We start from the raw sequence: 54,641 nt of genomic DNA, 5'->3' as shown, positions 1-54,641 counted from the left end.
ATTGCACGCGCTGCGTGCGCTTCGGCCAGGAAGTGGCCGGCGTGATGGAGCTCGGCATGTCGCACCGCGGCGAGCATGCCGAGATCGAGACCTTCCTCGGCAGCTCGGTCGATTCCGAGCTCTCGGGCAACATGATCGACATCTGCCCGGTCGGTGCGCTGACCAGCAAGCCCTTCCGCTACAGCGCCCGCACCTGGGAGCTGTCGCGCCGCAAGTCGGTGAGCCCGCACGATTCGACCGGCGCCAACCTGATCGTCCAGGTCAAGAACAACCGCGTGATGCGCGTGGTGCCGCTGGAGAACGAGGACGTCAACGAGTGCTGGATCGCCGACCGCGATCGCTTCTCCTACGAGGCCCTGAACGGCCCCGAGCGCCTGACGCAGCCCATGCTCAAGCAGGGCGGCCAGTGGCAGCAGGTCGACTGGCAGACCGCGCTCGAGTACGTGGCCAACGGCCTCAAGCAGATCAAGGCCGACCATGGTGTGCAAAGCATCGGCACGCTGGCGAGCCCGCACAGCACGCTGGAAGAGCTGCACCTGGCCAAACTGCTCATGCAGGGCCTGGGCAGCGCCAACATCGACCACCGCCTGCGCAACGCCGAGTTCGGCGCCTTCGAGGGCGTGCGCTGGCTGGGCACCTCGGTCGCCTCGCTGTCGCAACTGCAGCGCGTGCTGGTGATCGGCAGCAACCTGCGCAAGGACCATCCGCTGTTCGCGCAGCGCATTCGCCAATCGGTGCGCAAGGGTGGGGCGCTCAGTGCGCTCACCTCGCCCGAGCTGCTGGCCGACGATGAAGCCTGGGCCATGCCCGTGGCGAACGCCGTGCGCGTGCCGGCGCAAGACTGGATCGACGCACTCGCCGAGATCGCCTCCGCGGTCGCCGCGACGACCGGCGCCGCGGCGCCGATCGCCCGTTCTGCCGAAGCCGGCGACCCGGCCAAGGCCATCGCTGCCTCGCTGCTCGGCGGCGAACGCAAGGCCATCCTGCTCGGCAATGCGGCTGCTCACCACGCCCAAGCCCGCGCGCTGCTGGCGCTGGCGAACTGGATCGGCGCCCAGACCGGCGCCAGCGTCGGCTATCTGACCGAGGCCGCCAACACCGTCGGTGCCCAACTGGTCGGCGCACTGCCCATGGATGCCGGCCTGAACGCCGGCGAAATGCTGCAGGGTGCGCTCAAGGCGGTCCTGCTGCTCAACACCGAGCCGGTCTTCGACTCGGCCGCCGGTACCAAGGCGGCCGATGCGCTTACGCATGCCCAGATGGTCGTGACGCTGAGCCCCTTCAAGGCCAACCTCGACTTCAGCGATGTGCTGCTGCCGATCGCGCCCTTCAGCGAAACGCCTGGCAGCTTCGTCAACGCCGAGGGCCGCGTGCAGGGCTTCCATGCTGTGGTGAAGCCGCTGGGCGAAACGCGCCCCGCCTGGAAGGTGCTGCGCGTGCTGGCCAACCTGCTGGGCCTGCCGGGCTTCTCCTTCGAGTCGGCGACCGAGGTGCTGGCCGACACCGGCCTGGCCCCCGGCCTGGTGCCGGCCGACCGGCTGAGCAACGCCACCGCGGCTCGCCCCGACGGCGAGCGCGTTCCCGACGCCGCGGCGCCGGTCGTCGCCGCCATCTACCAGCTCGATTCGATCGTGCGCCGCGCCCCTTCGCTGCAGCTGACCGCCGATGCGCGCGCTGCGCAAGCCGAGGAGGTGCTCGCATGATCGACAGCCTGCATGGCTTCGGCCTCGGCCTGGTTGCGGCCCCGTGGTGGACCGCGGTCGCCTGGCCGGTGATCTGGACGCTGATCAAGATCGTGGTGGTCGTGCTGCCGCTGATGGGGGCCGTGGCCTACCTCACGCTGTGGGAGCGCAAGGCCATCGGCTTCACGCAGATCCGCCTGGGCCCGAACCGCATCGGTCCGCTGGGCCTGCTGCAGCCCATCGCCGACGCGCTGAAGCTGCTGACCAAGGAAATCATCCTCCCCACGGTCGCCAACAAGGGCCTGTTCCTGCTGGGCCCGATCATGACCATCATGCCGGCCCTGGCCGCTTGGGCCGTGATCCCCTTCGGCCCCGAGGTCGCGCTGGCCAACATCAACGCCGGCCTGCTGTTCGTCATGGCCATCACCTCGCTCGAGGTCTACGGCGTGATCATTGCGGGCTGGGCCTCGAACTCCAAGTACGCCTTTCTCGGCGCATTGCGCGCCTCGGCGCAGATGGTCAGCTACGAGATCGCGATGGGCTTCTGCTTCGTCGTGGTGCTCATGGTCTCCGCCAGCCTCAACATGACCGACATCGTGTTGGGGCAGGGCAAGGGCCACTTCGCCTCGATGGGCATCGGCTTCCTGTCGTGGAACTGGCTGTCGCTGCTGCCGATCTTCGTCGTCTACTTCATCTCCGGCCTGGCCGAGACCAACCGCCATCCCTTCGACGTGGTGGAAGGCGAATCGGAGATCGTCGCCGGCCACATGATCGAGTACTCGGGCATGAGCTTCGCGATGTTCTTCCTGGCCGAGTACGCCAACATGTGGCTGGTCTCGATCCTGTGCGCGGTCCTGTTCCTCGGCGGCTGGCTGCCCCCCTTCGATTTCCTCGGCTTCATCCCCGGCTGGATCTGGCTGGGCCTCAAGACCTTCGTCGTGGTCACCATGTTCCTGTGGGTCCGCTCGACCTTCCCGCGCTTCCGCTATGACCAGATCATGCGTCTGGGCTGGAAGATCTTCATCCCGGTCACGCTGGTGTGGCTGGTGGTGGTCGGCGCCTGGATGCAGACCCCCTTCAACATCTGGAAATAACTGGAGTCGCCATGTCTGCGCATACCGCCCGCGCGCTCGCGCGCTCATCCTCGAACACGACCGCGCCGTTTTCGCTGAAGGACTTCCTCTCCAGCTTCATGCTGGTCGAGCTCTTCAAGGGCCTGGCCATCACGGGCAAGTACGCCTTCAGCCGCAAGATCACGGTGCAGTTCCCGGAAGAGAAGACGCCGCTCTCGCCGCGCTTCCGCGGCCTGCACGCGCTGCGCCGCTACGAGAACGGCGAGGAGCGCTGCATCGCCTGTAAGCTCTGCGAAGCCGTGTGCCCGGCGCTCGCCATCACCATCGAATCGGACGTGCGCGACGACGGCTCGCGGCGCACCACGCGCTACGACATCGACCTGACCAAGTGCATCTTCTGCGGCTTCTGCGAAGAGAGCTGCCCGGTCGACTCCATCGTCGAGACCCACATCTTCGAATACCACGGCGAGAAACGCGGCGACCTGTACTTCACCAAGGACATGCTGCTGGCCGTGGGCGACCGCTACGAAAAAGAAATCGCCGCCAACAAGGCGGCCGACGCCAAGTACCGCTGAAGCGGACTTGGCCCGATAACAAATAACGAAACCGATCCATGGACGTCAAGACCGGTCTGTTCTACCTGTTCGCCGCGGTGCTGCTGTTCGCGGCCTTCCGCGTCATCACCTCGCGCAACCCCGTGTATGCGGCGCTGTACCTGGTGCTGGCCTTCTTCCAGGCCTCGGCCATCTGGCTGCTGCTGCGCGCCGAGTTCCTTGCGATCTCGCTGGTGCTGGTCTACGTCGGCGCGGTGATGGTGCTGTTCCTTTTCGTGGTGATGATGCTCGACATCAACGTCGATGCGCTGCGGCAGGGCTTCTGGAAGCATTTCCCGCTTGCCGCGGGCATCGGTGCGCTGATCGCACTGGAGATGGCCGCGGTGCTGATGGGCGGCTTCCGCCTGGCCGAGCCGCGCCGTCCGATGGCCAGCGGCCCCGATACCTCCAACACCCTGGAACTCGGCAAGCTGCTCTACACCGAATACCTCTACCCGCTGGAGATCGCGGCTGTCATCCTGCTCGTGGCCATCGTCGCCGCCATCGCGCTCACGCTGCGCACGCGCAAGGACAGCAAGTACGTGAACCCCTCCGACCAGGTGCGCGTGAAAGCGCGCGACCGCGTGCGCATCGTGCAGATGCCCGTGACGCGGGCCGCGCAACCCTTGGTCGACGAAGCGCCTGCAGCCGGGGAGACCAAGGCATGACCATCACGCTCGGACACTTTCTCTCGCTGGGCGCGATGCTCTTCGCGCTGTCGGTGATCGGCATCTTCCTGAACCGCAAGAACCTGATTGTGCTCTTGATGTGCATCGAACTGATGCTGCTTGCGGTCAACGTGAACTTCGTCGCCTTCTCGTACTTCCTGGGCGACATGCACGGCCAGATCTTCGTGTTCTTCATCCTGACCGTGGCCGCGGCCGAGTCCGCGATCGGGCTGGCGCTGCTGGTGCTGCTGTTCCGCAACAAGTCGAACATCAACGTCGACGAACTCAATGCGCTCAAGGGCTAGGACATTCACATGAGCGCAACTCTCTCCGCATCCGCGCTGCTTGCGGTTCCCCTGGCGCCGCTGGTCGGCTCGTTGCTGGCCGGCCTGTTCGGCACCAAGTTCGGCGGCAACCGCTTCGGTCGCAGTGCCTCGCACTCGATGACCATCCTGGGCGTGTTCATCGCCTTCGTCATCTCGGCCATGACGCTCAAGAGCGTGGTGGCCGACGGCGCCCGCTTCAACGCCACCATCTACGAATGGATGGTGGTCGACGGCATCAAGATGGAGGTCGGCTTCCTGGTCGACGGCCTGACGGCCATGATGATGTGCGTCGTGACCTTCGTCTCGCTGATGGTGCACATCTACACCATCGGCTACATGGAGGAGGACGAGGGCTACAACCGCTTCTTCGCCTACATCTCGCTCTTCACCTTCTCCATGCTGATGCTGGTGATGAGCAACAACATGCTCCAGCTGTTCTTCGGCTGGGAAGCCGTGGGCCTGGTGTCTTACCTGCTGATCGGCTTCTGGTACAACAAGCCGAGCGCCATCTTCGCCAACCTCAAGGCCTTCCTGGTCAACCGGGTGGGCGACTTCGGCTTCATCCTCGGCATCGGCCTTATTGCCGCCTATGCCGGCACGCTGAACTACGGCGAGGCCTTCGCCAAGGCCGATGAACTGGCCAAGCTGAGCTTCCCCGGCACCGAGTGGATGCTGATCACCGTGATCTGCATCTGCCTGTTCATCGGCGCCATGGGCAAGAGCGCCCAGTTCCCGCTGCACGTGTGGCTGCCCGATTCGATGGAAGGTCCGACCCCCATCTCGGCGCTGATCCACGCGGCGACCATGGTGACGGCCGGCATCTTCATGGTGGCGCGCATGTCGCCGCTGTTCGAGCTGAGCGACACGGCACTGTCCTTCGTGCTGGTGATCGGCGCCATCACGGCGCTCTTCATGGGCTTCCTGGGCATCATCCAGAACGACATCAAGCGCGTGGTGGCCTATTCGACGCTCTCGCAGCTGGGCTACATGACGGTCGCGCTGGGCGCCTCGGCCTACTCGGTGGCGGTGTTCCACCTGATGACGCACGCCTTCTTCAAGGCGCTGCTGTTCCTCGGCGCCGGCTCGGTGATCATCGGCATGCACCACAACCAGGACATCCGCTGGATGGGCGGGGTGCGCAAGTACATGCCCATCACCTGGATCACCTCGCTGCTGGGCTCGCTGGCGCTGATCGGCACGCCGCTGTTCGCGGGCTTCTACTCGAAGGACAGCATCATCGAGGCGGTGCACGAGAGCCATCTCTGGGGCGCCGGCTTCGCCTACTGGGCGGTGCTGGCTGGCGTGTTCGTGACGGCCTTCTATTCGTTCCGCATGTACTTCCTGGTCTTCCACGGCAAGGAGCGCTACGACCAGAACCCGGATGCGCACCATCACGAGCCGGACGCCGAGCCCGACCACGGCCACCACGACGATCACTCCACGCCGCACGAGTCGCCGTGGGTGGTCTGGCTCCCGCTGGTGCTGCTGGCCATCCCCTCGGTGGTGATCGGCTACATGACCATCCAGCCGATGCTCTTCGGCGAGTTCTTCAAGGATGCGATCGTCGTCGACGCCGGCAAGCATCACGCGATGAAGGAACTGGCCGAGGCCTTCCACGGCCCCATGGCCATGGCCCTGCACGGCCTGACCGCGGCGCCGTTCTGGCTGGCGCTGGCCGGCGTGGTGCTGGCCTGGTACATGTACCTGATCAACCCGGCGCTGCCGGAGGCCATCAAGCGCGCCTTCGGCCCGGTCTACCGCCTGCTCGAGAACAAGTACTACATGGACTGGATCAACGAGCACCTGATCGCACGCGGCACGCGCGCGCTGGGCACCGGCCTGTGGAAGGGCGGCGACCAGGGGATCATCGACGGCGCCATCGTCGACGGCTCCTGGAAAACGATCGGCCGCGTCGCCGGCGTCGTCCGCTGGATGCAGTCGGGCTACATCTATCACTACGCCTTCGCGATGCTCCTGGGCATCTTCATCCTCATGACGTATTTCGTCTGGTTCAACAGATAAACCGCGCGCCACTGGAGAAAAGCAAAAATGGGTTTGTTGAGCCTTGCCATCTGGGTGCCGATCGTCTTCGGCGCCGTGCTGCTGGCCATCGGTCGCGACCAGCACGCGAGCATCGTGCGCTGGATCGCGCTCGTCGGCTCGATCGTGAGCTTCCTGGCCACCGTGCCGCTCTACACGCGCTTCCAGAACGGCACCGCCGCGATGCAGTTCGTCGAGAAGAGCAGCTGGATCGAACGTTTCAATGTCCACTACCACGTCGGCCTCGACGGCCTGTCGCTGTGGCTGGTGCTGTTGACGTCCTTCATCACGGTGGTCGTTGTGATCTCGGCATGGGAGGTGATCACCGAGCGCGTCAACCAGTACATGGGCGCCTTCCTGATCCTCTCGGGCCTCATGATCGGCACCTTCTCGGCGCTGGACGGCGTGCTGTTCTACGTCTTCTTCGAGGCGACGCTGATCCCGATGTACCTGATCATCGGCATCTGGGGCGGTCCGAAGAAGATCTACGCCGCCTTCAAGTTCTTCATCTACACGCTGCTCGGCTCGCTCCTGACGCTGGTCGCGCTGATCTACCTGTACAACCGGTCGGGCGGCAGCTTCGACATCCTGAGCTGGCACAAGCTGCCGCTGACGGCCAGGGAGCAGACCTTCCTGTTCTTCGCCTTCTTCGCGGCCTTCGCGGTCAAGGTGCCGATGTGGCCGGTCCACACCTGGCTGCCCGATGTGCACGTCGAGGCGCCCACCGGCGGCTCGGCCGTGCTGGCGGCGATCATGCTGAAGCTGGGCGCCTACGGCTTCCTGCGCTTCTCGATGCCGATCGCGCCCGACGCCTCGCACGAATGGGCCTGGCTGATGATCGCGCTGTCGCTGATCGCGGTGATCTACGTCGGCCTGGTCGCGCTCGTGCAGCAGGACATGAAGAAGCTGGTGGCCTATTCGTCGGTCGCCCACATGGGCTTCGTCACGCTGGGCTTCTTCATCTTCAACGAGATCGGGATCTCGGGCGGCATCGTCCAGATGATCGCGCACGGCTTCGTGTCGGGCGCCATGTTCCTTTGCATCGGCGTGCTGTACGACCGCGTGCATTCGCGCCAGATCGCCGACTACGGCGGCGTGGTCAACACCATGCCCAAGTTCGCGGCCTTCGCGCTGCTGTTCGCCATGGCCAACTGCGGCCTGCCCGCGACCGCTGGCTTCGTCGGCGAATGGATGGTGATCATCGGCGCGGTCAAGGCCAACTTCTGGCTGGGCGTGGGCGCGGCGACGGCGCTGATCTTCGGCGCGGCCTACACGCTGTGGATGTACAAGCGGGTCTACCTGGGCCCGGTGGGCAACGACCACGTGAAGGAGCTGGACGACATCAACGCCCGCGAATTCCTCATGCTGGCCCTGCTCGCGATCGCGGTGCTGTGGATGGGCCTGTATCCCAAGCCCTTCACCGACGCGAGCAATGCCTCCGTGAGCGAGCTGCTGCGCCACGTCCAGACGTCCAAGATTCCAGGCTGAGTAGCCAGGCCCCAAGAGAACGAGATGATTGACAAACTCAGCTGGATGACGGTCTACCCCGAGATGGTGCTGCTGGTCATGGCCTGCATCATCGCGCTGGTGGATCTGTCCACGACCGACACCCATCGCACGCGCACCTACGTGCTGACCTTGCTTACACTGGCCGTGGTGGCCGTCCTCACCGGCATGCAGGCCACCGACGCCACGAGCCACTACGGCTTCGGCGGCATGGTCGTGAGCGACCCGATGGGCAACTGGCTCAAGTGCTTCGCCTCCGTGGCGCTGATGGTCACGCTGGTCTATGGCCGTCCCTACGCGGCCGACCGCGGCATGCTGCGCGGCGGCGAGCTCTTCACCCTGAGCATGTTCTCGCTGCTGGGCATCTTCGTGATGATCTCGGGCAGCAACTTCCTGGTGATCTACCTGGGCCTGGAGCTGCTCACGCTGTCGAGCTACGCGCTGGTCGCGCTGCGGCGCGACAACGCGGTGGCCAGCGAGGCGGCGATGAAGTACTTCGTCCTCGGCGCCATGGCCAGCGGCTTCCTGCTCTACGGCCTGTCGATGATGTACGGCGCCACCGGGTCGCTCGACACCACCGAGGTCTTCAAGGCCATTGCCAGCCGCAAGGTCAACCACCAGGTGCTGGTCTTCGGGCTGGTGTTCATCGTGGCCGGCCTGGCCTTCAAGGTCGGCGCGGCGCCGTTCCACATGTGGGTGCCCGACGTCTACCAGGGCGCGCCCACGGCCGTCACGCTGATGATCGGCGCGGCGCCCGAGCTGGCTGCCTTCGCCATCATCATCCGCCTGCTGGTCGAGGGGCTGCTGCCGCTCGCGTTCGACTGGCAGCAGATGCTGGCCTTGCTGGCCATCGCCTCGCTGCTGGTGGGCAACCTGGCGGCCATTGCGCAGACCAACCTCAAGCGCATGCTGGCCTACTCGACCATTTCGCAGATGGGCTTCATGCTGCTGGGCATGGTGGCGGGCGTGGTCAACAACAGCACCTACAACGCACAGTTCGCGTACAGCGCTTCGATGTTCTACATCGTGACCTATGTGCTGACCACGTTGGCCAGCTTCGGCATCATCCTCCTGCTGGCGCGCGAGGGCTTCGAGAGCGAGGAGATCACCGATCTCGCCGGCCTCAACCAGCGCAGCCCGCTCTATGCCGGCGTGATGGCCATCGCCATGTTCTCGCTGGCGGGCATCCCGCCGCTGGTCGGCTTCTACGCCAAGCTGGCCGTGCTGCAGGCGCTGATCGCCTCCGGCCAGGGCTTGTACATCGCGCTGGCGGTGTTCGCGGTCGTGATGTCGCTGGTCGGCGCCTTCTATTACATCCGCGTGGTCAAGGTGATGTACTTCGACGCGCCGGTGACGGCGACCACCGTCTCGGCGCCGCGCGACGTGCGCACCGTGCTGGCCGTCAACGGCGCGCTGATCCTGATCCTGGGCATCGTACCTGGCGGCCTCATGTCGCTGTGCGCCCGGGCCATCGTGGCCACGCTGGCCGGCTGAGGCTGTGTCGCAGGGTGCCTCGGTCTGGGTGGTGCTGCTCGTCGCGCTGCTCGCGGCCAATCTGCCCTTCCTGAACGAGCGCCTGCTCGGCATGGTGCCGCTCGCGGCGCGTGCCAAGTCGCTGGCCCTGCGGCTGGGCGAGCTGGTGATCCTCTATTTCGCGGCCGGCGGCATCGGGCTCCTGTTCGAGCGCCGCGCCGGCCAGATCGCGCCGCAAGGCTGGGAGTTCTACGCCGTCACCGGGGCGCTGTTCCTCGTGCTCGCGTTCCCGGGCTTCACCTGGCGCTACCTCCTCAAGCATCGGAAATGAGCCCCCACGCTCTTCACTTCGTGTATTCGCTGCCCCCTGAGGGGGCGCAGGCCTCCCTTGGGGCGGCCCGGCAGGAGACCTGACATGGACGACGCGCATCTGAAGGAAGAGGGCATCGCCAGCGAGCTGCTCTTCAAGGGCAACTTCCTGGAGGCCAAGCGCGACACCGTGCGCCTGCCCGACGGCAAGACTGCGACCCGCGAATACATCCTCCACCCCGGCGCGGTGGTGGTGGTGCCGCTGCTCGACGACGGTCGCGTGGCGATGGTGCGCCAGTACCGCTACCCGCTCGACCGGGTCATGACAGAGTTTCCGGCCGGCAAGCTCGATGCCGGCGAGGACCCCTTGTTCTGCGGCCAGCGCGAGCTGCAGGAGGAAACCGGCTACACCGCACGCGAATGGGCCCATGCCGGCGCCATGCACCTGGCGGTCGCCTATTCGACCGAGATCATCCACATCTACTTCGCGCGCGGCCTCACGGTGGGCAGCCAGCAGCTCGACCATGAGGAATTCGTCGAGCTGACCGCGGCCACCCCTGCGCAACTGCTGGACTGGTGCCGCGACGGCACCGTGTCGGATGCCAAGACGCTGACCTGCACGCTCTGGCTGCAGAACGTCCTGTCGGGCGCATGGACGCTCGACTGGAAAAGCGCCGACTTCCCACCCGCCGGACCATAATCCGCGCATGAAGGTCCTCAACCTCCAATGCGCGCACGGCCACGGCTTCGAGGGCTGGTTCGCGTCCAACGGCGACTTCGAGACGCAGCTCGCCGGCGGCCTGGTGTCCTGTCCCCTGTGCGGCGACACGGCCATCACCAAGCTGCTCACCGCGCCGCGCCTGAATCTCGGCAATGCCAAGCCGCCCGCCGAGCCTGCCCCGGTGCCCGCTGTCGCCCAGAGCGACTCGCCCGAGGGCCGCTGGATGCGCGCCGTGCGCGAGGTGATGGCCAAGACCGAGGACGTCGGCGACCGCTTCGCCGCCGAGGCACGCAAGATGCACTACGGCGAGGCCGAGGAGCGCGGCATCCGTGGCCAAGCCACGCGCGAGGAAGCCAAGGACCTGCTCGACGAGGGCATTTCGGTCTTTTCGCTGCCCCTGCCGCCGGCGCTCAAGGAAACGCTGCAGTAGCTGCGCTCGCTGTTTCAGGCTGCGAACTGGAGCGCCGCCAGGCGCGCATAGACACCGTTCTGTGCCACCAGCGCCGCGTGCGTCCCCTGTTCCACGATACCGCCGTGATCGAGCACGATGATGCGGTCGGCCCTTTGCACCGTCGCCAGCCGGTGCGCGATGACCAGCGTGGTGCGGTCCGCCATCGCCGATTCCAGCGCCGCCTGCACCATGCGCTCGCTCTCCGCATCGAGCGCACTGGTGGCCTCGTCGAGCAGCAGCAGCGGCGGGTTCTTGAGCATCGCTCGCGCAATCGCGATGCGCTGGCGCTGGCCGCCTGACAGCCGCACGCCGCGCTCGCCCAGGAAGGTGTCGTAGCCCTCGGGCAGGGCGCGCAGAAAGCCGTCGGCGAAGGCGGCGCGCGCCGCGGCGTACACCTCCTCGGCGCTGGCCTCGGGCCGGCCGTAGCGGATGTTCTCGAAGGCGCTGGCCGAGAAGATCACCGCGTCCTGCGGCACCAGCCCGATGCGGGTGCGCAGCGCGTCGAGGGCGAGGTCCGCGAGCGGCGCGCCGTCGAGCAGGATGCGGCCCGACTGCGGGTCGTAGTAGCGCAGCAGCAACTGGAACACCGTGCTCTTGCCCGCGCCGCTCGATCCCACCAGGGCGACCGTCTCACCCGGTGCGATGTCCAGGCTGAAGTCCCGCAAGGCCGGCGTGCCGGGGCGCGAGGGGTAGTGGAAGCCGATCTGCTCGAATCGCACGGCGCTCCCGGCTGCCGGCACCGCCGCCTGCGCGGGCCGCGTCGGCGACACGATCGCCGGCCTGGCATGCAGCAGCTCCATCAGCCGCTCGGTAGCGCCGGCCGCGCGCAGCAGGTCGCCGTAAACCTCGCCCAGCACCGCCGCCGCGCTGGCCAGGATGATCACGTAGACCACCGTCTGCCCCAGGTGCCCGGCCGTGATGTCGCCGCGCAGCACCGCCTGCGTGCCCTGGTACAGCCCCCACAGCAGGGCGGCCGAGGTGGCGATGATGATGAAGGCCACCAGCACCGAGCGCGCTTTGGTGCGGCGCACGGCGGTGCGGAAGGCGTCGTCGGTGGAGGCGTCGAAGCGCGCCGCCTCGCGCGCCTCGGCGGTGTAGCTCTGCACCACGGGGATCGCGTTCAGCACCTCGGCCGCGATGGCGCTCGAATCGGCCACCCGGTCCTGGCTGGCGCGCGAGAGCCGGCGCACCCGGCGGCCGAACCACATGCTGGGCAGCACCACCAGCACCAGGATGCCCAGCACCTGCACCATCACGTACGGGTTGGTCCAGACCAGCATGCCCAGCGCGCCGATCCCCATCACCGCGTTGCGCAGCCCCATGCTGAGCGAGGAGCCGACCACGGTCTGCACCAGCGTCGTGTCGGCCGTCAGCCGCGACAGCACCTCGCCGGTCTGCGTGGTCTCGAAGAAGGCCGGGCTCTGGCGCAGCACATGGGCATAGACCGCGTTGCGCAGGTCGGCAGTGACGCGCTCGCCCAGCCAGCTCACGGTGTAGAAGCGCGCCGCCGAGAAGACCCCGAGCGCCACGGCGACGCCGAAGAGGGCGAGGAAATGATCGCGCAGCGCCATCGTCTGCGCGCCGCGGTCGGCCACGATCAGGCCGCCGTCGATCAGGCTGCGCAGGGCCAGGGGAAACACCAGTGTGGTCGCCGCCGCCAGTACCAGGAACACGCCGGCCAGTGCGATCTGGACGCGGTAGGGCCGCAAAAAGGGCGCCAAGCCCGAGAGCGATCGAGGGGAGCCTTTGGCGGCCGAGGCAGGGGAAACCATGAGCCGGATTCTAGCCAGCGCTTGCCCATTCAAAGGCAGCCTTGACAATTACTGTCATGACACTAATATTCCGCGATGTCCCAGCCAACACGTCCGGAAGGCGACGCGCCGGTGCCACTCGAGGGATTACCCGCGATTCCCGACTTCTACCAGCCGGAGGGTTACCTCGCCGAGGAAAGCGTCGGCCACATGATGCGCCGCATCACGACCATCGTCGGCCAGCTCGTCTCGAACAAGATGTCCGAGCCCAGCGGGCCGACCTTCCCGCAATGGGCGCCCCTGTTCAAGCTCCACCTGGGCCATGCCGAGACCGTCGCCGAGCTCGCGCGTGAATGCCAGCTCGACACCGGCGCCATGACGCGGCTGCTCGACCGGCTGGAAGCCAAGGGCCTGTGCCGGCGCGTGCGCTCCCTGTCCGACCGGCGCGTGGTCAACATCGAACTCACCGAGGAGGGCCGCGAAGCCGCGCGCCAGGTGCCCCATGTGCTGTGCAGCGTGCAGAACGAAGTGCTGGCCGGCTTCAGCCGGGAAGAGTGGCAACAGCTCAAGGGCTTCCTGCACCGCATCCTCGACAACGCCCAGGCCGTTGCGGCCCGTGGAGAAAAGAATGATCCCGCTTCTTCCTGAATTTGCACGGCGCCCGATGACCGCCCTCGCCGCCGCAGCGGCGCTGTTCCTGGCCGGTTGCGCCGACATGGGCCACATCGATTCGCACGCGAAACTGCGCGATGCCGATTCGCTGGGCCTGTCCAGCCAGGCCGCCGAACTGGCCGCGCCCACTGTCGACAGCCAGTGGTGGCTGGCTTTCGGCGACGCCCAGCTGAACGCGCTGGTCGACCAGGCCCTGCAGGGCAACCCCAACCTGCAGGTCGCGCGTGCCCGCCTCGAACGCGCCCAGGCCGCGGTCGGCGTGGCGGAAGCCGCCCGCAAGCCCAAGCTCGACGGCCAGCTCGACCTCACGCGCGAGAAGTTCAGCGGCAACTCCATTTATCCCGCGCCGCTCGGCGGCTCGATCCAGGAGCTGGGCACGCTTCAGCTCAATGCGAGCTGGGAGCTCGACTTCTTCGGCAAGAACCGCACCGCCATCGAGAGCGCGGTCGGCGCCGCCAATGCCGCGGCGGCCGATGCCGACGCGGCCCGCGTGCTGCTGGCCAGCAACGTGGCCCGCGCCTATTTCCAATGGGCCCGCCTGGACGACCAGCTGACCGTGGCCAACCGCACGCTCACGCAGCGCGAGGAAACCCTCAAGCTGGTGCGCGACCGCGTCTCCGCCGGCCTGGACACGCGCCTCGAGCAGTACCAGAGCGAAGGCGGCCTGCCGCAGGCGCGCCAGCAGATCGAAGCGCTCAACGAGCAGATCGAGATCGCCCAGCATGCGCTGGACGCGTTGGTCGCCAAGCCCGGCACCGCCCAGGGCCTGGCCGCGCCGAAGCTCGCGGGCATCCGCCCCATCGCGCTGCAGCCGACCATCCCGGCCAACCTGCTGGGCCGCCGTGCCGACATCGCCTCTGCGCGCTGGCGCGTCGAGGCGGCCACCAGCGACGTCGCCAACGCCAAGACCCAGTTCTATCCGAACATCAACCTGGTGGCCTTCGCCGGCTTCTCCGCCCTCGGCTTCGGCAATCTCACCAAGTCCGGCAGCGAGCAGTGGGGCGTGGGCCCGGCCGTGCGGCTGCCCATCTTCGAAGGCGGCCGGCTGCGCGCCAACCTGCGCGGCAAGACGGCCGACCTCGATGCCGCGATCGAGAGCTACAACGCTACCGTGCTCGACGCCGTGCGCGACGTCGCCGACCAGGTCAGCAGCGTGCAGTCGGTCGCGCGCCAGCAGGCCGAGCAGGCCGCATCGCAGCGCGCCGCCGAGTCGGCCTACGACATCGCCGCGCAGCGCTATGGCGCCGGCCTCGGCAACTACCTCAACGTGCTGACGGCCGAGACCACCGTGCTCGCCGAACGCCGCCAGGCCGTGGACCTGGCCGCACGCGCCCTCGAGACCCAAGTGGGCCTCGCCCGCGCGCTGGGCGGCGGCTGGCAGCCTGAGAAGCTGTAAATGCATCCGTCACGCCCGCTCATCCCGCCCAGACGGCCCCACTCTGCGTTGCAAATGCTCGCCGTAGCACGAGCTACGGCTGCGCTTTCCGCCTTGATTGGAGCCACCTGGACGGGCTGCTCGGGCGCGCCAGATGCATTCACAGCTTCTGACACCGAAACGACCGCCGCGGCAGCCAAGCCCGCGACCCAACATCCCTGAAGCCACGCGCGAATCCGAAGGACATTCCCATGGACAGCAGCAACACCAACACCAACATCGCCGCCGTTGATGCACCGGCCCCCGCCAACAACAAGCGCCGCCGCGCGCTCACTGCGCTCGCCGCTGCGGTGGTGATCGCCGGCGCCGGCTGGGGCGCCTACGAATGGCTGGTCGCCAGCCGCTACGAAACGACCGACAACGCCTACGTGCAGGGCAACGTGATCCAGATCACGCCCCAGATCGGCGGCACCGTGATGGCCATCATGGCCGACGACACCGACCTGGTGAAGACCGGCCAGCCGCTGGTGCAGCTCGACCCGGCCGATGCCAAGGTGGCCCTCGAGCAGACCGAGGCGGCGCTCGGCCAGGCGGTGCGCCAGGTGCGCACCCTCTATGCCAACAACGGCTCGCTGGCGGCGCAGGTCTCGCTGCGCCAGGCCGACATCGTGAAGGCGCAGAGCGACATCGCCCGCGCGCAGGACGACCTCAAGCGCCGCCAGGCGCTGACGGGCAACGGCGCGGTGTCGAAGGAAGAGCTCAACCATGCCGAGACCGCGCTGGCCAACGCGAAGAGCGCGCTGGCCGCGGCGCAGGCCGGCGTGATCGCGGCGCGCGAGCAACTGGCCAGCAACCAGTCACTGACCGAGGGCACCACCGTCGAGCAGCACCCCAGCGTGCAGGCCGCCGCCGCCAAGGTGCGCGAGGCCTACCTCGCGACGCAGCGCGTGGCGCTGCCGGCGCCGGTCGAAGGCTACGTGGCCAAGCGCACCGTGCAGCTCGGCCAGCGCGTCGCGGCCGGCACGCCGATGATGTCGATCGTGCCGCTCAACCAGGTGTGGGTCGACGCCAACTTCAAGGAAGTGCAGCTGCGCAGCATCCGCCTCGACCAGCCGGTGAAGCTCACGGCCGACGTCTACGGCAAGAAGGTCGAGTACACCGGCCGCGTGGCCGGCCTGGGCGTGGGCACCGGCGCCGCTTTCGCGCTGCTGCCGGCGCAGAACGCCACCGGCAACTGGATCAAGGTGGTGCAGCGGGTGCCGGTGCGCATCGCGCTCGACGCCGAGCAGCTCAAGGCCAACCCGCTGCGCGTGGGCCTGTCGATGGACGTGGAGGTCGACGTGCGGCAGAAGGGCGGCAAGACGCTGGCCGATGCGCCGCGCGCCACCGCGCTGGCCCAGACGCAGGTCTACAGCCAGCTCGACCAGGGCGCCGACGCCGAGGTGCAGCGCATCATCGCCGCCAACCTGGGCCGTACCCCGGCGATCGCCGGCGCGGCGAAGCAGCCGCATGGCGCAGCACCCGCTGCCGGCTCGGCCGTCTCGCACGTGAACCCGATCTGAGCGAAGGCGCGCACGATGGCCACCGCCGCGGCTGCCGCCGCCCATCCGCCGCTCGAAGGCTCGGCCCGCCTGTGGGGCACGATCGCGCTCTCGGCCGCGACCTTCATGAACGTGCTCGACACCTCGATCGCGAACGTGTCGCTGCCGGCCATCTCCGGCGACCTGGGCGTGAGCTCCACGCAGGGCACCTGGGTCATCACCAGCTTCGCCGTCGCCAACGCGATCGCGGTGCCGCTCACCGGCTGGCTCACGCAGCGCTTCGGCCAGGTGCGCCTGTTCATGGCCAGCGTGCTGCTGTTCATCATCAGCTCGTGGCTGTGCGGCCTGGCGCCCAACATGACCACGCTGATCGCCTTCCGCGCGCTGCAGGGCTTCGTGGCCGGGCCGATGATCCCGCTGTCGCAGACGCTGTTGCTGTCGAGCTACCCGAAGGCCAAGGCCGGCCTCGCGATGGCGATGTGGTCGATGACCACGCTCGTCGCGCCGGTCATGGGGCCGCTCCTGGGCGGCTGGATCACCGACAACATCTCCTGGCCCTGGATCTTCTACATCAACATCCCGGTGGGCCTGCTCGCCGCCGGCATCACCTGGGGCATCTACCACAAGCGCGAGAGCAGCACGCGCAAGGTGCCGATCGACGGTATCGGCCTGGCGCTGCTGGTGCTGTGGGTCGGCTCGTTGCAGCTGATGCTCGACAAGGGCAAGGAGCTCGACTGGTTCCATTCGCCCGAGATCGTCGCGATGGCGGTGGTGGCGGTGGTCGGTTTCGCCTTCTTCCTGGTGTGGGAGCTGACCGACAAGCATCCGGTGGTAGACCTGTCGCTCTTCAAGCGGCGCAACTTCTGGTCCGGCGCGCTCGCCACCGCGGTGGCCTACGGGCTGTTCTTCGGCAACGTCGTGATCCTGCCGCTGTGGCTGCAGCAGTTCATGGGCTACACCGCCACGCAGGCCGGCATGATCATGGCGCCGGTGGGGCTGCTGGCGATCGTGTTCTCGCCGATGGTCGGCCTCACCGTGGGCAAGATCGATCCGCGCCGCTACGCGACCTTCTCCTTCCTGGTGTTCGCGCTGGTGCTGTGGATGCGCTCGAACTTCAACACCCAGGCCGACTTCTGGACCATCATGATCCCGACCGTGATCCAGGGCGTGGCGATGGCCTTCTTCTTCATCCCGCTGGTGACGATCACGCTCTCGGGCCTCGCGCCCGACCGCATCGCGGCCGCCTCGGGCTTGTCGAACTTTGCGCGCATCACTGCGGGTGCGATGGGCACCTCCATCGCGACCACGCTGTGGGAGAACCGCGCAGCGCTGCATCATGCGCAATTGGTCGAGTCGGTCAACGCGGGCAGCGCCGCCGCCAACAGCGCCATGGCCGGGCTGAGTGCGAGCGGCTTCTCCGCCGAGCAGGTGCTGGGCCAGATCAACCGCATGGTGGACCAGCAGTCCTTCATGCTGGCGGCCAATGATGTGTTCTATGCGTCGGCGGTCCTGTTCCTGCTGCTGATTCCCTTCGTGTGGCTCGCGAAGCCCGCGCGCGGCACCGGCGCATCGGACGCGGCCGCCGGAGCGCACTGAGCACCTTGCGGCAACGCCCGCCCGTCACGTCCTTCCGCGGACGTGGCGGGCTTTCGTGCGCCTGACGCTGGTTGCGGTGCAGCATAGGCATTTGCCCCAGTAGGCAAGTGTTGCTGCGGCTGCAAACAATGCGTTTCGCGCAGCCATGGTGGCGCGCCCAAATGAACCGCATGACCGATCTTTCCTGCCAGTACCCGGGCGACCGCGCGAGATGAGCGACATCATTCTCGAGACACGCCAGCTCACCAAGGAATTCAAGGGCTTCACCGCCGTCAGCAACGTCGATCTGAAGGTGGTGCGCGGCTCCATCCACGCCTTGATCGGGCCCAACGGCGCCGGCAAGACGACCTGCTTCAACCTGCTCACCAAGTTCCTCGAGCCCACCTCGGGAACCATCCTCTTCAACGGCCAGGACATCACGGGCGAGCGCCCCGCGCAGATCGCGCGCCGCGGCATCATCCGCTCCTTCCAGATCTCCGCCGTGTTTCCGCATCTCACGCTGCTCGAGAACGTGCGCCTGGGCTTGCAGCGCGCGCTCGGCACCTCCTACCATTTCTGGAAGAGCGAGAAGACGCTCAAGCCGCTCGATGCCCGCGCCCGCGCGCTGCTGGCCGAAGTCGGCCTCGAGGAACTCGCCGACGAGGAGACCGTGAACCTGCCCTACGGCCGCAAGCGCGCGCTCGAGATCGCGACCACGCTCGCGATGGAGCCCGAGCTGATGCTGCTCGACGAGCCCACGCAGGGCATGGGCCATGAAGACGTACACCGCGTGGCCGAGCTGATCAAGCGTGTCTCGGCCGGCCGCACCATCCTGATGGTGGAGCACAACATGAGCGTGGTCTCCACCATCGCCGACACCATCACGGTGCTGCAGCGCGGCGCCGTGCTGGCCGAGGGGCCGTATGCCGAGGTCTCGCGGAACCCGCAGGTGATGGAAGCCTACATGGGCACCACCGACGGCCAGTTGCAGGGAGCCCATTGAATGAGCGCTCCTGCACTCGAAATCAAGGACCTCCACGCCTGGTACGGCGAATCCCACGTGCTGCATGGCGTCGACATGGTCGTGCAGCCCGGCGAGGTGGTCACGCTGCTCGGCCGCAACGGGGCCGGGCGCACCACCACGATGCGCGCCATCCTGGGCCTGACCGGCGCGCGCAAGGGCAGCATCAAGGTCCACGGCACCGAGACCATCGGCATGGCCACGCACCGCATCGCGCACCACGGCATCGGCTACTGCCCGGAGGAGCGCGGCATCTTCGCCAGCCTTTCGGCCGAAGAGAACCTGCTGCTGCCGCCCGCACTCAAGGGAGCGGAGAAGGGCATGTCGGTGGAGGAAATCTACGCCATGTTCCCCAACCTGGCCGAGCGCCGCAACAGCCAGGGCACGCGCCTGTCTGGCGGCGAGCAGCAGATGCTGGCAGTGGCGCGCATCCTGCGCACCGGCGCCCGGCTGCTCCTGCTCGACGAGATCTCGGAGGGACTGGCCCCGGTGATCGTGCAGGCCCTGGCCCGCATGATCCACACCTTGCGCGGCAAGGGCTACACGGTGGTCATGGTGGAGCAGAACTTCCGTTTTGCAGCACCGCTGGCCGACCGGTTCTACGTGATGGAGCACGGCCGCATTGTCGAAAAATTCGGTGCATCCGAGCTCGACGCCAAGATGCCGACACTGCACGAATTGCTCGGCGTCTGATCCCGTTCACTTTTTTTTGCTTGAAGGAGACACCATGAAGACTGCATTCACCGCGATCGCGCTGGCCGTCGGCGCCCTGGCCCTGGCTTCCGGCGCGCAGGCGCAGGAGAAAGTCAAGATCGGCTTCGTTACCGACATGTCGAGCCTGTACTCCGACCTCGAGGGCAAGGGAGGCGCCACCGCGATCGAGATGGCCATCGCCGACTTCGGCGGCAAGGCGCTCGGCCAGCCCATCGAACTGCTCACGGCCGACCACCAGAACAAGGCCGACATCGCCGCTTCCAAGGCGCGCGAATGGATCGACACGGCAGGCGTGACCATGGTCTTCGGCGGCACCAACTCCGGCGCGGCGCTGGCCACCGCCAAGGTGGCGTCGGAGAAGAAGCGGGTGTTCTTCACCAACGGCGCGGCCAGTTCGGCGCTGACCAACGACCAGTGCAGCCCCTACACCGTGCACTACGCCTACGACACCGTGGCCCTGGCCAAGGGCACCGGCGGCGCGGTGGTGGAGCAGGGCGGCAAGAGCTGGTTCTTCCTGACCGCCGACTACGCCTTCGGCCATGCGCTGGAGGGCGACACCGAGCGAATCGTGAAGGAGAAGGGCGGCACGGTAGTCGGCAAGGTGCGCCATCCGCTCAACGCCTCGGACTTCTCGTCCTTCCTCCTGCAGGCGCAGAACTCCAAGGCCCAGATCCTGGGCTTGGCGAACGCCGGCGGCGACACCATCAACTCGATCAAGGCCGCCAGGGAATTCGGCATCGGCAAGACCATGAAGACCGCGGGCCTGCTGGTGTTCCTGTCCGACGTGCACAGCCTGGGCCTGAAGAACACCGAAGGCCTGCTGCACACGACCAGCTGGTACTGGGACCTGAACGACGCCTCGCGCAAGTTCGCGACCCGCTACTTCGAGAAGACCAAGCGCATGCCGACCGACATCCAGGCGGCCGACTACTCGGCCACCATGACCTACCTGAAGGCGGTCGAGGCGGCCAAGTCGACCGATTCGGACAAGGTGATGGAGCAGCTCAAGAAGCTGCCGATCAACGACTTCTATGCCAAGGGCCAGATCCGCGCCGACGGGCGCATGGTGCACGACATGTACCTGGTGCAGGTCAAGGCGCCCTCTGAATCGAAGCAGCCCTGGGACTACCTGAAGGTCGTCAAGACGCTGCCGGGCGACCAGGTCTTCACGACGAAGGCCGAGTCCAAGTGCGCCCTCTGGAAATAAGCTGACCCGCCGATCCCGCTCATCGTTCTTCCCCGTATGCAAATTTCGCTGCCTGCCCTGCTGAGCCAGCTCCTCCTCGGGCTGGTCAACGGATCGTTCTACGCGATCCTGAGCCTCGGACTCGCGGTGATCTTCGGCCTGCTCAACGTTATCAACTTCGCGCACGGCGCCCTGTTCATGCTGGGGGCGGTGCTGACCTGGATGGCGATGAACTACCTCGGGATCAACTACTGGGTGATGCTCATCGCGGCGCCGATCGTCGTCGGCCTCTTCGGCGTCGTGATCGAGCGGCTGCTGCTGCGCTGGATCTACAAGCTCGACCATCTCTACGGCCTGCTGCTCACGCTGGGCCTCACGCTCTTGATCGAGGGGGTGTTCCGCTCCGTCTACGGCGTCTCGGGCCTGCCCTACGACACGCCCGATGCGCTGGCCAGCGCCACCGACCTCGGCTTCATGATCCTGCCCAACTACCGGGCCTGGGTGGTGGTGGCCTCGCTGGTGGTCTGCTTCGCCACCTGGTTCGTGATCGAGAAAACGCGCCTGGGCGCCTACCTGCGCGCCGGCACCGAGAACCCGCGCCTGGTCGAGGCCTTCGGCGTCAACGTTCCGCTGATGATCACGCTGACCTACGGCTTCGGCGTCGCGCTCGCCGCCTTCGCGGGCGTGCTGGCGGCGCCGGTGATCCAGGTCTCGCCGCTGATGGGGCAGAACCTCATCATCGTGGTCTTCGCGGTGGTGGTGATCGGCGGCATGGGCTCGATCATGGGCGCCATCCTCACGGGCCTGGGCCTGGGCGTCATCGAGGGGTTCACCAAGGTCTTCTATCCCGAGGGCTCGTCCACCGTCGTCTTCGTGATCATGGTCATCGTGCTCCTGATCCGGCCGGCCGGCCTGTTCGGCAAAGAGAAGTGAAGCGGCTCACTTGATGATGATGAAGAACAACAACATCTCTTTCGTTCTCTACGGCCTGCTGCTGCTCGGGCTGATCGCCGCGCCCTTCCTCGGCGCCTACCCGGTGTTCGTGATGAAGCTCATGTGCTTCGCGCTGTTCGCCTCGGCCTTCAACCTGCTGCTGGGCTTCACCGGGCTGCTGTCCTTCGGCCACGCGGCCTTTCTCGGCGGCTCCGCGTACATCGCGGGCGAGGCGATGAAGGCGTGGGGCCTGACGCCCGAGCTGGGCCTCATCGCCGGCACGCTCACCGGCGCACTGCTGGGCTGGGTCTTCGGCGTGCTGGCCATCCGCCGCCAGGGCATCTATTTCGCGATGATCACGCTGGCGCTCGCGCAGATGGTTTTCTTCATCTGCCTGCAGGCCAAGTTCACCGGCGGCGAAGACGGCCTGCAGGGCGTGCCGCGCGGCAAGCTCTTCGGCGTGCTGGACCTGCAGAACGACCTGACCATGTATTACGTGGCCCTGGTGATCGTGGTCGTCGGCTTCCTGCTGATCGTGCGCACCATCCACTCGCCCTTCGGCCAGGTGCTCAAGGGCATCAAGGAGAACGAGCCGCGCGCGCTCTCGCTGGGCTACGACGTGGGTCGCTTCAAGCTGCTGGCCTTCGTGATCTCGGCCGCGCTCTCGGGCCTGGCCGGCTCGCTCAAGACCCTGGTGCTGGGCTTCGCCACGCTCTCCGACGTGCACTGGACCGCCTCGGGCCAAGTGATCCTGATGACGCTGGTGGGCGGCCTGGGCACGCTCTCCGGCCCGCTGGTCGGCTCGGCGGTGGTGGTGCTGCTGGAGAACAAGATCGGCGAGTTCGGCCACCTGCTGGCCAGCCTGACTTCCATCGAATGGTTCGGCACGCTGGGCGAGTCGGTCACCATGGTCACGGGCCTGATCTTCGTGATCTGCGTGCTGGCCTTCCGGCGCGGGATCATGGGGGAGATCATCGCCTTCATGTCGCGCCGGCGCTAGCGCCTCGGGTCCGCTCAACTCAAGGTTAGCCCGCAGAAAGTGCCATCGCGCGAGTTGGGAATGCGCGCAGCAATTTCTTGTCCTCCGTCACAAGCTTGGCGTCGAGCTTCATCGCCAACGCAATCAACTCGCAGTCGTACGCGGAGCAGTCGCTGTCACGCACCAACTCGAGTACGACCCGCGAATCAACTTCAAACTCTGATCCAGCCAGCAGGCTTTCCGCCTCTGCCTGCAGGCTGCACGCCTGCTCAAAGCTGAGAGTCTTCCGCCTGACATAGCCGGTAAGAATGTTCCGAAACTCGCTGCGCCACAGAACAGGAGCAGCCCAGTCTGGCTCTCGCTCAAGTAACTTCTCAGCCTCTGCGGTGAAGTCGCCAGGTAGATAGAGACAAGCCAATACATTGGAGTCCACCACGATCATGGTCGCCCCTCACGTTTCAGCGCATCGATGTCACGCGCTCGGAACTTGCCTTTCGGTAGAGCGGCACGCAGTTCCCGCGCACGAGCCAACCTTTCGGAGGGCGCAACCTTGGTGGGCAGAAGCGCAGCTTCCAGGCACACGATTGCCTCACTGTTCATACTGCGGCGGTGCGCCTGCGCAGAGAGCTTCAGGCGGTCATACACGGCATCTGGAATGTTCTTTAGAGTCAGGGTCGTAGGCATATCGATCTCCACCAAAGTGGAACCATTATGGTTCCAAATTCAAGAACCTCTCAGGAGCCCGACCAATGTGGCACCCCGCCGAACGCTACCCCGACCCCGCCATCGAGATCCTCGACCCGCGCTTCGCCAAATACCGCCTGATGAGCGCCGCGGTCGAGCGCCTGGCGACGGGCTTTCGCTGGGCCGAGGGGCCGGTGTGGTTCGGCGACGGCCGCTGCCTGCTGTGGAGCGACATCCCCAACAACCGCGTGCTGCGCTGGGACGAGGAAAGCGGCGGCGTCAGCCACTTCCGCAAGCCCTCGAACTTCGCCAACGGCCATACGCGCGACCGGCAGGGGAGGCTGCTTTCCTGCGAGCACGGCACGCGGCGCGTAACGCGCACCGAATACGACGGCTCGATCACCGTGATCCTCGATGGCTTCGAGGGCAAGCGCCTCAACTCGCCCAACGACATCGTCGTCAAGTCGGACGACTCGATCTGGTTCACCGATCCGCCCTTCGGCATCCTCGGCCACTACGAAGGCCACGCGGCCGAGCCGGAGCTGCCGACCAACGTCTACCGCGTCGATGGAAAAACAGGCAAGGCCACCGTGGTCTGCGGCGACATCGAGCGCCCCAACGGCCTGTGCTTCTCGCCCGACGAGCGCCTGATGTACGTGGTCGAGTCGGGCAGCACGCCGCGGCGCATCCGCGTGTTCGACCTGAGCGAGGACGGGCAAGGCCTGAAGAACGGCCGCGTGTTCGTGCAGGCCGATCCGCAGGGCTCGCCCGACGGTTTCCGCTGCGACGTCGACGGCAACCTCTGGGCCGGCTGGGGCACCGGCGAGGGCCGCGACGGGGTGATGGTGTTCGCGCCCGACGCCACGCCCATCGGCCGCATCGCGCTGCCGGAGCGCTGCGCCAATGTCTGCTTCGGCGGCCCGGCGCGCAACCGGCTGTTCATGGCGGCGAGCCAGTCGCTTTACGCGCTCTACGTCAATACGCAGGGCGTGCGCGGCGGCTGAATCTCAGGCCCGGCGCAGCAGCCGGCGCAGCACGGTCTTCAGGGGGCTCGCCCCGAAGATCAGCCGCGAGTACGAGACGAACAGCCCGCGTGTCAGCAGCAGGCTGCCGTAGTAGTAGATGCGGTACTGCCTGGGCCCACGGCGCGTGTCCGGGTGGCGCAGCGCCCGCCGCAGCAGGCCGAGGTCCTTGCCTTCGCCGGACAGCCAGCGTTCGAGGAAGCTGAGCCACAGATAGCCGCCCTGGTCGTCCAGGGGCCGCCACAGCGCGGAGGCGCCGGGGCGGCGGCGTTCGAGCTGCGCGCGCAACCACGCGTCGAAGCGCACGGCGCGCTGCCGCATCGCCTTGATCTGTGCCACCGAGACCATCGAGCCCTTGGTCGCGGAGGCGCCATGCACGCGGTAGCGCGTCAGCGGCTCGGGAATCCAGGCGCTCGGGCTGATCAGCGCCGCGGCGGTGCACAGCTGCAGGTCCTGGTACATCATGCGGTCGGCATCCAGGGGGCCGATGGCCTCGAGGACTTCGCGCCGGAAGGCCAGGCCCGAGGTCAGCGAGAGCACGGGGCAGGAGGCGGCCATCAAGGTCTCGGCCGCCAGCCAGCCCTGGGGGGCGCGCCCGCCGGGATAGTACGGCGCGTGCCCCAGATGGGGTTGTCCCTCCGAGAAGCGCTGCATGCCGTTGTGGGTCCACCCAGGAAGATGCCCGTCCACCCGCCGGCGCAGTGCATCCAGCACCTTCTCGATGCGTTCCGGCGCCATGGCGTCGTCGGCATCCAGCAGCAGTACCACCTCGCCGGTGCAGGCCGCGAGCGCGGCGTTGGTGGCCACGCAGATGCCGCCGTTGAGCTGGTGGATGGGCAGGATCTGTGCGAAGCGCGCGGCATAGCCGTCCAGCACCTGCGCGGTGTCGTCGGTCGAGCCGTCGTTCACCACCACGATCTGGTCCGCCGGGACGGTCTGGGCCAGGCAGCTGTCCAGGCACTCGGGCAGGAAGCGGCCGTAGTTGAAGCAGATGATGGCGATGCTGACCTTCGGCACGGCCGGCAGCTCGTTCAGAGCCATGGGCTCGATGGCAAACGGTGCAACGGACAGGATCTTTGCGACTGCTTTCACGACAGCGTCCCCAAGGGCCACGAGGGCGGCGTCCTGCATTGTGCCTCCGGATGACGAGTACATCGCAAGTGTTACAGCTGACGACGCACGAACGGACGGCCCGCCGATAGAGGCATTCCACGATTGAGCGCAGCTCAATCGAAGGCTAAGGTCCCGGCATGGATCGCCTGCCGCCCCTCAACGCCATCCGCGCCTTCGAAGCCGCGGCACGCCACATGAGCATCACGCTGGCGGCCGACGAGCTCAGCGTCACGCCCGGCGCCGTCAGCCGGCAGATCAAGAGCCTCGAGGAGACGCTGGGACTGCAACTGCTCAAGCGCGGGCACCGCCAGATCTCCCTGACGCGGCAGGGCGCCGAGTACTACCGCGCGGTGGCACGCGCGATCGAGTCGCTGCGCGACGCGACCCGCCGGCTCAAGCGGCGCAGCCAGCGCAAGCAGCTCAAGATCCGCGCCTACACCACCTTCGCGATGCGCTGGCTGATCCCGCGCTTGTCGGAGTTCCATGCCGCGCACCCGGACGTCGAGGTGCTGCTGAAGGCCTCGCTCGAGCCGGTGGACTTCCGCAAGGAGGACATCGACGGCGCGATCCGCCTGGGCGACGGCAACTGGCCCGGCACCCGCAGCTTGCGGCTGCTCGACAACATCCTGGCGCCGGTCGCCAGCCCCGAGCTGCTGAAGAAGGGGCCGAAGCTCAAGCGTCCGTCCGACCTGGCGCACCACACGCTGCTGCACACCATCGCCCGGCCGGACGACTGGGCCTACTGGCTGGAGGCGGTCGGTGGCGCCAGCCAGCTCGACCCGCGCGCCGGCATGACCTACGAGAGCTCGGCCATGAGCTACGCCGCCGCCATCGAGGGCCAGGGCGTCGCCATGGCCCAGCTCTTCCTGGTCGAGAAGGACCTGGAAGAAGGCCGGCTGGTCATGCCCTTCAAGAAGACGCTCGACATGGGCGACTTCACCTACTACCTGCTCACGCCCAGCCATCGGGACGAGCCGGCGCACATGAAGACCTTCAGGCTCTGGATGATGGAGCAGTTCAGGAAGGCCTGAGCCTGCGAGACCGTGGTCTGCGCTCCATCTCTATTCGGCCAGAAGCTTCAAGGCTGTCTGCCGGATCAGGGGCACCATCGCGTTCTGCGTGAGCGTCGCCGCGCGCAGCGCGCTTGTCGCCATCATCAACTTGCTGTGCAGGCGGGGCGCGGTGATCGGCCGTGTCACGAAAGCCTGCGGACGCGCGGCCGTGGCGACGGCATTGCGCGGCAAGATTGCACTGCCTGCGCCGTCTTCGACCAGGTCGAGAATGGCTGCGACGCCATCGATCTCCAAGGCCACCTGCGGTCGGCAACCCAGTTGCGACATCTCGTGTTCCACGAGCATCCTGATGGCGTTCGGGCGGCTTGGGATGACCAACGGAAGGCCGGCTACCTGGCGCAGCGGTATTGCCCTCGCATTCCGTGCGGATACCGCCTTGCCGGTCCTGCGCTGTACCAGGACGAGTGGCTCTTCGAGCAAGCGGCTCAGTTCCACTTCCGGCGTCTGGGCAGCGTTGTACAGCAATGCAATATCGAGCTGGCCGGTGACGAGCGATTCATACAGCGCGACGGACAGGGCCTCCCTGACAGACACTGAAGCTTCCGGCATGCGCTTCCTGACCTCGCGGATGAGCGGAACGGCGAGCACCTTGGCCACGCTGGGCGGCAGCCCGATCGCGACCCGGCCGGCGAGGGCGCCGCGCACGCGACCCAGCTCCTCGCGTGCGCGCTCGACCTGATGAAGAATGCCGCGCCCGTGCTCGAGCAACAGCCGGCCGGCCTCTGTGGGTACGGCACCCCTTCCGTTGCGGGTCAGCAGCGTCTGGCGCAGTTCCACTTCGAGCAGCCTGACCTGACGGCTGAGTGCGGGCTGGGCAATGTCCAGTGCGAGGGACGCGCGAGTAAAGCTGCCGAGCTCTGCCACACGAACGAAGTAGTCCAGTTGACGAAGCTCCATGAATTCAGTGTAGCGACAACCGGTACCGAGGCTAGTTCTCCCGCGGCCAATAGAGGCGCATGGGGTTGTCGACCAGCAGCTTTCTTTGCAGCTCGCCTGTAGGCGCGATGTGCGGAATGAAGTCCACAAGCAGGCCGTCGTCGGGCATAGCGTCCTTCAGATTCGGATGCGGCCAGTCGGTGCCCCACAGCACGCGATCGGGGAACGACTCGACGACGCGGCGCGCGAACGGCACGACATCGCGGTAGGGGGCCTGCTCGCCGTCTCGAGCGGACGGTCCTGTGATGGACAGGCGCTCCGGGCAACTCACCTTCGTCCACACGTTGGCATGCTCGCGCATGAACCTGAGGAAAAGCTCGAACTGGGGGTCGTCGACCGGCTTGCTCACGTCGGGACGGCCCATGTGGTCGACCACCACCGCGGTGGGCAGGCTGGTGAAGAAGTCCCACAACTGCGGCAGGTCCACGGCCTCGAAATAGATCACCACGTGCCAGCCCCATTGGTGAACGCGAGCCGCGATCTCCATCAATTCGTCCTTCGGCGTGAAATCCACCAGTCGCTTGACGAAGTTGAATCGCACGGCGCGAACGCCGGCGGCGTGCAACTGCTGCAGTTCCTCGTCGCTCACGTCGCGCTTGACCGTGGCCACACCCCTGGCGCGCCCGGCAGAGGCATGGAGCGCATCCACCAGCGCGCGGTTGTCCGCGCCGTGGCAGGTGGCCTGCACGATCACGTTGCGGTCGAACCCCAAGTGATCGCGCAGGGCGAACAATTGCTCCTTCGACGCATCGCAGGGCGTGTACTTGCGCTCCGGCGCATAGGGAAACTGCGCGCCCGGGCCAAACACGTGGCAGTGGGCGTCGACGCTGCCGGGCGGCAGCTTGAACGTCGGCTTCGCCGGATGGGCGTGCCAGTCCAGCCAGCCGGGAGATTTGGTGAATGCAGTCATGGCGTACCTCTGCAGCGATCGCCGGATGGTGTGGTCTTAGAAGGCATGCCTGATCCCGAAGTCATACCCCGTCGACTTGCTCGGTGCGTAGCCGGAAGTCCCGGCCCCTGTGGAGAGGTAAGCCACAGAGCCCCCCGTGATGGCGCCCATGATGGCCGGATTGTTCTGGCCATCCTTCACGCGGATGCGTGCCGCCGTTGCGTAGAGGGCTGTTCGCTTGGAAAGGTTGTACTCGTACCCGATGGCGAGTTTGTCGACCGAAGCATCTCGACGGGGCGTGAACGGCGTGGCCAGCGAACCCGGATCGTTGTCGAACTTGACGCGCGAGTACGACGCCTTGACCAGGCCTGCTCCAAAAGGCACCGTCACCCCAAGGAGCCCGCCGGTGTACTTGTCGTTGTCCCGAGCGGTGAGCAACCCGAAGACGGGGACGGTCGACGTCGATCTGCTCCGATCCCTCACCTGCGAGAGTTCGCCGAAGATCTTGAGAACATCGAAGTTGTACGACGCGCCCAGACTCATCGTCTTGATCTTCTCCTTGAGATCGACGCCGGTGGCAACACCGGCGGCGTTTACGGCTGCGCCGTCGGCGGCGGTACTTTCTGCATAAGCCAAGGCCACGTCCAGCGGCCCGGATGCATAGCCAAGGCGACCGCCGACCGACCGACCCTTGGTACTCGGGCTGTCAGGCAGATTGCTCTGGCGGACGTTCTCGTGCAGCGCATATTGAAGCTGGCCGTAGACGCCGCCGAGCGCCGGTGGCAGAAAGTACCCGATGCTGTTGCTGGTGCGCAGGTAGTTGTCCGATGCTGCCAAAGCCGATCCCGGGCCTCTGACCACCTGAAGGTTCGAGCCCACGGTCGACACGACATTCGCGCCGACGCCGACCGTGGTGAACGGGCTGAAAATCGTATCGTTCCAGAAGGTCGGCGTGTAGTCACGGCCCAGGCGGATCTCGCCAAAGGGCCCCGACATGCTCACCGTCGATCGCCGGTTGAAGGCGATCGCGCCGCCAGGCCCTCCACCCAGGCCCGAGTCGTTGGCCAGGGCAGCTTCGAGCCAGAAGCTGGATGACAAGCCGCCACCGAGGTCCTCCGTGCCCCGAAATCCCAGCCGGCTGTTCGAGTTCCCGCTGTTGGACAAGGCCGTCTGGCTTCGGGTTACGGTTGGTGTGAGGGCAGGGGGCAGAACCAGACGGTTGGTGTTGTTGTAGAACTGGCTTTTGGAGCTGTAGTAGCTGACGCCTGCGTCCAGGACACCAAAAAGCATGACGGACGATTGAGCGCTTGCTGCGGTGGCGAAAGACAGCATGCCCGTCAGAAGAGCGGTTTTTTTCATGAGGTTCTCGAGGTGACAGGGGCCGGTAGGCGATCTATTGCTTGGCGATGCCGGCACGCGTGATGACCTCGCCCCAGCGCGTGGTTTCATTGGCCAGCAGTTCGCGCGCCTGCTCGGGCGAACTCGCGCCGGGCGTCACGTGCAGCGCACGCAGCTTCTTGACGACTTCCGCATCGGCGAGCGCTGCATTGACCTCGCGGTTCAGCCGCGCGACCACCGGCGCGGGCGTGCGCGCTGGAGCGGCCAGTGCGTTCCACGACGTCACGGCATACCCGGCGATTCCGCTTTCGATCATCGTCGGCACGTCCGGCAGCGCCTGCGAACGACGATCGCCGGTGACTGCGAGCACGCGCAGCGCGCCGGAGGTGACCTGCGCCATCACAGGCGCCAGGATCTCTACGGCAGCATCGATCTGACCACCGCGCAGGGCAGTGAGTACCGCTGGCGAACCGTTGAAGGGCACCACCTGCAGGTCGACATTGGCGCGGATCTTGAGCAACTCGGCTGCCAGGTGCTGCGTGCTGCCCACGTTGATGCTTCCGATGTTGAGCTTGCCCGGATTCGTGCGGGCGAAGGCCAGCAGTTCAGACGCATTGCGAAATCGCGCATCGCTGCGTGCGAGCAGGCCCAGCTCGAAAGTTCCGAGTGTCGAGATCGGAGCGAAATCCTTCGTGACGTTGAAGGGCAGCGTCTTGAAAAGGTTGGCACTGACCGCACTGGCGTTGGACATCAGCAGCAGGGTGTAGCCGTCCGGTGCCGCCTTGGCCACCACGTCCGATGCCACCACGCCTCCGGCGCCGGGGCGGTTGTCGATGATCACGGCCTGGCCGAGCGACTGGCTCATGCGCTGGGCCACCACGCGCGCCGTGAGGTCGGCAACGCCACCCGCTCCGAAGGGCACCACGATGCGTATCGGCTGCGTGGGCCAGTTCTGCGCAAAAGCGCTCATGGTCGGGAGGATCGTTCCCATGGCCGTGAGCATCATCAGCCGGCGAATCCTTGATGTCATGTTTGTCTCCTGGATTGAAATTCGAATGCCCGAACTGTCGGCGACAGCGGTTCATCCAGCAATGCCGCTGTGCCACTTCGTGATATGCCGAACTTCGATAGCTCAGCCGACGATGTCGGGTCGGGACTTCTGGCAATGGGCACGCCCTTGCCTCAGCGTTCGCTTGCAGCCGGGCGTGGCTGCGAGGCACACTGTCGACGTTCTCTTTCAAACGAGAGGAAGTGTCATGAGCAAGCTGGCCGTCATCGGGACCATCGAGGTTCAACCGGGCGCGAGATCAGAGGTGCTTCGCGCCGTTCTTGCTCACCGCGAGCGGTGCCTCAAGGACGAACCAGGAACCCTGCAGTTTGAGGTCCTGGTGCCGTCTGCAGAGCCGGACAAACTCATGCTCTACGAGCTCTATGCCGACAGTGCCGCCTTTTCAGCTCACTTCAAAGGCACGAGCATGGCCCAGGTGCGTGCGGAGGTCGGAAGCAAGGTGTTGAGTCTGACGGGCATCCAATGCACACCGGGAGCTGAGTTTGACGCGTGACGCGCCGTGCGCCACCGAGCTCGGCAGCAGACGGTCGGAGGAGACTTCATGGCCAAGATGGCGAACGCCATACTTCTGTGCGTCCTGGCCGGGTGCGTAAGCACATCGCCTCGGGGCTATTCGGTGTGCTCGACTCAGCCAGGCACCTATGCCTGTCAGATCGACCAATATCAAAACGTCAACGACTGAGACCCCCGGCCGCCAGGTCCCGATACGGCACCTGGCGCGGCCATAGTTCATCGATGAGCGAGAAGACGAGCCACGTCAGGCGGGTGCATGTGCCGGCGCCGCGGCATGAGCGCCCGTATCCGGGCATCGAATCGCCCCGGCACGCAGCAGCGCCCCGATCTCCCCGTCATCGAAGCCCGACTCGCGCAGCACCTGCCGCGTGTGCTCCCCGCAGGAGGGGGCCGCCCGGTGCGGCTGCGCGTTGGCCTGGGCGCTGTCGACCGGGAAGCCCGGCATGCGGATCGTCCCGTGCAGCGGATGCGTCACCTGCGCCAGCATGCCGTTGGCCTCGAGCTGCGGATGCCGCGCGAGGTCCTCGTAGTTCGCCACCCGCGCGCACAGGATGTCGGCCGCGCGCATCAGCGGCAGCCATTCCTCGGTCGTCCGCGTCTTCAGCACCTCGGTCAGGATCTCGACCATGGCCTGGCGGTTGGCGACCCGCAGGGGCGAGGTGGCGAAGCGCGGGTCGGTCGCGAGCCCGGGCAGGCCCAGCAGCGCGCACAGCTTCGTCCAGCGTTCGGGCATGTAGGCGGCGATCATCAGCCAGCCATCGCGCGTCTCGAAGGCCTGGTTGGGCGCCGAGTAGGGCGCCGCGCTGCCCACGCGCACGGGCAGCTGCGCGTCGGCGAAGTAGCTGGTGATGGACGATTGCTGAAGCGCCAGCGCGGCATTGATCAGGCTCACGTCGAGCTGGCCGCCTTGCCCGTCGCGTGTACGCTGCGCAAGCTTGGCGAGCACGGCCATGACCGCGACGTAGCCGGTCATCACGTCGACGATCGGCGCCTGGACCTTGCAGGGCTCCGTGCCTTCCAGCCCGATCAAGCTCATGAGGCCGGAGTCGGCCTGCACGATGCCGTCGACGCCCGCGCGCTGGGCATAGGGCCCGGTCTGGCCGTAGGCCGAGATGGAGCAGTAGATGAGCCCGGGATGCGCGTCGGCGAGCGCCCCGAAGCCCAGGCCCAGCCGGGCCATCACGCCCGGCCGCATGCTCTCGACCACGATGTCCGCGCCGGCGACGAGGCGCCTGGCGACCGCCACGCCGCCTTCCGTCTTCAGGTCGAGCGACAGGCCCAGTTTGTTGCGGTTGAAGCCGTGGTAGAGCGCGGCGTCCTCGCCGATCCAGCCGGGCCCGAGGCCGCGGCCAAGCTCCCCTTCGGGCGACTCGATCTTGAGGACGCGAGCGCCCATGTCGGCCAGGAGCATGGTGCAGGTCGGCCCCGCGCCGATCTGCGTGAAGTCGACGACCGTCAGGCCGTCCAAGGCATGGCGAAGCATGGTCAGGCTCCAGGGGAAGAAGGTGTGGGGCTGCGCTTGAAGGCGCCTTGTGCGGTGGCGACCAGCTCGCCCGATTCGGTGAGCAGCTCGCCCGATGAAAAGTAGAGGCTGCGCCCCGTCTTCGTGACCTTGCCGGTGGCGCGCAGGCGGCCGGGGCCGGCTCGGCGGAGGTAGTTGATGGCAAGCGACACCGTGACGGCCTGGCCCATCGCCTCGCCCTCTCGCGCGGCGAGGCCGGCATAGCCGCAGGCCGCGTCCAGCAGGGTCGCCGCGACGCCGCCCTGCAGGCTGCCCTGGCGGTTCAAGTGGCGCGCGTCGACCTCGATCTGGAAGGTGGCATGGCCCGCGCCCACCTCCACCAGCACGATGCCGAGGTACTCGAGCAGCGGGTTGTCGGCGCCGCCCGGTGCGTCGGCGAATCCCCCGGCGCTCACAGCGACACCTTGATGCCGTTGTCGTGGATCACCCGCTCCCAGCGCTTGAGCTCCTTGCCGATGTAGTCCTTGAGCTCCGCCGGCGTCGAACTCTGCACCTCGAAGCCCTGGTTGGCAATCTGCTTGGCCACGGCCGGGTCCTTCAACGCGGCCACCATCGCCTCGTTCAGCTTGTGTACCACCGCAGCCGGCGTCCTCGCCGGCGCCAGCAGGCTGTACCAGAGGCTGGCGTCGTAGCCTTTCATGCCGGCGTCGCCGAAGGTGGGCAGCTCGGGCATGAGGGCCGTGCGCTTCTGGCCCGCCACGCCCAGCGCGCGCAGCTTGCCGGCCTGGACGTGCTGCGCCACCGAGGCATAGGTCGCGAAGGAGACCTGCACCTGCCCGGCGATGAGGTCGGTGATCGACGGGCCCGTGCCGCGGTAGGGCACGTGCAGCATCTCGGTCTTGTTGAGCTTCGCGAAGACCTCGCCGGCCAGGTGCTGCGGCGTGCCGTTGCCGGGACTGCTGTAGTTCAGCTTGCCCGGGTTGGCCTTCGCGTAGGCGATGAACTCCGGCAGCGTCTTGTACGGCTCCTGCGTGTTCGCGACCAGCACGATGGGCACCGAGCCCAGCAGGCCGACAGGCTCGAAGTCGCGCTCGATGCGAAACGGCACCCTCATGTCGAGGAAGGGGTTCATCGTCACCTGGCTCGACGCGATGACGAGTGTGTACCCGTCGGGCGCGGCCCGCGAGACCAGCTCGGTGCCGAGGTTGCCGCCGGCGCCGGGCCGGTTGTCGATGACGATGGTCTGGCCCAGCAGCTGGCTCATGCGCGGCGCGATGGCGCGGGCCAGGATGTCGTTGCCGCCGCCGGGGGCGAAGGGCACGACCAGCGTGATCGGCTTCTGCTTCGGGAACTCGGCCTGCGCCGCGGCCGGCAGGGCCAGCGCGGCCATGGATGCGGCCAGCGCCACGAGGGCGTGGCGGCGGGTGGGGGTGTTCATGCTCTGTCTCCTTGGAATAAGCGAATGGGCGAACCGGCGGCAGCCTCAGCGGCCGGTGTAGGCAGGGGAGCGCTTCTCGGCAAAGGCCTTGCGGCCTTCGAGGCGGTCTTCGGTGTCGCGCAGCACGCCCCAGTAGAGCTCGGTGAGCTGCTGCGCGTCGGCCTCGCTCAGGTGCTGGGTCTGGCGCGACAGCTTCTTGATGGCCTGCACCGCCAGCGGCGCGTTGGCGGCCACGGTCTGCGCGAGCGCAAGCGCGCGGTCCATCAGTGCCTGGGGCTCCACCACCTGGGTCACCAGGCCGATGCGCTCCGCTTCGGCGGCAGCGATGCGCTCGCCGGTCAGGGCCATCTGCATGGCATGCGCCGAAGGGACCGCCTTCAGCAGGCGATGCAGGCCGGACACGGCGGGGATCGATCCCACCTTCGCTTCCGGCAGCCCGAAGCTGGCGCTGGAGGAGGCGATGCGCAGGTCGCACTGCAGCGCGATCTCGAGGCCGGCTCCGAGGCAGTGCCCATTCACCGCCGCGATGACAGGCTTCCAGACGCACAGGTCCGTGAGGTCCATCAGGCGGATGTACAGGCCCAGGTCCGCAGACCGTTCTGTGCTCCGGAAGACCGCTTGCGCATAGCTCGCCGGCGAGCTCTGCGTGCCCTTCAGGTCGGCGCCCGCGCAGAAGGCGCGCTCGCCGGCGCCGGTGATGATGGCGGCGCGCAGCTCGCTGCGGTCGCGCACTTCCGCCAGGTGCGTGCGCAACTCGCGCAGCGCCTCCACGCTCAGGGCGTTGAGCGCTTGCTGCCGGTCGATGGTCAGCACCGCGACCGCACCGTGGGTCTCGAATCGGATGTTCATGGCGTCACCTCACACGCTTGGGGAAGAGAGGCTGCGGCCGCCGCACACGTACAGCGTCTGCCCCGTCACATACGACGACTGGGGGTCGAGGAAGAACACGACCGCGTTGGCAATGTCCTGCGCCGTGCCGATGCGCTTCACCGGCACGGAGCCCTGGAGCCGTGCCTGGACCTCGGGCGCGAAGTTGCGGAACAGCGGCGTGTCGACGATGCCCGGCGCCACGGCGTTCACCGTCACGCCCTGGGAGGCAAACTCGATGGCCAGCGAGCGCGTCAGGCTCACCACGCCGCCCTTGGCCGCCGAGTAGTTGGCCTGGCCGAAGCCGCCCAGCCAGGCGCGCGAGGAGATGTTGACGATGCGCCCGTGGCCGCGCTCGATCATTCCCGGCAGCACTGCGCGGCAGCACAAGAACTGCGAGCGCAGGTTGGTGTCGATGACCAGGTCCCAGTCCTCGTCGCTCATCTTCAAAAAGCGCATGTCGCGCACCGCGCCGGCGTTGTTGACGAGGTGGTCGATGCGGCCGGCCTTCTCGACGACCTCTGCCATCGCCCGGTTGACCGCCGCGGAGTCCGTCAGGTCGACGGTCACGCCGATGGCCTGGAAGTCCTCGCGGGCCAGCGAGGCGAGCGCATCGGCCAGGGCCGTCGCGTCGCGGTCCAGCAGCGCCACGGTCAGGCCTTCCTGCGCCAGGCGCTTCGCAATGCCGAAGCCGATGCCGCGGGCGGCGCCCGTCACCACGGCCACCTGGCCGGATTCGAATCGTGCAGCAGTCATGCTCAAACTCCCAGGAGATGGACGGAGGAGGCCGCGTGATCGACGCCGGCAATGCCGCCGCCTGTGCATTGCGCCAGCCCGATGCGCGCACCCGCCACCTGGCGTGCGCCGGCGCGGCCCTGCAGGTGCCACATCAGCTCCACCATCTGCGCCACGCCGGTGGCGCCCAGTGGATGGCCCTTGGCCAGCAGGCCGCCGCTCGGGTTGACCGGCACGCGGCCGCCCAGGCGGGTCGCGCCGGAGCGCAGCAGCGGCACCGCCTCGCCGCGCGGCGCCAGGCCCAGCGCCTCGTAGTACAGCAGCTCGGCGATGGTGAAGGCGTCGTGCAGTTCCACCACGTTCACGTCCTGCGGGCCCAGGCCGGCCTGCTCGTAGGCCTGGCGTGCGGCGCGGGCCGTGATCTCGGCATCGAGGATGTCGTCGTCGGCTTCTTCGCGGATGCCGGAGACGACGACCGAAGACAGCACCTTCACCGGCTTCTGCTTCTTGCCGGGGCGCGTGCTCAGCACCACGGCCGCCGCGCCGTCCACCTGCGAGGGACAGCACTGCAGGAGCGTCAGCGGGTCGGCGATCATGCGCGAGGCCAGCACTTCTTCGACCGTGGTTTCGGTGCGCTGCTGCGCGTATTCGTTGAGCGAGCCGTTGTGGCGGTTCTTCACCGCGACGGCGGCCAGGTCGGCCGGCGTCGCGTCGCGCTCGTGCAGGAAGCGCGTGCCGCGCATCGCGTACACCGCCGGCAGCACCATGCCGGCCTTCGCATAGAGCTCGGTCTTGTGATCGTTGCGCTGCAGCGGGATGGTGCCGCCGCCCAGTGCCGTGAGCTGCTCGATGCCGAAGACCAGCACGGTGTCGTACTGCTGCGCGAGCAGCGCGTGGCGCGCCAGATGGACGCCGGTGGCGCCGCTCGCGCAGGCGTTCTCGACGTTGTAGACCGGGATGCCGGCAAAGCCCAGGTCGCGCACGATCAGTTGCCCGAGGATCATGCCGCCGAGGACGTTGGCGCAGTAGATGGCCTGGATCTGGTCCGGGGTGACGCCTGCGTCGTCCATGGCCTTCAGGATGGCTTGCTGCGCGAGTTCGGGCGCCAAGACGCCGGGGTGGCGGCCGAAGGGCGTCATCGCGCCGCCGGTGATGTGGATGTCCTGCATGTTGTCTCCTTGAAGATGGTTCAGTGCTCGACGGCCACGAAGACGTAGCCGAATCGTTCGTCGGGACGGGCGGCATAGCGCTCGCCGATGGCAGGCCGTGGCTTGCCGCAGAGCCGCCCGAAGATGCGCACCGGGCCGGGGAAATCGACATAGCCGAGCGCGTAGGGCGCCTCGCCGCTCTTGGCGCTCGGGTGGATCACCGTGTAGCTGTAGACCTCGCCGACGGCATCGAGGGCGACGCTCTCATGCCGGTCCGCGAGAGGCGAGGCGGGCGGCAGCGCGGGAAAGACCAGCTCGCCGCCGGCGAGGTCGCGCGAGGCGAGAAGGGCGGGTTCGGGAGCGGTGCTCCACAGGGGGTACGAAAGCTCGGGCACAAGGGTCTCCTGGTTCTCAAGGAAGCCGGCACGAAGCCGGTGGGATGAGTGGAGTTTTGGCTTTCGGGCCCGAATGCTCAAACGATATTCGCGGGGATTACGGTTGAGAAAAACGCAAGCACGCCGATGGCCGCGATGCGCGCCAGGCGCTGCTGCCAGAATGTGGCAGCGCAAGTGCCGCACGGAGAACGTCCATGTCTCTTCTTGTCCTTGGCCTCATCCTGTTCCTCGGCATTCATTCCGTGTCGATCGTCGCCCCGGCCTGGCGAGAGAGGCAGATCGAACGCCGCGGGGAAAAGCTCTGGAAGGGCCTCTACGCCCTGGTCTCGCTCGCAGCCCTGGTCCTGCTCATCCATGGCTACGGCGTCGCCCGCCAGGCCCCGCTGGTGCTCTACGCGCCGCCGCCCGCGCTGCGCCATGTCGCGATGCTGCTGATGCTGCCGGTGTTTCCGCTGCTGTTCGCGGCGTACCTGCCCGGGCGCCTGCAGCGAGCGGCCAGGCATCCGATGCTGCTGGCCGTGATGTTCTGGGCTGCGGCGCACCTGCTGGCCAATGGCACGCTGGCCGACCTGCTCCTGTTCGGCGGCTTCCTCGTCTGGGCCGTGGCCGATCGGATTTCCGTTGGACGCCGCGCCGTGCCGCGCAGAGTGCCTGGAGCCCCGCCGAGCACGGTCAATGACATCGCGGCGCTCGCGGGTGGCCTGGTGGTCTACGCCGGCCTTCTGTTCTGGGGGCACGGGTGGCTGACCGGCGTGCCACTGCTGGGTTAGGTCGCGTCAGTAGACGTCGCGCCGATAACGGCCCTGCGCGATCAGCGCGTCCAGGCCTTGCGCGCCCAGCACCTCGCTCAGCGCCGCGTCCACGCCGGGCGCCATGCCTTCGAGGCTGCCGCACACGTACACCACGGCGCCTTCGGCGAGCCAGCGCCGCAGCTCGCCGGCCGCCTCGCGCAGGCGGTCCTGAACGTAGACGCGCTGCGCCTGGTCGCGCGAGTAGACGAGGTCGGCGCGCGCCAGCAGGCCCGACGCCTGCCATTGCGCGATCTCGTCCGCGCCGATCGCGTCGTGCGCGGACTGGCGCTCGCCGTACACCAGCCAGTTGCGGCCGTGGCCACGCCGCGTGCGTTCGCGCAGGTGGGAGCGCAGGCCCGCGAAGCCGGAGCCGTTGCCGATGAAGATGCAGGGCCGGTCCTCTTCCGCCGGCCCAAAGCCCGGGTTGGCGACCAGCCGCATCTCGATGTCCGCGCCGAGCGGCGCGTGCGCGGTGAGCCAGCCGGAGGCGAGGCCCAGGCCGTTGTCATGCCGGGCCTGCCGCACCAGCAGCTGGACGCAGCCATCGGCAGGAATCGACGCGACCGAGTAGCTGCGCGGCGCGAGCGGCGGCTGCGCGCCGCCGTCCGGATGGCGCGGCAGCACCTCGACCAGCGCACCCGGCGCCCAGCTTCGTTCGCGCGTGGAGCGAAGCTCGATCTCGAAGAGCGGATCGCCCTGGCTGCCTTCGTTGAGCAGGCTGCGGCGCACGAGTTGCCAGGCTTCGAAGGCGCGTTCGGAAGGCGCGGACTGCTGCAGCGCCTGCCAGGTGTCGATGCGCAGGTCGAAGGCATCGGCGATCGCGCGCTGCCAGCGGCCCATCGCCTCCAGGTTGCCGTTGTCGACCTCCACCATCGGGAACAGCGCCTGCGCGCCCTGGCTGCGCAGGTCGTGGTCGAGCTTGCGGCCGAAGCCGCAGAAGGTGGCGTAGTGCCAGTCGCCGAGCGCGAGCACGCCGTAGTGCACATGCCGCAGCTGCGGACCCGCCTGCTGCGCGAACCTGCGCGCGAAGGCGCGCGCCGCGTCGGGCGGATCGCCGTCGCCGAAGGTGCTGACCACCCACAGCACCTTGCGGAAGTGCAGCAGCGCATCGACGCTCAAGTCGGACAGGGTCTTGACGACCGTGCCGACGCCGGCCGAGCGCAGCGCGGCGGCGGTCTGCAGGGCGACGCGCTCGGCGTGGCCGGTCTGCGTGGCGAAGGCGATCAGCACCTGCTCACCGCCTTGCACGGGGGCCGGGCCCAGGCGGGCACGCTCCGCGCGCACCGCACGCTTCGTGCGGCGGCGGCCCAGGTACAGCATCCACCCGGTGATCGCGAACAGCGCCAGGGCCAGGGCGCTGAGCGTCATCACGATGCGGCCCGGCAGGCCCCAGTAGGTGCCCATGTGCAGGGGGTAGATGCTGTTGACGAGACGGCCGCCCAGCGGCTTGTCGGCATAGCGCTCGTGCTGCGTCGCCTCGCCCGTGGCGGCGTGCAGATAGAGCCGGTTGCGCGCGCGCTCATGCTCGGGCTCGGCGCGCAGGTAAGTGGCCTCGACCTGCGAGGCATTGCGCGCGGGCAGGCGCAGCGTGACCTGGCTCCAGTCGCCCGAGGTCGTTTGCTGGAAGGAGCGCCATACGCGCTGCAGGTCGAGCCGGACCGGCGCGCCGGGCGCGCCCTGCATGCGCTGCGTGCGCACGGTGCGGCCTTCGCCGGCGGCATCGTCGATCAGCGTGCGCACTGCGTCGAAGCCCCAATAGATCCCCGTGGAGGCGGACACCAGGTAGGCGAGCAGCGCGACGGTGCCCGCCACAGCGTGGAGGTTCCACAGGAAGGCGCGGCCCGTGAGTGCGAAGTCCAGCCGCAGCCAGTTGCGCCACGCGAGCGGCCGGCGCGGCCAGCGCAGGTACAGGCCCGACAGTGCGAGCACCAGCAGCCCCGCGGCCAGGGTGCCCGTGACCGACTTGCCGGTGTCGCGCGGCATCAGCAACCAGCGGTGCAGGCTTTCGACGAACTCGAAGAAGGCTTCGGCGCGGGGCTCGGGCAGGAGGGCGGCGCTGTAGGGATCGGCCAGGCGCGTCTCGCCGCGGCGCTCGCCGGGCGGTGGCGCGAAGTTCACGCGCACCGGGCGGCTTGCGTCCGCGAACAGCGTCAGCGTCGCCACGCGCCGCCCGCCTGGCGCGGCCTGCAGCCGGTCCAGCATCTCGGCCGGGGCCAGCGGCTGGGCATCGGCCGCATGCGGCACGCGGCGCAGGGCCGGATCGATCAGGTCGGTGATCTCGGCGCGGAAGGAAAGGATGGCGCCGCTCAGGCCGATGACCAGCAGCACCGATCCGGCCGTGATGCCGATGAACCAGTGGATCTGGAACCAGGCGCGTCGCAGAAGAGCCATGCTGCGCCCGCCCTCAGAGGTCGACCTTGACGGTCGCCTTGATCGTGCGCGGAACGCCCACCGCCAGCCGCGTGCCTGCCGCCGACCAGTAGCGCTTGTCGCCCAGGTTGTCGATGTTGAGCTGCCACAGCGTGCGCTTGCCGAAGAGCTTCGTGACGTAGCGCGCGCCGGCCGCGAAGATCGTGTAGCCGCCGATGAAGCCCTGGTTCAGGTCGTCGATCGGGCGCTTGCCGGTGTAGTAGGCGCCGCCGTTGACCGAAAGCCCCGGCACCGCCGCGATGTCGTAGGAAAGGAAGGCGCTGGCCGTGTGCTTGGCGGTGTTCTCGGGCATCTTGCCGTTGTACTGGGCGTTGATGTCGCGGAACTCCGCATCCAGCGTCTGGGCCGAGAGTTGCCAGGCCAACTGCCGCGTCAGCTGCCCCTGCGCCGAGAGCTCGAGGCCGCGGTAGCGCTGGCGGCCGTCGGCCACGAAGGTGTTGGCGCTGTTGGTGTAGGCGCCGGGCCGCTCGATGTCGAAGAGCGCGGCCGACAGCAGCGTGCCCGTGCCGGTGAGCCAGCGCAGCCCGGCTTCCTTCTGCTTGCTGATGCCCGGTGGCATGCGGTTGTTCTGGTTCGCGGTGCCGGCGGGTGCGACTTCGCCTTCCTCCACGCCCTCGGCATAGGAGACATAGGCCATCAGATCGGGCGTGAACTTGTAGCTCAGCGCCGCCAGCGGCGTGGTCTTCTTCACGTCGTAGTCGATCTGCGGCAGCGTGGCGCTGGCGAACTGCGTGCTCTCGAAGCGCGTGTGCCGCACGCCCGCCACCAGCTGCCATGCGGGCGAGAAGCTGATGCGGTCGAGTGCGTACAGGCCCAGCTCCCGGCTGTCCTGCGCGCCGGTGGTGGGCTGCGTGGGCAGCGCCGTGAGCGGCAGGAAGCCGATCGCGCGCGGGAAGTACAGGTTCTGCGCCGTGGTGGCGCCGCCGTAGTTGCGCTGGAAGATCGGGTCCTGGCTCTTGTCGCTGCGCGCCGCGCCCAGGGTGAGCTCGTGCTGCACGGCGCCGGTCGCAAAGGTGCCGTACAGCTCGGTGCGCAGCAGGTCGGAGCTCTGCTCCAGGTGCTGCACGTTGCCGGTGATGCGGCCGGCGCCGGTGCGCACGTTGTAGTTGCTGAACATCGCCAGGCGCCGGTCGCGCTGGGCCTCGGAATGGCCGGCCTCCACCATCAGCGCCCAGTTGTCGCTGAGCGAATAGTCGGCGCGCAGCTGGGTGTTCTTGACCTCGGCCTCGAACACGGCCCACGGCGGGCCGATCAGCTTGTGCGGGTCGGGCAGCGCCGGCAGCGGGATCACGCCGTTGACGGCCGCCAGGCGCGTGATGCCGGCCAGCTCGACGATGCTCTTGCGGTAGTACTCCAGGTCGGCCTTGAGCGTGAGCCGGCTGTTGATGCGCCAGTCGAAGGCGGCCGACAGGAACTTGCGGTTGCCGTCCACGCCGTCGATGGTCGAGCCGAGCTGCCCGCCGGCCGCGTTGATGCGCAGGCCGTACTGGTTCTGCTCGCCGAACTGCCGGCCCAGGTCGACGAAGCCCTGCACCGTGCCCTGGTCGTCGAAGCTGGTGCCGATCGAGGTGACGGGCGTGCTGCCCGCGCGCTTGGTCACGAGGTTGATCACGCCGGCCGGCGAGGTGAAGCCGTAGTAGAGCGCCGAGGCGCCCTTGAGCACCTCGACCCGCTCCTTGTTCTCCAGCGGGATCTCGGACACGTTGGGGATCGCGAGCGAGCCGTTGAGCCGGAAGTTGGTGCGGTTCTCGACCGCGATGCCGCGGATCACCAGCTGGTCGAAGGTGTCGCCGCCGTTCTGCTGGCGCGTGACGCCGGCCGTGTTGCGCAGCACGTCGTAGATGCCGGTGGCGCCCTGCAGCTCGATGACCTCGCGCGTCACCGTGTTGACGGTGGCCGGCACGTCCATGATGCTGGCCCCGCGGAAGGTGCCGGCCTCGACGGTGTTGGCGACGAAGCCGCTGCTGCGCTCGGACTGGACGGTCACCGCGCCGAGCTCGCCGCCGGCAGCGGGGGTGGAAGAGGTGGCCTGCGCGCAGGCGAGCTGGGCCGCCAGCGCGAGCGGCATCGCAACGAAGAACTTGTGCATGGGATCGCCGGGCCGACGGGCCGGGCCCGGGCGACGGTGTTCGTATCGAGGAGAGGGACGCGGGATTGTAGGTGATCAAATGAGAGCTATTCTCATTTTCTCGCCTCTGCTACATCCGCAACGGCTGCGCATACCCCGTCATTTCCAGATAGCCGCGCCCGATGCGCCGGCCGCTGTCGTCGAGCAGCTCGCTCAGGCCCTCCCAGTAGACGCCGCCGGTCGAGCCGCGGCTGTCGAGCTCCTGGTCGTCGAGCAGCGCCTGCACGGTGAAGGCGCCCGAGGGCGTGGCGATGCGCCAGCGCAGCGGATAGACGGCGCGGGTGCGCGGGCTGGTCCAGGGCCTGGCGCCTTCGAAGCGGACTTCATCGGCGCCGAACACGCGCTGCCGGCCGTCCGCACTGCGCAGCGCGCCGCCGAACCACAGGGCCGAGCCGTCGCGCCGGCGGATGCGGAAGGCCATCAGCGCGCCGCCGTCGTCGAGGTTCATGCCGATCCAGTCCCAGCCCGACGCATCGGGATGCAGGTAGGCCTCGCTCCACTCGTGGTCCAGCCATGCGCGGCCCTGCACCTCGAAGCCGCGGCCCTGAAGGCTCAAGCGGCCCTGCGCCGCCAGCTGTGGTTCGCTGTAGTAGTAGCTGGCCTGTTCGGCGTCCGGGCCCTTGCGCGACAGGCCGTCCTTGCCTTGCAGCAGCACGGGCTGGGTCGGCGCAAAGCGCAGGTCCAGCGCGAAGCCCTCGGCCGGCAGGTGGGCCGCGTAGCCGTCGGCATTGCGCTTGAGCGTCCAGTTGCGCAACCGGACGTCGGTGTCTCCTTCGGCAGCCGACGCGATGCCGAAGCCCGCACGCGCGATGCGCTGGTCGTGCCAGAGCTTGCGCCCCTCGAGGTCGGTGATGGCCGCGTGCGCAAAGATCAGCTGGCGTGCCGCGAAGGCCGAGCGCATCTGCTGCGTGGCATCGACGCGCGCGCGGAAGAAGGTGAGCTGGAAGCCGAACTCGCGCGTGCCCGAGCGGGCGTGCCCGGTGATGTACCACCACTCGGTGCGCAGCTCGGGATGGCTGCCGAAGTCGCGCGGAAACTGCAGCGTGCGCAGGGGCAGCGACCACGCGGCCGGCATCGCCAGCGCCGTCATGGCGAGCAGGGCGCGCCGCGACAGCAGTCCGTGCTGCACGCCCATGCGCTTCAGCCCGCGAGCGCTGACTGCAGGCGCTGCTCGGCCGCGCTGCAGTCGCCGAAGTTCTGCGCCACCCAGCCGGCGTCGTGGTAGCTCGGCAGGTAGCGTTCGCCGGCATCGCACAGCAGCGAGAGGATGGAGCCCGGCCGCCCGGCCGCGCGCATCTCGCCCGCCAGCGCCAGCATGCCGATGAAGTTGGTGCCGGTAGAGGGCCCGACCTTGCGGCCCAGCAGGCGCGAGAGCACGCGCATCGCGGCGACCGATTCGACGTTGGGCACCTCGATCATGCGGTCCACCAGCGAGGGGATGAAGCTGGGCTCCACCCGCGGGCGGCCGATGCCCTCGATGCGCGAGCCCGGCGCCGTCAGCGTCGCGTCGCCGCTGCGGTGGTAGGCCGCGAACACCGAGCCTTCGGGGTCGGCCACGCAGATCTGCGTGTCGTGGCAGCGGTAGCGCACATAGCGCCCGATGGTCGCGCTGGTGCCGCCGGTGCCGGCGCCCACCACGATCCAGGCCGGCACCGGATGCCGCTCGTGCGCCATCTGCTGGAACATGCTCTCGGCGATGTTGTTGTTGCCGCGCCAGTCGGTGGCGCGCTCGGCGTAGGTGAACTGGTCCATGTAGTGGCCGCCTTCGCGCTGTGCCAGCGCGCGGGCCTCGTCGTAGACCTGCGCCGCGTGCTCGACGAAGTGGCAGCGGCCGCCGTAGAAGTCGATCTGCGCAATCTTCTCGGGCGAGGTGCTCCTCGGCATCACCGCGATGAAGGGCAGGCCCAGCAGGCGCGCGAAGTAGGCCTCGCTCACCGCGGTCGAGCCGCTCGAGGCCTCGACGATGGTCGTGCCCTCGCAGACCCAGCCGTTGCACAGCGCGTAGAGAAAGAGCGAGCGTGCCAGCCGGTGCTTGAGGCTGCCGGTCGGGTGGGTCGATTCGTCCTTGAGGTAGAGCTCGATGCCGTGCGCCGCGAAGCCCGGCAGCGGCAGCGGGATCAGGTGGGTGTCGGCGCTGCGCTGGTAGTCGGCCTCGATGCGGCGGATGGCGCCGGAGAGCCAGGGGCTGTCGGAAGAAGTATGCGTCACGCGCTCGAGTTTATAAGTCCGGTGCCAATGACCCAAACCGCTCATGAAAAGCCCGCGAGCAGCAAGTCCAGGCTGGCCTGGAACTCCTGCTCCGGCGTGCTTCGAAGCGCGGCGGATGCGATGTCGATCAGGTGCGGGAAGCGGTCGGCCGGGAGCGCCCGGAATCGGGCGATCGTGTCCTCGGCCGACTCCATGGCCTGCAGGGAAAGAGGGCCGGCCAGCTCGGCTTGGGCCAGGCCCATCACCAGCGCCGACACGGCCCGGAAGGCGACCAGCAGGTCCGCGCCCGACCGGCCGCTGCGCGACAGGGCGGCCAGCAGCGCTTCCGTGACCTCGAACATCGCCGGCGCCCGGCTGCGGCGGGTGAGGATCAGCGGGATGGCATTCGGGTGGGCCCGCACCGCCCGCCAGAGGGCGGAAGCGATCGCGCGCACCTCGCCCTTCCAGTCCGCGAAGGCGTCGCGGTCCCAATGCACCTCGGCGATCACCGCCTCGATCACGAGCAGGTCGAGCCCTTCGCGCTGCGGCACGTAGTTGTAGAGCGTCATCGCACCGGTGCCGAGCTCGGCGGCCAGCGAGCGCATCGACAGGCCGGCGAGCCCCTGCGTGTCGAGCAACCGCAGGGCCGCGGTCTGCAGTTGTGCATGCGTGAACTTCGCCGGTCGTCCCATCTCTCTTCCTCGTTGACACGGTATCGGATGCGTGATTATAGTCAAACACGTACACCGTACGTTTAATGGAAGAACCCGATCATCGGCCCTCGACCGGGCCGGGAAAGAGATGCTCATGAAACTCGCTCCGGGGCGCGCCGCGCCCGCATTCGAAGCCCAGGCGATCTCCGGCAGGAGCGTTCGCGTGCCCGCAGCGCAAGGGCGCTACACGCACCTGCAGTTCCGCCGCTTTGCCGGCTGTCCCGTCTGCAACTTCCATCTGAGGAGCATGGCGCTGCGCCAGGCCGAGATCGCCGCTGCCGGCATCCGGCAACTGGTGTTCTTTCATTCCTCGCGCGAGGAGATGCTCGAGCACCAGGCCCAGTTGCCCTTCGATTGCATTGCGGATCCCGACAAGAAGCATTACCGCGCCTACGGGGTGGAAACATCATGGCGCGCGCTTTTCCACCCCGGCGTGTTCTGGAGCGGCATGCGCTGGGTGCTGGCAACCGGTCGCTTCTACCGCAAGGCCGAGAACGGCATCCTGGGCCTGCCGGCGGACTTCCTGATCGATGCGCAAGGCCGCGTGCTTGCCTGCAAGTACGGCCTGCACGCGGACGACCACTGGGAAGTCGAAGAGCTGCTACGCCTCGCCGGCGACGCATGCCCGGCTGCATCCGCGCGGCGCGATGCGCTCACCAATCTTCCTTGACCGCCAGCACCGCGTCGCGCGAGGCCGCCGCCCGCCCGGCCAGCCAGGCGGTGACGGTGCCGGCCGCCACCACCGCGGCGCACAGCGCGGCCAGGCGGGCCCAGGGCACGAGCAGGTCCATGGTCCAGTGAAAGCTCTGCGGGTTGACCACGTGCACCAGCACCACCGCGACCGCAAGGCCCAGGCCCAGGCCGGCCGCCGCGCCGATCGCGGTCCAGGCCGCGCCTTCGCCGGCCACCACCGCCAGCACCTGCGCCCGCGTGAAGCCCAGGTGCGCGAGCAGCCCGAACTCCTTGCGGCGCGCCAGCACCTGCGCGCTGAAGCTGGCCGCAATGCCGAACAGCCCGATGCCGATGGCCACCGCCTGCAGCCAGTAGGTGACCGCGAAGCTGCGGTCGAAGATGCGCAGCGAGGTCGCGCGCAGCTGGCCGACGGAGGCGATCTCGACCGCATCGGCCGTGCCGAGCTCGCGCGCGGCCAGCGCGCGCACGGCCTGCTGGACCTGCGCCTCGTTCGCGCCCGGGGCCAGCCACAGCGCGACGTCGCTCACGCTGCGGTCGCCGGTGAGGCGCTCGAAGTCGCGCGCATGCACCGTGATGGCGCCGAACTGCCGCACGTAGTCGCGCCACACGCCGGCCACGAAGAAACGGGTGCCGCCACCGAAGGCGCGCTCCAGCGGCTCGAAGCGCGTGCCGGGCTTGGCGCCGTAGAGCTCGACCATGGCCTCGCTCACGTAGATGCCGATCGCATCCGCCGGCACGGGCAGTGCCACGCCGAGCAGGGGCAGCGAGCGCGAGGCATCGTTGTCGTCCAGGCTGCGCGAGATCAGCGTCACCGAGGGCCGCGTCGGATCGAGCAGCAGCGCTCGTGTGCGCAGCGTGCCGGTGCGCGTCACGCCCGGCAGCGCCGCCAGCGCTTGCACGAAGGCCGGCGTGAAGGCTGCCTGCTCGCCGCCGACGGAGCCGCCACCGCCGCCGCTCGCGCTGCGCACGTACAGATCGGCCGGCAGCACTACGTCGAGCCACTGCGTCACCGACTCGCGAAAGCTCGCCACCATCACCGTGAGCGCCACCGCCAGGCTCAGGCTCGCGACCACGCCGCTGACGGCCACCGCCGCGGTGGCGCGCATGCGCCGTGCGCGCTCGATCGCCAGCATGGGCAGCACACGCCGCGCGAACGCGGGCGCCAGCCGGTCGTAGAGCAGCGCGATCAGCCACGGCAGGGCCGCGATGCCGCCCACCAGCAGGAAGCCCACCGAGAGGTAGGCCGCGATCGGAATGCCGAAGACCGCGGGCGCCGTGGCCAGCGCGATGCCGGCAGCGATCAGCAGCAGGGCCAGCTTGTGCGCGCCGCCTTCGGCGTGCGCAGCGCCAAGGCCCTTGAGCGTCTGCGCCTCGGGCAGCGCCTGCGCCGCGCGCGCCGGCCACCAGCCGCCCACCGCCGCGGCCAGCAACCCGAGGCCGCCGTAGAGCAGGGCCGGCCCCCAGCGCCAGCGCAGGGTTGGCGCCACGCCCTCGAAGTAGCCGCCGCCGAGGTCGCCGCCCAACACCCGCAGGCCGAAGGCGGCGAGCGCGGTGCCGAGCGCGAGCCCTGCGATGCTGCCGATCAGGCCCAGCGCCAGCGACTCGACCAGCACCAGCCGCAGGCGCTCCCGCGGCGTGAGGCCCAGCACGCCCAGCAGCGCGAACTGCTGGGCACGCTTGGCGACGCTGAGCGCCAGCACCGAGAACACCAGGAAGGCGCCGGTGAACAGCGCCACCAGCGCCAGCACCGTGAGGTTGACGCGGTAGGCGCGCGAGAGATTGCTCACGCGCTCGGCCGCATCGCCGGGCTCGGCGATCTGCAGCTTCGAAGGCCAGCCCGGCGATTCGCGCAGCGTGCGCATGAAGGCCGTGCGGTCGGTGCCCGGCGCAAGCCGCAGGTCGATGCGCGTGAGCTGGCCGGCGCGGCCGAACAGGTCCTGCGCGGCGCCGATGTCCATCACCGCCAGTGGGGCGCCGCCGGCCGCGATCTGGCCGGAGATGCGCAGCTCGCGCGTTTCCGTGCCGATGCGCAGCTGCAGCCGCGTCGCGCCTTCGCCGAGCGCGTTGCGCGCGGCCGCGTTGAGGAACACCGTGTCCGGCGCCATCAGGGCGAAGCGGTCGGCATCGGCGGCCGGCCTGGGCATCAACGCGGGCGCGATCGAGGGCAGCAGCAGCGCATCGACGCCGAGCACGCGCAGCGGCAGCCGGCGCGCATCGCCGGGCAGGGCCGCCGCGGCCTGGGTCTCCAGCACGGGGCTGGCGAGTTGCACCTGCGGCAGCTGCGCGACGCCGGCGAACAGGGATTCGTCGAAGCTGCCTTGCGCGGCGCGCAGCTCCAGGTCGGGCTGGCCGTTGACCGAGCGCACCGCGCTCGAGAACTCGTCCAGCGCCGAAGCGTTGATCAGGTGCACCGAGAAGGCCAGCGCCACGCCCAGCATCACCGCCAGCACGGCCGCGGCGCTGCGCCAGGGGTGGTGGCGGAGTTCTTGCCAGGAGAAGGTGCGGAGAAGGGCGCGCATCGAGTTCGATTCTGCTCGCTCCTGGTGCTGGGCTCAGCGGTAGCCAAGGGCCGGCACAATCCCCGAATGTCCACCCAGTACAGCGACTTCATCGTCTTCGTCGATGAGAGCGGCGACCACAGCCTGACCTCGATCGACGCCAGTACCCCGTGTTCGTGCTGTCGTTCTGCATCTTCACGAAGCAGTGCTACGCCGAGGTGCCGACGCCTGCGATTCGCCGGCCGAACTTCGAAATCTTCGGGCACGACATGGTGGTGCTGCACGAGAACGACATAGGGCGCCGCAAGGGCATCTTCGGCACGCTCACCATCGAGCAGCGCGCACAGTTCATGGAACAGCTGACCGATCTGATAGGCGCGTGCGAATTCACGCTGATCGCCGTGGTGATCAACAAGCCTGCGCACAAGGCCAAGTACAGCGATCCGACCACCCCTATCGCTTGGCGCTGCAGTTCGGCCTGGAGCGCTTGCGACATTTCCTGTTGAAGAAGGGCGTGACGGAAAGCACCACCCACGTAGTCTGCGAAGCACGCGGCGCTGCTGAGGATGCGGAGCTTGAACTGGACTTCCGGCGCGTTTGTGACGGGGACAATCGCGGCCGCAGGACATTCCCGTTCAAGCTGGTGGTCGCCGACAAGCGGACCAATTCGGAAGGCCTCCAGCTGGCTGACCTGACGGCGCGGCCTATCGGGTTGTCGGTGGTGAGAAAGGGCCAGGCGAACCGCGCCTATGATGTGCTGGCGGGCAAGTTCTTCGCCGGTGACCACGGATCGGTGGGTACAAGAATCCTCGTTGGGCGTGGCGCCATGCACACATCCGCAGGGAGTCGGCCGGAGATCGGCCGCCCGAGCATCCTCAAACAGTAGGAGGCACCGCATCCGCACCACGCCTATGCTCCGGCCGGCATGCCCGAACAAGATCGAACACTCCCCACCGCCCCCACCGCCGATGCCCTTTTGGTGGAGCTGGACGAGTCCCAGCGCATCCTCGCTGCATTGCACGCCGCAGTACGCAGGCGCTCGGCGAACAACCCGAACATGGACCGCCTCCTCGCCACACTGGCGAGCGCGCTCGACGAGATCGAGGCGCAGCTCAAAGCCGCTCGGCCTGCGTCGACAGGTAGGCGCGTACTGCCACACTGGCGCTGAGCCCCGCCGCACGACCATACGCCTGGCGCGCCCCCTCGCGTTCGCCGCTTGCGCCCAATAGGTGCGCCCGTGCGGCCCAATAAGGCTGATAGCTCGCGGCCTCGCCCGTCGCCAAGGCATCCAGCGCGCGCAGCCCGGCGGCCGGCCCTTCGGCCCGCGCCAGCGCACAGGCCCGGCTGACGTGCGCGCCGATGGAGGGCCGCAAGGCGACCAGCCCGTCGTAGAGCGCGAGCACGGCCTCGGCCGGGACCGGCGCGCCCAGGCGCCGCGCGCAGTGCGCGGACTGGATCGCCGCCTCCATCTGGTAGGCGCCCAGCGCGCGCAGGCCGGCCGCGCGTTGCAGCGCCTCCTCGGCCCGCGCGTGCATGCCGAGGTCCCAGCGCCGGCTGTCCTGCACATCGAGCGGCACATACGCGCCGGACTCGTCGCGCCGTGCCGCGGTGCGGCTTTCGCAGAACAGCATCAGCGCCAGCAGGCCCAGCGGCTCGGGCTCCCGCGGCATCAGCCCGCAGAGGATGCGGCACAGATCGATGGCCTCGCCCGTCAGGCCGCGCTGTGCGCTGTCGGCGCCGTCGATGTCGTCCCAGCCGGTGCCGTAGGCCGCATAGATGCCGTCGAGCACATCCTGCAGGCGTTGCGGCAGATCCTGCGCGCGTGGGAATTCGAAGGGGATGCGCGCCGCGCGGATGCGGGCCTTGGCCCGCACCAGGCGCTGGCCCAGCGTGGCCGGGGCAACGAGGAAGGCGCCGGCCATGCGCGACGCGTCGAGGCCGAGCACGGTCTGCAGCATCAGCGGCGCGCGCGCCGCAGCGTCGATGGCCGGATGCGCGCAGACGAAGAAGAGGCGCAGCCGCTCGTCCGGCACTGCCTCGCCGCCGCTCGCGTCGGCCGCGAACTCGTCGGCCACGGTCAGCAGCGTCTGCCCGGCCTCGTCCTGCACGCGGCTGTGGCGCCAGGCGTCGAGCACGCGGTTGCGCGCCACGCTGAGAAGCCAGGCCTCGGGCTGGCGCGGGATGCCCTCGGCGGGCCAGCGCTCCAGCGCACGGGCGAAGGCATCGGCCAGTGCGTCCTCCGAGGCGGCGATGTCGCGCGTGCGCGCCGAGAGGATCGCGACCAGCCGGCCATAGGACTGGCGCGCGGCCCGCTCGGCCGCCGCGTGCGCTTCCTGCGCGCGGGGGAGGGGCGCGGTGCTCACATCTCGGTCGGCGCGGTGAACACCGGGCGCACCTCCACGCCGCCGGTGGTCGCACAGGGGGCGCGCGCAGCCCATTCGAGCGCGGCGTCGAGGTCCGGCACCTCGATCACGAAGTAGCCGCCCAACTGCTCCTTGGTGTCGGCGAAGGGGCCGTCCTGCTGCACCTGGCGCTTGTCGCCGCGCACGCGCAGCGTGGTGCCGGTCATCGGCGGGTGCAGGCCGTGGCCGCTTTGCACGATGCCGGACTGGCGCACTGCGCCCACGTAGTCCATCCAGCTCGCGCGATAGGCCTGCGCCTTGGCCTCGTCGCGCTGGTCGAACTCGGATTGGGGTTGGTAGAACATCAGCATGTATTGCATGGGGAACCTCCGGGAAGAGAGTATGTCGAGCAAGATCGCTCATGCCCATGACGTCTGCCAGCCCGGCATTTCGACAGCCTGTGCGCGATGGGACGCAAAAAAGTGGAGCGGGTCGAGTCCGGCTTCGATCAACGCGTCCAGGATGCTCTGGTTCGGCGAGCTCCGGAGCATGCGGCTCAGTGCACGGTTGGCCCGAACGCCGGTCGCCTTGCGGTGGCCTTCGATGCCGCCGGGCAGTCACCCGGCTCGCTGGCCCTGAGCATCAACGCGAGAGGGTTGCCACGATCATCGACAGACCGAAGCTGGAGAAGGTCATTGACAGGGCGACAAGCAGGATCTGGGTCTTGCGCGAGAGCTTGTGCCAGATCTCGACAGACCGCGCGGCGGATTGGCGTAACACGGATTGCAGGGAGGCAGAGATGCGGGCCCTCTTGGGCGCCAGGTGATGCAGGGGCTGAAGGCCGGAATGCAGGTTATCCAGCGAAGTGGCAGCGGCTGAGCTCATGACAATCTCCGATCAGTGGGGCGCTGGGAGAGCGATTCACCTCTTTCCTGCGCATGATCGAAGTATTTGGTTTTCAGCTTTTCGGCACATCGACCAGAGGAGCCAGTTCGGCCTAGGCGGAGGGCCAAGGTCGAAGGGCCATGGTCCGGGCCGAGGCTCAAGCCGGTGGTGCTACCGCAGCGGCCGGCGTGAAACCCATCACGAACTGCATGAGCTCGGCGCCGATATTGACCACCTGGCTGTCGATCCCGGCGGGCAGCACCAGGCTGCAGGGGGCGTGAAAGCGTTGGGCCGCGCCGTCGACCACGAGCTTGCCGTGGCCGGTGAGCAGCAGCACGACCCGAGCACATTCGATGGGCTGGAGGTCGACGCGTGCGTCGATCTCGAGGACTTCCATCCAGAGCTCGAAAGGCGCAAAACCCAGGCCCCGATGGGCCGCGGCAAAGCGCTGCCGCCCTTCGGCGTGGAGTCGAGGCAGGGTGGAGTGGTCGATGACATGCATGATTTGAAACTGGGTGACTGGCGCGTGCCCCGTCATCGCGGGGCGCGTCCGGATACTCTTATTGGTCCGGTGCCAGTGTTCCCCGTCCAGGGCCGGGTGCCTAGGCCAATCGAGAGCCAATGGCGAGCCAATGGGCCGGTTCCGCAGGGGTGTCCTTGGCCCTATAGTCCGGTCTCGCGCCGGAGGAACGATGCAGCGTGCGACTTTTGCTCAGACCAAGATCCAGCCGCCGCGATTTCGCGCCGGACTGATCGAGCGCGGCGAGCTGGAGCGGCGCATGGGCACGGCGCTGGCTACCCGCCGGCTCGTCCTGCTGATCGCGCCAGCGGGTTACGGCAAGACCGCGGCCCTGTCGCGGCAGTTCCGGCGCCTGCCCGAAGACTGCGCGGCCATCTGGATGACGGCCGACGAAGAAGACGACCTCCAGCGTTTCCTGGTCTGCCTGGCGGAATCCCTGGAGCCCTGCGATCCGCCTTGGCGCACGGCGCCCGAGGCGCTGGCGAACCAGCTCGCGGGAGGGGCCAGCCTGCGCGCCGGCGCCGACGAATTGCTCGGGGTGCTCGCCGCCATTCCCGTCGCGCATGGCGTGATCGCGCTGGACGATCTTCATGCCGTCACGGACATTCGGGTCTTCGAGCTTCTGGGGATGCTGCTGGCCGGGCTGCCCGAGAACTGGACGCTGGCGATCGCGTCGCGCAACGACCCGCCTCTCCCGCTGGCACGGCTGCGGGCGCGGCGCGAATTGGCGGAGTTCCGGCAGTCGGACCTCAGCTTCGATCAGAACGAGATACAGCTTCTGTGCGGCGCGTCGGGCGCGGACGCCAGCGGCGAGGCCGCCCTGCGCCTGCTCGAGCTCACCGCGGGCTGGGCTGCCGGGGTGTCCCTGAGCCTGGGCACGCCCGCCGGCGCGGGCTCGGGTTCACCGGACGCTCGCTGGAGCCGGCGGCGTCTTTTCGACTACCTGGCTGCCGAGGTGCTGGACAAAATGCCGCCGGACTGGGGCGGCTCGAAGAGGCGGACAGCCGTGCGCTGGCGATCCCTGCCGATCCTGGCGTGCCCGAGACGGCAGCCCTGATCGAGCTTTTCGGGTACTGGCGCACAGGGATCTACGGCCCCTCCACGGGTCCGGCCGAACATCTGGGAAGAATGGTGGATCTCCTGATGCAAGGGGGCGTCGGCGCAGCTCTGGCACCGATGCATCCCGCGGCTCTACATCATGATCGGCCGGCCGGGCGTTGCAGGCCCGATGCGCCGCTTCGTGGAGGGTGCGCTCGCAGCGGCCCGCGATACCAGTCAGCCGCTGGAGGCGGCGGCAACCGTGCTCGACACCTGGCTGCTCTTGTGGCGTGGCCATCGCGAGTCTGCGCGCGCAGCCATCGAGCGCGTGAAGGCGCAAAGCCGCTGGCTTGGCCAGCCCAGGAGCCTGCGGGTGCCTTTGCTCGGCGCTGCCGTGGCCTTCGACGCGATCCGCGGGGACAAGGAGGGCGTGCGGACGGGAAGCCAGGCCCTCATGTCCACCATGCTCACGTCGGCCATTCACGCGGACTGGCGCACGAACATCACGGCGTGGGCCGGGCGCCAGGCTGCGGCCGTGGACGCGACGCTTCTTGCCGAGGTGGCGCAGGCCCGATGGGGCGCGGCTGCGCCGGCGACGGGGGTCGCAGCGCTCGAACGCTTGGCGGCGCTGGCGAAACAGTGGCGATCCGAGGCCCATGAAGGACGCGACGCCGTTGAAGGCGAGCCACGGCTCAGCACACGGGAGATCGAAGTCCTGAGCTTCCTCGCCGCAGGGCAGAGCAACAAGCTGATCGCCCGGAGCCTGGATCTGAGCCCGCACACCGTCAAGCGCCATGTGGCGCGAATTCTGGACCGGCTCGATCTGTCGTCACGAGGCGCAGCCGCCGCGTGGTACCAGGAGCAACGGCGTGCTTGACGAACCCACTGCGATCCATTCCCACACGCTCGCGCCGGCAAAGATCCGGCTTCCCCGCCCTCGCGCCGGACTGATCGAGCGCACCGACCTGGATCGCCGGCTTGGCGAGGCGCTGATTCGCCGGAGCCTGGTGCTCCTTGTCGCGCCGGCCGGCTTCGGCAAGACGGTGGCCTTGATGCGCCAGCTGCAGGGTAAGCGGTCAATGAACCACGCCCTTCTCACTGCGGCGGAGGTTGGATAGGAGCCGCTCAGGCGGCGGTGAGATCAA

At 68.1% G+C, this 54,641-nt stretch carries 54 protein-coding genes (1 of these 54 running past the window's edge); 29 read left to right on the top strand and 25 right to left on the bottom strand.

Annotated features, from left to right (window positions below; all coding sequences use genetic code 11):
- The 11 genes from nuoG to AC3A6X_RS32035 form a co-directional block, all read left to right on the top strand.
- Positions 1-1,703: the 3' portion of an NADH-quinone oxidoreductase subunit NuoG gene (gene nuoG, locus AC3A6X_RS32085; protein ID WP_487845976.1), read on the top strand. The gene continues 445 nt to the left of window position 1, outside the view; 1,703 of the gene's 2,148 nt are visible here — the last part of the coding sequence; its start codon lies off the left edge, out of view; it ends in the stop codon at positions 1,701-1,703.
- On the top strand, positions 1,700-2,776 hold the full coding sequence (gene nuoH / locus AC3A6X_RS32080) for an NADH-quinone oxidoreductase subunit NuoH (protein WP_487845975.1): 1,077 nt from the start codon (positions 1,700-1,702) through the stop codon (positions 2,774-2,776). Before nuoG ends, nuoH begins: the two co-directional genes overlap by 4 nt.
- 11 nt (positions 2,777-2,787) lie before the next feature.
- Positions 2,788-3,330 (top strand): NADH-quinone oxidoreductase subunit NuoI, encoded by a 543-nt coding sequence (gene nuoI / locus AC3A6X_RS32075; RefSeq protein WP_309964337.1) that lies wholly within the window; start codon positions 2,788-2,790, stop codon positions 3,328-3,330.
- Positions 3,331-3,368: 38 nt separating this feature from the next.
- Complete coding sequence (locus AC3A6X_RS32070; RefSeq protein ID WP_487845974.1) at positions 3,369-4,016, top strand: NADH-quinone oxidoreductase subunit J; 648 nt, start codon at positions 3,369-3,371, stop codon at positions 4,014-4,016.
- Complete coding sequence (gene nuoK / locus AC3A6X_RS32065; protein ID WP_106554218.1) at positions 4,013-4,321, top strand: NADH-quinone oxidoreductase subunit NuoK; 309 nt, start codon at positions 4,013-4,015, stop codon at positions 4,319-4,321. Before AC3A6X_RS32070 ends, nuoK begins: the two co-directional genes overlap by 4 nt.
- Before the next feature lie 9 nt (positions 4,322-4,330).
- Entirely contained in the window at positions 4,331-6,364 is a 2,034-nt protein-coding gene (gene nuoL, locus AC3A6X_RS32060) for an NADH-quinone oxidoreductase subunit L (RefSeq protein ID WP_487845973.1), read from the top strand.
- A 27-nt stretch (positions 6,365-6,391) separates the two neighbouring features.
- Positions 6,392-7,870, top strand: coding sequence for an NADH-quinone oxidoreductase subunit M (locus tag AC3A6X_RS32055; protein WP_487845972.1), 1,479 nt, complete (start codon positions 6,392-6,394; stop codon positions 7,868-7,870).
- A gap of 24 nt (positions 7,871-7,894) precedes the next feature.
- On the top strand, positions 7,895-9,382 hold the full coding sequence (nuoN, locus tag AC3A6X_RS32050; RefSeq protein ID WP_487845971.1) for an NADH-quinone oxidoreductase subunit NuoN: 1,488 nt from the start codon (positions 7,895-7,897) through the stop codon (positions 9,380-9,382).
- A 4-nt stretch (positions 9,383-9,386) separates the two neighbouring features.
- The gene (locus AC3A6X_RS32045) at positions 9,387-9,692 is read left to right on the top strand and encodes a DUF2818 family protein (protein ID WP_309964341.1); all 306 of its coding nucleotides are present in this window, start codon (positions 9,387-9,389) and stop codon (positions 9,690-9,692) included.
- Positions 9,693-9,776: 84 nt separating this feature from the next.
- Positions 9,777-10,370 carry an NUDIX domain-containing protein gene (locus AC3A6X_RS32040; protein WP_487845970.1) on the top strand — a complete coding sequence of 198 codons (594 nt, stop codon included), beginning with the start codon at positions 9,777-9,779 and terminating at the stop codon, positions 10,368-10,370.
- A 7-nt stretch (positions 10,371-10,377) separates the two neighbouring features.
- Complete coding sequence (locus AC3A6X_RS32035) at positions 10,378-10,821, top strand: DUF1178 family protein (RefSeq protein ID WP_487845969.1); 444 nt, start codon at positions 10,378-10,380, stop codon at positions 10,819-10,821.
- 14 nt (positions 10,822-10,835) lie between these two features.
- Here AC3A6X_RS32035 and AC3A6X_RS32030 read toward each other — a convergent pair whose 3' ends face one another.
- Positions 10,836-12,614: an ABC transporter transmembrane domain-containing protein gene (locus tag AC3A6X_RS32030; RefSeq protein ID WP_487845968.1), complete on the bottom strand. Its 1,779-nt coding sequence runs from the start codon at positions 12,612-12,614 to the stop codon at positions 10,836-10,838.
- Between the two features lie 75 nt (positions 12,615-12,689).
- On the opposite strand from AC3A6X_RS32030, the gene AC3A6X_RS32025 reads away from it, so the two are divergent.
- From AC3A6X_RS32025 to AC3A6X_RS31985, 9 genes are all read left to right on the top strand, one after another.
- Positions 12,690-13,241 carry a MarR family winged helix-turn-helix transcriptional regulator gene (locus AC3A6X_RS32025; RefSeq protein ID WP_487845967.1) on the top strand — a complete coding sequence of 184 codons (552 nt, stop codon included), beginning with the start codon at positions 12,690-12,692 and terminating at the stop codon, positions 13,239-13,241.
- A 16-nt stretch (positions 13,242-13,257) separates the two neighbouring features.
- Positions 13,258-14,661, top strand: coding sequence for an efflux transporter outer membrane subunit (locus tag AC3A6X_RS32020; RefSeq protein ID WP_487845966.1), 1,404 nt, complete (start codon positions 13,258-13,260; stop codon positions 14,659-14,661).
- A gap of 230 nt (positions 14,662-14,891) precedes the next feature.
- Complete coding sequence (locus AC3A6X_RS32015; protein WP_487845965.1) at positions 14,892-16,202, top strand: EmrA/EmrK family multidrug efflux transporter periplasmic adaptor subunit; 1,311 nt, start codon at positions 14,892-14,894, stop codon at positions 16,200-16,202.
- Positions 16,203-16,217: 15 nt separating this feature from the next.
- A complete protein-coding gene (locus AC3A6X_RS32010; protein ID WP_487845964.1) occupies positions 16,218-17,777 on the top strand; it encodes a DHA2 family efflux MFS transporter permease subunit in 1,560 nt (519 codons plus the stop codon).
- A 211-nt stretch (positions 17,778-17,988) separates the two neighbouring features.
- A complete protein-coding gene (locus tag AC3A6X_RS32005) occupies positions 17,989-18,759 on the top strand; it encodes an ABC transporter ATP-binding protein (RefSeq protein ID WP_309964349.1) in 771 nt (256 codons plus the stop codon).
- Positions 18,760-19,470, top strand: coding sequence for an ABC transporter ATP-binding protein (locus AC3A6X_RS32000; protein WP_487845963.1), 711 nt, complete (start codon positions 18,760-18,762; stop codon positions 19,468-19,470). It begins immediately after the preceding gene.
- A gap of 34 nt (positions 19,471-19,504) precedes the next feature.
- The gene (locus tag AC3A6X_RS31995) at positions 19,505-20,698 is read left to right on the top strand and encodes an ABC transporter substrate-binding protein (RefSeq protein WP_487845962.1); all 1,194 of its coding nucleotides are present in this window, start codon (positions 19,505-19,507) and stop codon (positions 20,696-20,698) included.
- A 36-nt stretch (positions 20,699-20,734) separates the two neighbouring features.
- The gene (locus AC3A6X_RS31990; protein ID WP_487845961.1) at positions 20,735-21,610 is read left to right on the top strand and encodes a branched-chain amino acid ABC transporter permease; all 876 of its coding nucleotides are present in this window, start codon (positions 20,735-20,737) and stop codon (positions 21,608-21,610) included.
- 19 nt (positions 21,611-21,629) lie between these two features.
- Positions 21,630-22,610: a branched-chain amino acid ABC transporter permease gene (locus AC3A6X_RS31985; protein ID WP_487846031.1), complete on the top strand. Its 981-nt coding sequence runs from the start codon at positions 21,630-21,632 to the stop codon at positions 22,608-22,610.
- A gap of 25 nt (positions 22,611-22,635) precedes the next feature.
- Here AC3A6X_RS31985 and AC3A6X_RS31980 read toward each other — a convergent pair whose 3' ends face one another.
- Together AC3A6X_RS31980 and AC3A6X_RS31975 are read right to left on the bottom strand one after the other, a co-directional pair.
- Positions 22,636-23,031, bottom strand: a complete 396-nt coding sequence (locus AC3A6X_RS31980) for a type II toxin-antitoxin system VapC family toxin (protein ID WP_487845960.1) — start codon at positions 23,029-23,031, stop codon at positions 22,636-22,638.
- Positions 23,028-23,273, bottom strand: coding sequence for a FitA-like ribbon-helix-helix domain-containing protein (locus AC3A6X_RS31975; RefSeq protein ID WP_487845959.1), 246 nt, complete (start codon positions 23,271-23,273; stop codon positions 23,028-23,030). Before AC3A6X_RS31975 ends, AC3A6X_RS31980 begins: the two co-directional genes overlap by 4 nt.
- Before the next feature lie 65 nt (positions 23,274-23,338).
- Here AC3A6X_RS31975 and AC3A6X_RS31970 point away from each other — a divergent pair, with 65 nt between their 5' ends.
- Positions 23,339-24,277: an SMP-30/gluconolactonase/LRE family protein gene (locus AC3A6X_RS31970; RefSeq protein WP_487845958.1), complete on the top strand. Its 939-nt coding sequence runs from the start codon at positions 23,339-23,341 to the stop codon at positions 24,275-24,277.
- 3 nt (positions 24,278-24,280) lie between these two features.
- On the opposite strand, the gene AC3A6X_RS31965 is transcribed toward AC3A6X_RS31970, so the two are convergent.
- On the bottom strand, positions 24,281-25,387 hold the full coding sequence (locus AC3A6X_RS31965; protein WP_487845957.1) for a glycosyltransferase family 2 protein: 1,107 nt from the start codon (positions 25,385-25,387) through the stop codon (positions 24,281-24,283).
- Between the two features lie 158 nt (positions 25,388-25,545).
- On the opposite strand from AC3A6X_RS31965, the gene gcvA reads away from it, so the two are divergent.
- Positions 25,546-26,439, top strand: a complete 894-nt coding sequence (gcvA, locus tag AC3A6X_RS31960; RefSeq protein WP_487845956.1) for a transcriptional regulator GcvA — start codon at positions 25,546-25,548, stop codon at positions 26,437-26,439.
- Between the two features lie 30 nt (positions 26,440-26,469).
- On the opposite strand, the gene AC3A6X_RS31955 is transcribed toward gcvA, so the two are convergent.
- The 4 genes from AC3A6X_RS31955 to AC3A6X_RS31940 are packed head-to-tail and all read right to left on the bottom strand — an operon-like array spanning position 26,470 to position 30,674.
- Positions 26,470-27,378 carry a LysR substrate-binding domain-containing protein gene (locus tag AC3A6X_RS31955; RefSeq protein WP_487845955.1) on the bottom strand — a complete coding sequence of 303 codons (909 nt, stop codon included), beginning with the start codon at positions 27,376-27,378 and terminating at the stop codon, positions 26,470-26,472.
- A 31-nt stretch (positions 27,379-27,409) separates the two neighbouring features.
- Complete coding sequence (locus tag AC3A6X_RS31950; protein WP_487845954.1) at positions 27,410-28,327, bottom strand: amidohydrolase family protein; 918 nt, start codon at positions 28,325-28,327, stop codon at positions 27,410-27,412.
- A 36-nt stretch (positions 28,328-28,363) separates the two neighbouring features.
- Complete coding sequence (locus tag AC3A6X_RS31945) at positions 28,364-29,665, bottom strand: porin (protein WP_487845953.1); 1,302 nt, start codon at positions 29,663-29,665, stop codon at positions 28,364-28,366.
- Between the two features lie 34 nt (positions 29,666-29,699).
- The gene (locus AC3A6X_RS31940; protein ID WP_487845952.1) at positions 29,700-30,674 is read right to left on the bottom strand and encodes a Bug family tripartite tricarboxylate transporter substrate binding protein; all 975 of its coding nucleotides are present in this window, start codon (positions 30,672-30,674) and stop codon (positions 29,700-29,702) included.
- A 226-nt stretch (positions 30,675-30,900) separates the two neighbouring features.
- Between AC3A6X_RS31940 and AC3A6X_RS31935 the strand changes: the two genes are divergently transcribed.
- Complete coding sequence (locus AC3A6X_RS31935; protein WP_487845951.1) at positions 30,901-31,206, top strand: putative quinol monooxygenase; 306 nt, start codon at positions 30,901-30,903, stop codon at positions 31,204-31,206.
- 264 nt (positions 31,207-31,470) lie between these two features.
- On the opposite strand, the gene AC3A6X_RS31930 is transcribed toward AC3A6X_RS31935, so the two are convergent.
- From AC3A6X_RS31930 to AC3A6X_RS31900, 7 genes are read right to left on the bottom strand one after another with little or no spacing between them, the layout of a single operon-like run.
- Positions 31,471-32,709, bottom strand: coding sequence for a CaiB/BaiF CoA transferase family protein (locus AC3A6X_RS31930; protein ID WP_487845950.1), 1,239 nt, complete (start codon positions 32,707-32,709; stop codon positions 31,471-31,473).
- Positions 32,710-32,711: 2 nt separating this feature from the next.
- Positions 32,712-33,143, bottom strand: a complete 432-nt coding sequence (locus AC3A6X_RS31925) for a PaaI family thioesterase (protein WP_487845949.1) — start codon at positions 33,141-33,143, stop codon at positions 32,712-32,714.
- The gene (locus tag AC3A6X_RS31920; protein WP_487845948.1) at positions 33,140-34,126 is read right to left on the bottom strand and encodes a tripartite tricarboxylate transporter substrate binding protein; all 987 of its coding nucleotides are present in this window, start codon (positions 34,124-34,126) and stop codon (positions 33,140-33,142) included. The genes AC3A6X_RS31925 and AC3A6X_RS31920 overlap by 4 nt, the downstream gene beginning before the upstream one ends.
- 45 nt (positions 34,127-34,171) lie before the next feature.
- The gene (locus AC3A6X_RS31915; RefSeq protein WP_487845947.1) at positions 34,172-34,975 is read right to left on the bottom strand and encodes an enoyl-CoA hydratase/isomerase family protein; all 804 of its coding nucleotides are present in this window, start codon (positions 34,973-34,975) and stop codon (positions 34,172-34,174) included.
- 9 nt (positions 34,976-34,984) lie between these two features.
- Positions 34,985-35,749 (bottom strand): SDR family NAD(P)-dependent oxidoreductase, encoded by a 765-nt coding sequence (locus AC3A6X_RS31910; protein ID WP_487845946.1) that lies wholly within the window; start codon positions 35,747-35,749, stop codon positions 34,985-34,987.
- A 2-nt stretch (positions 35,750-35,751) separates the two neighbouring features.
- Complete coding sequence (locus tag AC3A6X_RS31905) at positions 35,752-36,897, bottom strand: thiolase family protein (protein WP_487845945.1); 1,146 nt, start codon at positions 36,895-36,897, stop codon at positions 35,752-35,754.
- 20 nt (positions 36,898-36,917) lie between these two features.
- Positions 36,918-37,271: a Zn-ribbon domain-containing OB-fold protein gene (locus AC3A6X_RS31900; protein WP_487845944.1), complete on the bottom strand. Its 354-nt coding sequence runs from the start codon at positions 37,269-37,271 to the stop codon at positions 36,918-36,920.
- 194 nt (positions 37,272-37,465) lie between these two features.
- On the opposite strand from AC3A6X_RS31900, the gene AC3A6X_RS31895 reads away from it, so the two are divergent.
- Positions 37,466-38,041 carry an NnrU family protein gene (locus AC3A6X_RS31895; protein WP_487845943.1) on the top strand — a complete coding sequence of 192 codons (576 nt, stop codon included), beginning with the start codon at positions 37,466-37,468 and terminating at the stop codon, positions 38,039-38,041.
- Between the two features lie 6 nt (positions 38,042-38,047).
- Here AC3A6X_RS31895 and AC3A6X_RS31890 read toward each other — a convergent pair whose 3' ends face one another.
- From AC3A6X_RS31890 to AC3A6X_RS31870, 5 genes are all read right to left on the bottom strand, one after another.
- The gene (locus tag AC3A6X_RS31890; RefSeq protein WP_487845942.1) at positions 38,048-40,453 is read right to left on the bottom strand and encodes a PepSY domain-containing protein; all 2,406 of its coding nucleotides are present in this window, start codon (positions 40,451-40,453) and stop codon (positions 38,048-38,050) included.
- 13 nt (positions 40,454-40,466) lie between these two features.
- Positions 40,467-42,581 (bottom strand): TonB-dependent siderophore receptor, encoded by a 2,115-nt coding sequence (locus AC3A6X_RS31885; protein ID WP_487845941.1) that lies wholly within the window; start codon positions 42,579-42,581, stop codon positions 40,467-40,469.
- Positions 42,582-42,690: 109 nt separating this feature from the next.
- Positions 42,691-43,755, bottom strand: coding sequence for a lipocalin-like domain-containing protein (locus AC3A6X_RS31880; RefSeq protein ID WP_487845940.1), 1,065 nt, complete (start codon positions 43,753-43,755; stop codon positions 42,691-42,693).
- A 5-nt stretch (positions 43,756-43,760) separates the two neighbouring features.
- On the bottom strand, positions 43,761-44,828 hold the full coding sequence (locus AC3A6X_RS31875) for a PLP-dependent cysteine synthase family protein (protein ID WP_487845939.1): 1,068 nt from the start codon (positions 44,826-44,828) through the stop codon (positions 43,761-43,763).
- 41 nt (positions 44,829-44,869) lie between these two features.
- Positions 44,870-45,499 carry a TetR/AcrR family transcriptional regulator gene (locus AC3A6X_RS31870; protein ID WP_487845938.1) on the bottom strand — a complete coding sequence of 210 codons (630 nt, stop codon included), beginning with the start codon at positions 45,497-45,499 and terminating at the stop codon, positions 44,870-44,872.
- 115 nt (positions 45,500-45,614) lie between these two features.
- Here AC3A6X_RS31870 and AC3A6X_RS31865 point away from each other — a divergent pair, with 115 nt between their 5' ends.
- Entirely contained in the window at positions 45,615-46,190 is a 576-nt protein-coding gene (locus tag AC3A6X_RS31865) for a peroxiredoxin-like family protein (RefSeq protein WP_487845937.1), read from the top strand.
- Here AC3A6X_RS31865 and AC3A6X_RS31860 read toward each other — a convergent pair.
- Complete coding sequence (locus AC3A6X_RS31860) at positions 46,174-48,732, bottom strand: ABC transporter permease (RefSeq protein ID WP_487845936.1); 2,559 nt, start codon at positions 48,730-48,732, stop codon at positions 46,174-46,176. The genes AC3A6X_RS31865 and AC3A6X_RS31860 overlap by 17 nt on opposite strands.
- A 184-nt stretch (positions 48,733-48,916) precedes the next feature.
- On the opposite strand from AC3A6X_RS31860, the gene AC3A6X_RS31855 reads away from it, so the two are divergent.
- Positions 48,917-49,597, top strand: a complete 681-nt coding sequence (locus tag AC3A6X_RS31855; RefSeq protein WP_487845935.1) for a DUF3800 domain-containing protein — start codon at positions 48,917-48,919, stop codon at positions 49,595-49,597.
- 226 nt (positions 49,598-49,823) lie between these two features.
- Here AC3A6X_RS31855 and AC3A6X_RS31850 read toward each other — a convergent pair whose 3' ends face one another.
- From AC3A6X_RS31850 to AC3A6X_RS31835, 4 genes are all read right to left on the bottom strand, one after another.
- Entirely contained in the window at positions 49,824-51,074 is a 1,251-nt protein-coding gene (locus AC3A6X_RS31850) for an RNA polymerase sigma factor (RefSeq protein ID WP_487845934.1), read from the bottom strand.
- Positions 51,071-51,433, bottom strand: coding sequence for a YciI family protein (locus tag AC3A6X_RS31845; protein ID WP_487845933.1), 363 nt, complete (start codon positions 51,431-51,433; stop codon positions 51,071-51,073). The genes AC3A6X_RS31850 and AC3A6X_RS31845 overlap by 4 nt, the downstream gene beginning before the upstream one ends.
- Before the next feature lie 262 nt (positions 51,434-51,695).
- On the bottom strand, positions 51,696-51,938 hold the full coding sequence (locus tag AC3A6X_RS31840; protein ID WP_487845932.1) for a hypothetical protein: 243 nt from the start codon (positions 51,936-51,938) through the stop codon (positions 51,696-51,698).
- A 157-nt stretch (positions 51,939-52,095) separates the two neighbouring features.
- The gene (locus AC3A6X_RS31835) at positions 52,096-52,440 is read right to left on the bottom strand and encodes a hypothetical protein (protein WP_487845931.1); all 345 of its coding nucleotides are present in this window, start codon (positions 52,438-52,440) and stop codon (positions 52,096-52,098) included.
- A 190-nt stretch (positions 52,441-52,630) separates the two neighbouring features.
- Here AC3A6X_RS31835 and AC3A6X_RS31830 point away from each other — a divergent pair, with 190 nt between their 5' ends.
- The 3 genes from AC3A6X_RS31830 (at position 52,631) to AC3A6X_RS31820 (ending at position 54,614) form a co-directional block, all read left to right on the top strand.
- Positions 52,631-53,515, top strand: a complete 885-nt coding sequence (locus AC3A6X_RS31830) for a hypothetical protein (protein ID WP_487845930.1) — start codon at positions 52,631-52,633, stop codon at positions 53,513-53,515.
- 141 nt (positions 53,516-53,656) lie between these two features.
- A complete protein-coding gene (locus tag AC3A6X_RS31825) occupies positions 53,657-54,373 on the top strand; it encodes a helix-turn-helix transcriptional regulator (protein ID WP_487845929.1) in 717 nt (238 codons plus the stop codon).
- On the top strand, positions 54,366-54,614 hold the full coding sequence (locus AC3A6X_RS31820; protein ID WP_487845928.1) for a hypothetical protein: 249 nt from the start codon (positions 54,366-54,368) through the stop codon (positions 54,612-54,614). The genes AC3A6X_RS31825 and AC3A6X_RS31820 overlap by 8 nt, the downstream gene beginning before the upstream one ends.
- The last annotated feature ends 27 nt before the right edge of the window (positions 54,615-54,641 follow it).

The organism is Variovorax sp. Soil_C_12 (assembly GCF_057657375.1).
Note: the sequence above shows the minus strand (reverse complement) of the source record. Positions and strands in the feature narration are given on the sequence as shown.

What these genes read in the sequence shown, in the direction of transcription:
- AC3A6X_RS31865 (WP_487845937.1), top strand. Translation starts at nt 45,615, where the DNA reads ATGAAACTCGCTCCGGGGCGCGCCGCGCCCGCATTCGAAGCCCAGGCG.
- AC3A6X_RS32055 (WP_487845972.1), top strand. Translation starts at nt 6,392, where the DNA reads ATGGGTTTGTTGAGCCTTGCCATCTGGGTGCCGATCGTCTTCGGCGCC.
- AC3A6X_RS31860 (WP_487845936.1), bottom strand. Translation starts at nt 48,732, where the DNA reads ATGCGCGCCCTTCTCCGCACCTTCTCCTGGCAAGAACTCCGCCACCAC.
- AC3A6X_RS31995 (WP_487845962.1), top strand. Translation starts at nt 19,505, where the DNA reads ATGAAGACTGCATTCACCGCGATCGCGCTGGCCGTCGGCGCCCTGGCC.
- nuoL (WP_487845973.1), top strand. Translation starts at nt 4,331, where the DNA reads ATGAGCGCAACTCTCTCCGCATCCGCGCTGCTTGCGGTTCCCCTGGCG.
- AC3A6X_RS31955 (WP_487845955.1), bottom strand. Translation starts at nt 27,378, where the DNA reads ATGGAGCTTCGTCAACTGGACTACTTCGTTCGTGTGGCAGAGCTCGGC.
- AC3A6X_RS32000 (WP_487845963.1), top strand. Translation starts at nt 18,760, where the DNA reads ATGAGCGCTCCTGCACTCGAAATCAAGGACCTCCACGCCTGGTACGGC.
- AC3A6X_RS31895 (WP_487845943.1), top strand. Translation starts at nt 37,466, where the DNA reads ATGTCTCTTCTTGTCCTTGGCCTCATCCTGTTCCTCGGCATTCATTCC.
- AC3A6X_RS31990 (WP_487845961.1), top strand. Translation starts at nt 20,735, where the DNA reads ATGCAAATTTCGCTGCCTGCCCTGCTGAGCCAGCTCCTCCTCGGGCTG.
- AC3A6X_RS31870 (WP_487845938.1), bottom strand. Translation starts at nt 45,499, where the DNA reads ATGGGACGACCGGCGAAGTTCACGCATGCACAACTGCAGACCGCGGCC.
- AC3A6X_RS31985 (WP_487846031.1), top strand. Translation starts at nt 21,630, where the DNA reads ATGAAGAACAACAACATCTCTTTCGTTCTCTACGGCCTGCTGCTGCTC.
- AC3A6X_RS31890 (WP_487845942.1), bottom strand. Translation starts at nt 40,453, where the DNA reads ATGGCTCTTCTGCGACGCGCCTGGTTCCAGATCCACTGGTTCATCGGC.
- AC3A6X_RS31975 (WP_487845959.1), bottom strand. Translation starts at nt 23,273, where the DNA reads ATGCCTACGACCCTGACTCTAAAGAACATTCCAGATGCCGTGTATGAC.
- AC3A6X_RS31885 (WP_487845941.1), bottom strand. Translation starts at nt 42,581, where the DNA reads ATGCACAAGTTCTTCGTTGCGATGCCGCTCGCGCTGGCGGCCCAGCTC.
- nuoI (WP_309964337.1), top strand. Translation starts at nt 2,788, where the DNA reads ATGTCTGCGCATACCGCCCGCGCGCTCGCGCGCTCATCCTCGAACACG.
- AC3A6X_RS31835 (WP_487845931.1), bottom strand. Translation starts at nt 52,440, where the DNA reads ATGCATGTCATCGACCACTCCACCCTGCCTCGACTCCACGCCGAAGGG.
- AC3A6X_RS32005 (WP_309964349.1), top strand. Translation starts at nt 17,989, where the DNA reads ATGAGCGACATCATTCTCGAGACACGCCAGCTCACCAAGGAATTCAAG.
- AC3A6X_RS31920 (WP_487845948.1), bottom strand. Translation starts at nt 34,126, where the DNA reads ATGAACACCCCCACCCGCCGCCACGCCCTCGTGGCGCTGGCCGCATCC.
- AC3A6X_RS31970 (WP_487845958.1), top strand. Translation starts at nt 23,339, where the DNA reads ATGTGGCACCCCGCCGAACGCTACCCCGACCCCGCCATCGAGATCCTC.
- AC3A6X_RS32010 (WP_487845964.1), top strand. Translation starts at nt 16,218, where the DNA reads ATGGCCACCGCCGCGGCTGCCGCCGCCCATCCGCCGCTCGAAGGCTCG.
- AC3A6X_RS32015 (WP_487845965.1), top strand. Translation starts at nt 14,892, where the DNA reads ATGGACAGCAGCAACACCAACACCAACATCGCCGCCGTTGATGCACCG.
- AC3A6X_RS32020 (WP_487845966.1), top strand. Translation starts at nt 13,258, where the DNA reads ATGACCGCCCTCGCCGCCGCAGCGGCGCTGTTCCTGGCCGGTTGCGCC.
- AC3A6X_RS32040 (WP_487845970.1), top strand. Translation starts at nt 9,777, where the DNA reads ATGGACGACGCGCATCTGAAGGAAGAGGGCATCGCCAGCGAGCTGCTC.
- AC3A6X_RS31945 (WP_487845953.1), bottom strand. Translation starts at nt 29,665, where the DNA reads ATGAAAAAAACCGCTCTTCTGACGGGCATGCTGTCTTTCGCCACCGCA.
- AC3A6X_RS31935 (WP_487845951.1), top strand. Translation starts at nt 30,901, where the DNA reads ATGAGCAAGCTGGCCGTCATCGGGACCATCGAGGTTCAACCGGGCGCG.
- AC3A6X_RS31980 (WP_487845960.1), bottom strand. Translation starts at nt 23,031, where the DNA reads ATGATCGTGGTGGACTCCAATGTATTGGCTTGTCTCTATCTACCTGGC.
- nuoH (WP_487845975.1), top strand. Translation starts at nt 1,700, where the DNA reads ATGATCGACAGCCTGCATGGCTTCGGCCTCGGCCTGGTTGCGGCCCCG.
- AC3A6X_RS31905 (WP_487845945.1), bottom strand. Translation starts at nt 36,897, where the DNA reads ATGCAGGACATCCACATCACCGGCGGCGCGATGACGCCCTTCGGCCGC.
- nuoN (WP_487845971.1), top strand. Translation starts at nt 7,895, where the DNA reads ATGATTGACAAACTCAGCTGGATGACGGTCTACCCCGAGATGGTGCTG.
- AC3A6X_RS32035 (WP_487845969.1), top strand. Translation starts at nt 10,378, where the DNA reads ATGAAGGTCCTCAACCTCCAATGCGCGCACGGCCACGGCTTCGAGGGC.
- AC3A6X_RS31940 (WP_487845952.1), bottom strand. Translation starts at nt 30,674, where the DNA reads ATGACATCAAGGATTCGCCGGCTGATGATGCTCACGGCCATGGGAACG.
- AC3A6X_RS31825 (WP_487845929.1), top strand. Translation starts at nt 53,657, where the DNA reads ATGATCGGCCGGCCGGGCGTTGCAGGCCCGATGCGCCGCTTCGTGGAG.
- AC3A6X_RS32070 (WP_487845974.1), top strand. Translation starts at nt 3,369, where the DNA reads ATGGACGTCAAGACCGGTCTGTTCTACCTGTTCGCCGCGGTGCTGCTG.
- gcvA (WP_487845956.1), top strand. Translation starts at nt 25,546, where the DNA reads ATGGATCGCCTGCCGCCCCTCAACGCCATCCGCGCCTTCGAAGCCGCG.
- AC3A6X_RS31880 (WP_487845940.1), bottom strand. Translation starts at nt 43,755, where the DNA reads ATGGGCGTGCAGCACGGACTGCTGTCGCGGCGCGCCCTGCTCGCCATG.
- AC3A6X_RS32030 (WP_487845968.1), bottom strand. Translation starts at nt 12,614, where the DNA reads ATGGTTTCCCCTGCCTCGGCCGCCAAAGGCTCCCCTCGATCGCTCTCG.
- AC3A6X_RS31910 (WP_487845946.1), bottom strand. Translation starts at nt 35,749, where the DNA reads ATGACTGCTGCACGATTCGAATCCGGCCAGGTGGCCGTGGTGACGGGC.
- AC3A6X_RS31915 (WP_487845947.1), bottom strand. Translation starts at nt 34,975, where the DNA reads ATGAACATCCGATTCGAGACCCACGGTGCGGTCGCGGTGCTGACCATC.
- AC3A6X_RS31840 (WP_487845932.1), bottom strand. Translation starts at nt 51,938, where the DNA reads ATGAGCTCAGCCGCTGCCACTTCGCTGGATAACCTGCATTCCGGCCTT.
- nuoK (WP_106554218.1), top strand. Translation starts at nt 4,013, where the DNA reads ATGACCATCACGCTCGGACACTTTCTCTCGCTGGGCGCGATGCTCTTC.
- AC3A6X_RS32025 (WP_487845967.1), top strand. Translation starts at nt 12,690, where the DNA reads ATGTCCCAGCCAACACGTCCGGAAGGCGACGCGCCGGTGCCACTCGAG.
- AC3A6X_RS31845 (WP_487845933.1), bottom strand. Translation starts at nt 51,433, where the DNA reads ATGCAATACATGCTGATGTTCTACCAACCCCAATCCGAGTTCGACCAG.
- AC3A6X_RS31950 (WP_487845954.1), bottom strand. Translation starts at nt 28,327, where the DNA reads ATGACTGCATTCACCAAATCTCCCGGCTGGCTGGACTGGCACGCCCAT.
- AC3A6X_RS31930 (WP_487845950.1), bottom strand. Translation starts at nt 32,709, where the DNA reads ATGCTTCGCCATGCCTTGGACGGCCTGACGGTCGTCGACTTCACGCAG.
- AC3A6X_RS31830 (WP_487845930.1), top strand. Translation starts at nt 52,631, where the DNA reads ATGCAGCGTGCGACTTTTGCTCAGACCAAGATCCAGCCGCCGCGATTT.